Source organism: Streptosporangium sp. NPDC048047 (assembly GCF_040653115.1).
Lineage (GTDB): Bacteria > Actinomycetota > Actinomycetes > Streptosporangiales > Streptosporangiaceae > Streptosporangium.
Genome location: NZ_JBEZNH010000001.1, coordinates 1 through 56234 on the forward strand (window position 1 = coordinate 1; position 56234 = coordinate 56234).

52 protein-coding genes are annotated in these 56234 nt (G+C 73.7%); 28 read left to right on the forward strand and 24 right to left on the reverse strand.

The window, feature by feature from the left end; translation table 11 throughout:
• Positions 1 to 418 (forward strand): Scr1 family TA system antitoxin-like transcriptional regulator (locus AB0D67_RS00005; RefSeq protein WP_362928058.1); only part of this gene is annotated, 418 nt, incomplete at its 5' end.
• On the forward strand, positions 409 to 615 hold the full coding sequence (locus tag AB0D67_RS00010; protein ID WP_362928060.1) for a DUF397 domain-containing protein: 207 nt from the start codon (positions 409 to 411) through the stop codon (positions 613 to 615). The genes AB0D67_RS00005 and AB0D67_RS00010, both read left to right, overlap by 10 nt.
• 137 nt (positions 616 to 752) lie before the next feature.
• Here AB0D67_RS00010 and AB0D67_RS00015 read toward each other — a convergent pair whose 3' ends face one another.
• From AB0D67_RS00015 to AB0D67_RS00025, 3 genes are all read right to left on the reverse strand, one after another.
• On the reverse strand, positions 753 to 1034 hold the full coding sequence (locus tag AB0D67_RS00015; protein ID WP_362928062.1) for a metal-sensitive transcriptional regulator: 282 nt from the start codon (positions 1032 to 1034) through the stop codon (positions 753 to 755).
• Positions 1035 to 1141: 107 nt separating this feature from the next.
• Complete coding sequence (locus AB0D67_RS00020; RefSeq protein ID WP_362928064.1) at positions 1142 to 2575, reverse strand: MFS transporter; 1434 nt, start codon at positions 2573 to 2575, stop codon at positions 1142 to 1144.
• Positions 2576 to 2712: 137 nt separating this feature from the next.
• Positions 2713 to 2988, reverse strand: a complete 276-nt coding sequence (locus AB0D67_RS00025; protein ID WP_362928066.1) for a heavy-metal-associated domain-containing protein — start codon at positions 2986 to 2988, stop codon at positions 2713 to 2715.
• 499 nt (positions 2989 to 3487) lie between these two features.
• Between AB0D67_RS00025 and bla the strand changes: the two genes are divergently transcribed.
• Both bla and AB0D67_RS00035 read left to right on the forward strand, forming a co-directional pair.
• Positions 3488 to 4492, forward strand: a complete 1005-nt coding sequence (gene bla, locus AB0D67_RS00030; RefSeq protein WP_362928068.1) for a class A beta-lactamase — start codon at positions 3488 to 3490, stop codon at positions 4490 to 4492.
• Between the two features lie 260 nt (positions 4493 to 4752).
• Positions 4753 to 5583, forward strand: a complete 831-nt coding sequence (locus AB0D67_RS00035) for a hypothetical protein (RefSeq protein WP_362928070.1) — start codon at positions 4753 to 4755, stop codon at positions 5581 to 5583.
• Positions 5584 to 5763: 180 nt separating this feature from the next.
• Here the strand turns inward: AB0D67_RS00035 and AB0D67_RS00040 are convergent, their stop codons facing one another.
• Positions 5764 to 6525 carry an SDR family oxidoreductase gene (locus AB0D67_RS00040; RefSeq protein ID WP_362928072.1) on the reverse strand — a complete coding sequence of 254 codons (762 nt, stop codon included), beginning with the start codon at positions 6523 to 6525 and terminating at the stop codon, positions 5764 to 5766.
• A 275-nt stretch (positions 6526 to 6800) separates the two neighbouring features.
• On the opposite strand from AB0D67_RS00040, the gene AB0D67_RS00045 reads away from it, so the two are divergent.
• The 5 genes from AB0D67_RS00045 to AB0D67_RS00065 all read left to right on the forward strand — a co-directional run bounded on the left by AB0D67_RS00045 (position 6801) and on the right by AB0D67_RS00065 (position 12759).
• Positions 6801 to 8654, forward strand: a complete 1854-nt coding sequence (locus AB0D67_RS00045) for an ABC transporter substrate-binding protein (RefSeq protein ID WP_362928074.1) — start codon at positions 6801 to 6803, stop codon at positions 8652 to 8654.
• A gap of 7 nt (positions 8655 to 8661) precedes the next feature.
• Entirely contained in the window at positions 8662 to 9720 is a 1059-nt protein-coding gene (locus AB0D67_RS00050) for an ABC transporter permease (RefSeq protein ID WP_362928076.1), read from the forward strand.
• Between the two features lie 146 nt (positions 9721 to 9866).
• On the forward strand, positions 9867 to 10715 hold the full coding sequence (locus tag AB0D67_RS00055; protein ID WP_362928729.1) for an ABC transporter permease: 849 nt from the start codon (positions 9867 to 9869) through the stop codon (positions 10713 to 10715).
• Positions 10712 to 11749: an ABC transporter ATP-binding protein gene (locus tag AB0D67_RS00060; protein ID WP_362928078.1), complete on the forward strand. Its 1038-nt coding sequence runs from the start codon at positions 10712 to 10714 to the stop codon at positions 11747 to 11749. The genes AB0D67_RS00055 and AB0D67_RS00060 overlap by 4 nt, the downstream gene beginning before the upstream one ends.
• Positions 11746 to 12759 (forward strand): ABC transporter ATP-binding protein, encoded by a 1014-nt coding sequence (locus AB0D67_RS00065; RefSeq protein ID WP_362928080.1) that lies wholly within the window; start codon positions 11746 to 11748, stop codon positions 12757 to 12759. The genes AB0D67_RS00060 and AB0D67_RS00065 overlap by 4 nt, the downstream gene beginning before the upstream one ends.
• A gap of 145 nt (positions 12760 to 12904) precedes the next feature.
• On the opposite strand, the gene AB0D67_RS00070 is transcribed toward AB0D67_RS00065, so the two are convergent.
• Positions 12905 to 13501 carry a TetR-like C-terminal domain-containing protein gene (locus AB0D67_RS00070; RefSeq protein WP_362928082.1) on the reverse strand — a complete coding sequence of 199 codons (597 nt, stop codon included), beginning with the start codon at positions 13499 to 13501 and terminating at the stop codon, positions 12905 to 12907.
• Positions 13502 to 13590: 89 nt separating this feature from the next.
• Between AB0D67_RS00070 and AB0D67_RS00075 the strand changes: the two genes are divergently transcribed.
• A complete protein-coding gene (locus tag AB0D67_RS00075) occupies positions 13591 to 14829 on the forward strand; it encodes an alpha/beta hydrolase (protein WP_362928084.1) in 1239 nt (412 codons plus the stop codon).
• Positions 14826 to 15473: a VC0807 family protein gene (locus tag AB0D67_RS00080; protein WP_362928086.1), complete on the forward strand. Its 648-nt coding sequence runs from the start codon at positions 14826 to 14828 to the stop codon at positions 15471 to 15473. The genes AB0D67_RS00075 and AB0D67_RS00080 overlap by 4 nt, the downstream gene beginning before the upstream one ends.
• Before the next feature lie 142 nt (positions 15474 to 15615).
• Here AB0D67_RS00080 and AB0D67_RS00085 read toward each other — a convergent pair whose 3' ends face one another.
• The gene (locus AB0D67_RS00085; RefSeq protein WP_362928088.1) at positions 15616 to 16923 is read right to left on the reverse strand and encodes a DUF2252 domain-containing protein; all 1308 of its coding nucleotides are present in this window, start codon (positions 16921 to 16923) and stop codon (positions 15616 to 15618) included.
• Between the two features lie 271 nt (positions 16924 to 17194).
• Here AB0D67_RS00085 and AB0D67_RS00090 point away from each other — a divergent pair, with 271 nt between their 5' ends.
• Positions 17195 to 17929: an SDR family NAD(P)-dependent oxidoreductase gene (locus AB0D67_RS00090; protein ID WP_362928090.1), complete on the forward strand. Its 735-nt coding sequence runs from the start codon at positions 17195 to 17197 to the stop codon at positions 17927 to 17929.
• Positions 17930 to 17998: 69 nt separating this feature from the next.
• Here AB0D67_RS00090 and hpnH read toward each other — a convergent pair whose 3' ends face one another.
• From hpnH to AB0D67_RS00125, 7 genes are all read right to left on the reverse strand, one after another.
• Positions 17999 to 19003, reverse strand: coding sequence for an adenosyl-hopene transferase HpnH (hpnH, locus tag AB0D67_RS00095; protein ID WP_362928093.1), 1005 nt, complete (start codon positions 19001 to 19003; stop codon positions 17999 to 18001).
• 5 nt (positions 19004 to 19008) lie between these two features.
• The gene (locus AB0D67_RS00100) at positions 19009 to 19734 is read right to left on the reverse strand and encodes a hypothetical protein (protein WP_362928095.1); all 726 of its coding nucleotides are present in this window, start codon (positions 19732 to 19734) and stop codon (positions 19009 to 19011) included.
• Positions 19731 to 21932 carry a squalene--hopene cyclase gene (gene shc, locus AB0D67_RS00105; protein WP_362928097.1) on the reverse strand — a complete coding sequence of 734 codons (2202 nt, stop codon included), beginning with the start codon at positions 21930 to 21932 and terminating at the stop codon, positions 19731 to 19733. Before shc ends, AB0D67_RS00100 begins: the two co-directional genes overlap by 4 nt.
• Positions 21929 to 23431: a hydroxysqualene dehydroxylase HpnE gene (gene hpnE / locus AB0D67_RS00110; protein ID WP_362928099.1), complete on the reverse strand. Its 1503-nt coding sequence runs from the start codon at positions 23429 to 23431 to the stop codon at positions 21929 to 21931. Before hpnE ends, shc begins: the two co-directional genes overlap by 4 nt.
• Positions 23428 to 24243, reverse strand: coding sequence for a squalene/phytoene synthase family protein (locus AB0D67_RS00115; protein ID WP_362928731.1), 816 nt, complete (start codon positions 24241 to 24243; stop codon positions 23428 to 23430). The genes hpnE and AB0D67_RS00115 overlap by 4 nt, the downstream gene beginning before the upstream one ends.
• 58 nt (positions 24244 to 24301) lie before the next feature.
• Positions 24302 to 25207 (reverse strand): squalene synthase HpnC, encoded by a 906-nt coding sequence (gene hpnC / locus AB0D67_RS00120; protein ID WP_362928101.1) that lies wholly within the window; start codon positions 25205 to 25207, stop codon positions 24302 to 24304.
• A gap of 118 nt (positions 25208 to 25325) precedes the next feature.
• On the reverse strand, positions 25326 to 26180 hold the full coding sequence (locus tag AB0D67_RS00125; protein ID WP_362928103.1) for a polysaccharide deacetylase family protein: 855 nt from the start codon (positions 26178 to 26180) through the stop codon (positions 25326 to 25328).
• Between the two features lie 170 nt (positions 26181 to 26350).
• On the opposite strand from AB0D67_RS00125, the gene AB0D67_RS00130 reads away from it, so the two are divergent.
• Positions 26351 to 27556 (forward strand): hypothetical protein, encoded by a 1206-nt coding sequence (locus tag AB0D67_RS00130; protein ID WP_362928105.1) that lies wholly within the window; start codon positions 26351 to 26353, stop codon positions 27554 to 27556.
• Positions 27557 to 27684: 128 nt separating this feature from the next.
• Here the strand turns inward: AB0D67_RS00130 and AB0D67_RS00135 are convergent, their stop codons facing one another.
• From AB0D67_RS00135 to AB0D67_RS00155, 5 genes are all read right to left on the reverse strand, one after another.
• Positions 27685 to 28530, reverse strand: a complete 846-nt coding sequence (locus AB0D67_RS00135; protein ID WP_362928107.1) for a DMT family transporter — start codon at positions 28528 to 28530, stop codon at positions 27685 to 27687.
• A 91-nt stretch (positions 28531 to 28621) separates the two neighbouring features.
• Entirely contained in the window at positions 28622 to 29824 is a 1203-nt protein-coding gene (locus AB0D67_RS00140; protein WP_362928109.1) for an FAD-dependent monooxygenase, read from the reverse strand.
• Positions 29825 to 30105: 281 nt separating this feature from the next.
• Entirely contained in the window at positions 30106 to 33645 is a 3540-nt protein-coding gene (locus tag AB0D67_RS00145; RefSeq protein ID WP_362928111.1) for a BTAD domain-containing putative transcriptional regulator, read from the reverse strand.
• Between the two features lie 224 nt (positions 33646 to 33869).
• A complete protein-coding gene (locus AB0D67_RS00150; protein WP_362928113.1) occupies positions 33870 to 34496 on the reverse strand; it encodes a flavin reductase family protein in 627 nt (208 codons plus the stop codon).
• Between the two features lie 463 nt (positions 34497 to 34959).
• Positions 34960 to 35355 (reverse strand): hypothetical protein, encoded by a 396-nt coding sequence (locus AB0D67_RS00155; RefSeq protein WP_362928115.1) that lies wholly within the window; start codon positions 35353 to 35355, stop codon positions 34960 to 34962.
• Between the two features lie 92 nt (positions 35356 to 35447).
• Between AB0D67_RS00155 and AB0D67_RS00160 the strand changes: the two genes are divergently transcribed.
• From AB0D67_RS00160 to AB0D67_RS00170, 3 genes are all read left to right on the forward strand, one after another.
• Positions 35448 to 36194: a GntR family transcriptional regulator gene (locus AB0D67_RS00160; protein WP_362928117.1), complete on the forward strand. Its 747-nt coding sequence runs from the start codon at positions 35448 to 35450 to the stop codon at positions 36192 to 36194.
• A gap of 447 nt (positions 36195 to 36641) precedes the next feature.
• Complete coding sequence (locus AB0D67_RS00165; RefSeq protein WP_362928119.1) at positions 36642 to 37364, forward strand: GNAT family N-acetyltransferase; 723 nt, start codon at positions 36642 to 36644, stop codon at positions 37362 to 37364.
• A gap of 78 nt (positions 37365 to 37442) precedes the next feature.
• Complete coding sequence (locus AB0D67_RS00170; protein WP_362928121.1) at positions 37443 to 38117, forward strand: copper homeostasis protein CutC; 675 nt, start codon at positions 37443 to 37445, stop codon at positions 38115 to 38117.
• Between the two features lie 90 nt (positions 38118 to 38207).
• On the opposite strand, the gene AB0D67_RS00175 is transcribed toward AB0D67_RS00170, so the two are convergent.
• Positions 38208 to 39380 (reverse strand): aldolase, encoded by a 1173-nt coding sequence (locus AB0D67_RS00175; RefSeq protein WP_362928123.1) that lies wholly within the window; start codon positions 39378 to 39380, stop codon positions 38208 to 38210.
• A gap of 175 nt (positions 39381 to 39555) precedes the next feature.
• Positions 39556 to 40860 carry an FAD-dependent oxidoreductase gene (locus AB0D67_RS00180; RefSeq protein ID WP_362928125.1) on the reverse strand — a complete coding sequence of 435 codons (1305 nt, stop codon included), beginning with the start codon at positions 40858 to 40860 and terminating at the stop codon, positions 39556 to 39558.
• 304 nt (positions 40861 to 41164) lie between these two features.
• Between AB0D67_RS00180 and AB0D67_RS00185 the strand changes: the two genes are divergently transcribed.
• From AB0D67_RS00185 to AB0D67_RS00205, 5 genes are all read left to right on the forward strand, one after another.
• A complete protein-coding gene (locus AB0D67_RS00185) occupies positions 41165 to 41809 on the forward strand; it encodes a hypothetical protein (protein WP_362928127.1) in 645 nt (214 codons plus the stop codon).
• A 164-nt stretch (positions 41810 to 41973) separates the two neighbouring features.
• The gene (locus AB0D67_RS00190; protein ID WP_362928129.1) at positions 41974 to 43716 is read left to right on the forward strand and encodes a proline--tRNA ligase; all 1743 of its coding nucleotides are present in this window, start codon (positions 41974 to 41976) and stop codon (positions 43714 to 43716) included.
• A gap of 284 nt (positions 43717 to 44000) precedes the next feature.
• Positions 44001 to 44732: a class I SAM-dependent methyltransferase gene (locus tag AB0D67_RS00195; RefSeq protein ID WP_362928131.1), complete on the forward strand. Its 732-nt coding sequence runs from the start codon at positions 44001 to 44003 to the stop codon at positions 44730 to 44732.
• Positions 44733 to 44905: 173 nt separating this feature from the next.
• Positions 44906 to 46045: an iron-containing redox enzyme family protein gene (locus AB0D67_RS00200; RefSeq protein WP_362928133.1), complete on the forward strand. Its 1140-nt coding sequence runs from the start codon at positions 44906 to 44908 to the stop codon at positions 46043 to 46045.
• A complete protein-coding gene (locus tag AB0D67_RS00205) occupies positions 46042 to 47094 on the forward strand; it encodes a glycosyltransferase family 2 protein (protein WP_362928135.1) in 1053 nt (350 codons plus the stop codon). The genes AB0D67_RS00200 and AB0D67_RS00205 overlap by 4 nt, the downstream gene beginning before the upstream one ends.
• On the opposite strand, the gene AB0D67_RS00210 is transcribed toward AB0D67_RS00205, so the two are convergent.
• From AB0D67_RS00210 to AB0D67_RS00225, 4 genes are all read right to left on the reverse strand, one after another.
• Positions 47041 to 47238, reverse strand: coding sequence for a CDGSH iron-sulfur domain-containing protein (locus tag AB0D67_RS00210; protein ID WP_362928137.1), 198 nt, complete (start codon positions 47236 to 47238; stop codon positions 47041 to 47043). The two genes, AB0D67_RS00205 and AB0D67_RS00210, sit on opposite strands and share 54 nt — an antisense overlap.
• Before the next feature lie 219 nt (positions 47239 to 47457).
• Positions 47458 to 47646 carry a DUF4236 domain-containing protein gene (locus AB0D67_RS00215; RefSeq protein ID WP_362928139.1) on the reverse strand — a complete coding sequence of 63 codons (189 nt, stop codon included), beginning with the start codon at positions 47644 to 47646 and terminating at the stop codon, positions 47458 to 47460.
• Between the two features lie 178 nt (positions 47647 to 47824).
• Positions 47825 to 48403: a ferritin-like domain-containing protein gene (locus AB0D67_RS00220; RefSeq protein ID WP_362928141.1), complete on the reverse strand. Its 579-nt coding sequence runs from the start codon at positions 48401 to 48403 to the stop codon at positions 47825 to 47827.
• Complete coding sequence (locus AB0D67_RS00225; protein WP_362928143.1) at positions 48400 to 48933, reverse strand: hypothetical protein; 534 nt, start codon at positions 48931 to 48933, stop codon at positions 48400 to 48402. The genes AB0D67_RS00220 and AB0D67_RS00225 overlap by 4 nt, the downstream gene beginning before the upstream one ends.
• Before the next feature lie 189 nt (positions 48934 to 49122).
• On the opposite strand from AB0D67_RS00225, the gene rimP reads away from it, so the two are divergent.
• From rimP to AB0D67_RS00260, 7 genes are all read left to right on the forward strand, one after another.
• Positions 49123 to 49623 (forward strand): ribosome maturation factor RimP, encoded by a 501-nt coding sequence (gene rimP, locus AB0D67_RS00230; RefSeq protein WP_362928145.1) that lies wholly within the window; start codon positions 49123 to 49125, stop codon positions 49621 to 49623.
• Between the two features lie 11 nt (positions 49624 to 49634).
• Positions 49635 to 50639, forward strand: coding sequence for a transcription termination factor NusA (gene nusA / locus AB0D67_RS00235; protein WP_362928147.1), 1005 nt, complete (start codon positions 49635 to 49637; stop codon positions 50637 to 50639).
• A complete protein-coding gene (locus tag AB0D67_RS00240) occupies positions 50623 to 50925 on the forward strand; it encodes a YlxR family protein (protein ID WP_362928149.1) in 303 nt (100 codons plus the stop codon). The genes nusA and AB0D67_RS00240 overlap by 17 nt, the downstream gene beginning before the upstream one ends.
• Before the next feature lie 142 nt (positions 50926 to 51067).
• Positions 51068 to 54190, forward strand: a complete 3123-nt coding sequence (gene infB / locus AB0D67_RS00245) for a translation initiation factor IF-2 (RefSeq protein ID WP_362928151.1) — start codon at positions 51068 to 51070, stop codon at positions 54188 to 54190.
• A gap of 125 nt (positions 54191 to 54315) precedes the next feature.
• The gene (locus AB0D67_RS00250; RefSeq protein WP_362928153.1) at positions 54316 to 54615 is read left to right on the forward strand and encodes a DUF503 domain-containing protein; all 300 of its coding nucleotides are present in this window, start codon (positions 54316 to 54318) and stop codon (positions 54613 to 54615) included.
• Between the two features lie 64 nt (positions 54616 to 54679).
• The gene (gene rbfA / locus AB0D67_RS00255) at positions 54680 to 55168 is read left to right on the forward strand and encodes a 30S ribosome-binding factor RbfA (protein ID WP_362928155.1); all 489 of its coding nucleotides are present in this window, start codon (positions 54680 to 54682) and stop codon (positions 55166 to 55168) included.
• The gene (locus tag AB0D67_RS00260; RefSeq protein WP_362928157.1) at positions 55165 to 56181 is read left to right on the forward strand and encodes a bifunctional oligoribonuclease/PAP phosphatase NrnA; all 1017 of its coding nucleotides are present in this window, start codon (positions 55165 to 55167) and stop codon (positions 56179 to 56181) included. The genes rbfA and AB0D67_RS00260 overlap by 4 nt, the downstream gene beginning before the upstream one ends.
• Positions 56182 to 56234 lie beyond the last annotated feature (53 nt).

Here is a 56234-nt window from a genome sequence, read left to right on the forward strand (position 1 = left end):
CGGCGCCACGCCTGCTAGCTGGGGAAACTCATACACCACCTCCGTGGACGCAACCCAAGACTCCTTCTCCCTTCTCTTCCTTATCGACGCGGGTGTCCTTCGTCGGCAGGTGGGCGACGCGGAGGTGATGCGCGGCCAACACGGCCACCTTCTCGACGCTGCAAAGAGGTCGAACATCTTCCTGCAAATAGTGGACCCGAAATGCCTTGTCGGGCTTCTCGGCGCATTCATGATCGCTGAGCTTCCGCATGGACAGCCGGATACCGTCCATGTGGACTCCTCGGCCGAAGGGCACGTCACGATGGATCCGGAATCCGTGGCAGCGACCTGGAAACGCTATGAAACGATCCGGTTATGGGCCTACCCTGAGCACATGTCCCTCAAGATGATCGAGGATGCGAGGCGGGAATGGACCTGAGTAATGCCGTGTGGCGAAAGTCATCGCTTTCCGGCGGAAACGGTGGTCAGTGCGTAGAGGTGGCCGCCAACCTGCCCGGGGTGGTCGCGGTCCGGGACAGCAAGGACCCCGACGGCCCCAAGCTGCTCTTCAGCCCCGCTGACTGGCGGGCCTTCGTCGGCGGAGTCAGGGCCGGGGAGTTCGACGTCTCGCGCTGAGCCGTACACCGGTTCGGTCATCGTGTTCGAGGTGAAGCCGGACGGCCGTCCTCTTCGGCGGGCGGCAGGCAGTGGACGGCGGGCGGCTCGTGCCGATCGGGGGACGGGCCGTGAATCGGCCGGGAGGACCAGGGGCGTCAGGAGCGGACGAGGCGGGCGACGGCGTCGGAGGCTTCCTTGATCTTGGCGTCGGCCTCGTCGCCGCCCTTGGCGATCGCTTCCGCGACGCAGTGCGCCATGTGCTCTTCGAGTAGTTCCAGGGCGAATGCCTGGAGTGCTCTGTTGGCGGCCGACACCTGGGTGAGGATGTCGATGCAGTACTTGTCCTCGCCGACCATCCGCTGCAGTCCACGGACCTGCCCCTCGATCCGGCGCAGCCGCCTGAGGTGGTCTTCCTTGGCTTCCGTGTATCCGGCCATCTCCCCGCTCCTTGCTCTGAGGCCCGTCGTCCCTACCTAACACCCCACCCCCCTACCGTATTTCGCGGGCCCGCCGTCGCTGGGGACGGGCCCGCTCGTCGTCACTCTCACACCCGGGTGGGTGCCGCCTCGGCGTCCGCCGCGGGGGACCCGGCTGATGCGGGTCTCCGCATCAGCAGCAAGGTCAGTACGGCGCCCGCCGCCGCCGCGACGGCCGCGCCGACGAAGGCGGCCCGGAATCCGCCGGTGAGCGCGGTCGGGCCGGTCGCTCCGGCGGCCGCCCCGCCGGTGGCGAGCGCGGTCATCACGGCCAGGCCGAGGGCCGAGCCGATCTGGTAGGTGGTGTTGACGATGCCGGACGCCAGCCCGCTCTCCTCGGGCCGCACGCCGGACATCGCCGACATCATCGCGGGGATGTAGGCCAGGGACATCCCCACCGCGGCGACCAGCGACGCGGGCAGCACGTCGGCGGCGAAACTTCCGTCCGCCCGGACCAGGGACAACCCGGCCACCCCCGCCGCGAGTACGGCGAGCCCGATGACGATCAGCGGCTTGGCGCCGAACCGGCCGAGCAACCGGGCTGTGATCCCGATCATGAAGATCATGACGGCGACGGTCATGGGAAGCAGGGCCGCTCCGCTGGGGAAGGCGCTGTAGCCCAGGACCTGCTGCAGGTAGAGGTTGAGGAAGTACCACATCGGGATCCAGGCCGCGCCCAGCAGCGCCATCGCCAGGTTGGCGACGGCCAGTCCGGGAGTGCGCCAGATCGCCGGCGGCATGAGCGGCTCCCGGACCATGTGCTGCACGAGCAGGAACAGCGCGAGCAGCACGACCGCCCCCGCCAGTTCCAGCAGCGTCGTGGCGGAGCCCCAGCCCTGTTCCGGAGCCCGCACGATGGCGAACACGGCCAGGGCGATCCCGGCGGTGACGGCCAGGCCGCCGAGCATGTCCACCGAGCCGCGCCTGCCGGCGACCGCGGGCAGCAGGGCCGGTACGGCCAGCAGGGTGGCGACGCCGATCGGGATGTAGAGGATGAAGACCCACGGCCAGCTCAGGTACTCGGTGACGACCCCGCCGAGGAACACTCCGGCGGTTCCTCCGGCCGGCGCGGCGGCGCCGTACAGCGCCATGGCCCTGCCGAGTTCGCGCGGGTCGTGCCCGAAGAGCATCATGAGCAGGGTCATCGAGGCCGGAGCGATGAGGGCGCCACCGGCGCCCTGCACGCCCCGGCCGAGGATCTCCATCCACGGGCCCTGCGCCGCCGCGGCGACGACCGAGCCGGCGATCAGGACCAGCCAGCCGGCGATGAAGACCCTGCGGGCGCCGAACAGGTCGGACAGGCGTCCGCCGAGCAGCAGCAGGCCACCGAAGGCGATGACGTAGGCGTTGAAAACCCACTGCAGGGCGTCCGCCGTGAAGCCGAGGTCGCGCTGGATGTCGGGTAGAGCGACCCCGATGATCGAGGTGTCCATGATGACCATGAACTGCGCGGTGGCGAGCACGACCAGTGCCCGCCATCTGCGCGGATTGACGGCGTTCATGCCGCACTCCTGTTCTTCGCATCCGCCTCGCGATGGGAGGATGCGGTAGGGGTCGGGTGTGATGTCGAGTCGGGCCGATCCCGCAGGTGGGCGTGCATGCCAGTGCACGCCCACCGCCTTCTTCCGGGACCCGCCCCTCAGGGCCGGCTCGCCAGCGCGTAGCCCGCCTGTTCCACCGCGGCCCGGATCTCCTCGTCGGCGAATCCCGAGCCGCTGACGGTGACCGCGCCGGTGGGGAGATCGACGGTGACGCCGGTGACGCCGCCGACCTTGCCGATCTCCCCGGAGACCGACGAGACGCAGTGTCCGCAGGTCATCCCGCTCACCGAATAGACCTTGCCGTCCGCCGCGCCCGTCTCAGCGGGTGCCTCGGTCCGCACCTGCTCCGTGCCGCACGCACACGCAGTGCACATGTCCGTCCTCCTCCTCATGTACCCATGGGGGGTATGTCGAGCGAGACTGTAACATACCCCTACCGGGTTTATCTTCCCGGCTGTGCCTCCGGAGGGGCCGGATGAGGGCCTTCCGCCGGCTCCCGCACTGCCGCCGTGCCGCCGTGCCTTCCGGGGTGGCGGCTCGAACCTGAGGCCCGTCGGACGGGTCTCCATCGGAGCCGGGCGGGTCGAGGGGGCCTCTGCGGAAACGAGGGCGGGCCTCTGCGGAAACGAGGGCGGGCCTCTGCGGGAACAGAGCGGGGTCGAGGGTCCCCTGCGGGAGCCGGGCGGGCCTCTGTGGGAACAGGGCGGGTCGAGGGAGTTGTGTCGCTCCGAGCCTCTATGATCATTTTTGGCGCTCTGACCTGGCCTTATATCCATTCGATTATCGATCCGGCGATCATGCGAATATTGGACATCGGCCGATCCGCTCTGATGTGCTCGCATCTCCGTAGTCATCGAGACCGAAGGACATGGCATGCGACCCCTGCACACCCGGCGTTTCCCCGCGGCACTGAAGGCCGCCGCGCTGACCGTCTCCGTCCTGGCGGGTGGCGCGGTCCACGGCCCGGCCACCGCCACGGCGGCCGTCCAGACCCCCGCGGCGGCCGTTCACGCGCCGGTGGCGCAGGTCCGGTACGACCGGCAGGCGGTCGCGCCGTCCGGTCAGGCCGAGGCCGGGCGCCGGCTACGCGCGCTGGAGGCGTCGTTCGACGGCCGTGTCGGCGTCTACGCCGTCGACACGGCCACCGGCAAGAAGATCACTCACCGGGCCGGTGAGCGTTTCCCGCTGCTGTCCACTTTCAAGGCGGTGGCCGCCGCCGCGGTGCTGGACAAGGCCCGCACGACCGAACCCGGACTGATGGAGAAGGTCGTCCACTGGACGCAGGACGAGGTGAAGGAGAACTCGCCGGTCACCAAGGACCACGTGGAGGACGGGCTGACCGTCGCCGAGCTGTGCGACGCGGCCATCACCGAGAGTGACAACACGGCCGGCAACATGCTGCTGAAGCAGATCGGGGGCCCGGCCGGCCTCACCCGGTACTTCCGCACCCTCAAGGACCCGATCTCCCGCCTGGACCGCTGGGAAACCGAGCTGAACATCTGGAACCCCAAGGAGAAGCGGGACACCACCACCCCCGCGGCCATCGCGGCCGACCTGCGCGATCTGACGCTCGGTGACGCGCTGAACGCCAAGGACCGGGCGCGGCTCAACGGGTGGCTGCGCGCGAACAAGACCGGTGACGAGCGCATCCGCGCCGGGCTGCCCAAGACCTGGACCGTCGGCGACAAGACCGGCGCGAGCACGTACCACGGCTCGACGAACGACATCGCCGTCGTCTGGCCGGAGAACGCCAAGGCCCCGCTGGTCATGGCGATCTACACCACCCACCGGGCCGCCAAGGCGCCCAACGAGAACCAGGCCATCGCCGACACCGCGACCATCGTCGCCCAGGCCCTCGGCAAGCTCCCCAGGAGCTGACCCGGGCCGCCCGCGGCCTCCGCCGCTTCCCCGGGTTCCGGCCCCGGCCGTAGACCGCCCGGCTGCCTCCGCCGCTTTCCGGCCCCGGCCGCGGACCGCCCGGCGGCCCGCGGAGCCCCAGGTCCCGGCCGGGCCGACCGGGCCGACCGGCCATCCGGCGGCCTCCGCCGCGTTCGGCCCGTCACCGTCGGCTCTGTGGAAATGCTCTGTTTTCTGTAGTGTTCATACGGTTATTTGATGACTTACGTATAGGACACCAAGTGAGCGTTTCCGCGGCCTATGTGACATTCGCTGACCCGGACGGGATCGACGACGAGAAGGAGGTCGTCCTCGCGGCCTGGGCCGCGGCCGGGATCGGCGGGCGGGCCGTGCGCTGGGACGACCCCGAGGCGGACTGGGCCGGCTTCGACGCCGCCGTGGTCCGTTCCGCCTGGGACTACATCGACCGGCGCGAGGAGTTCCTCGGCTGGGCCCGTCGCGTCGAGCGGGTCACCCGGCTGCTCAATCCGGCCGCCGTGCTGGAGCGCAACACCGACAAGACCTACATGCGGGACCTGGACGCGCCGTTCATCCCGACCTGCTGGGTCGGACCGGGTGAGACGCCCGACCTGCCGGTCCTGGACGAGTACGTGGTCAAGCCCGCCGTCTCGGCCGGGGCGCGCGACACGATCAGGACCGGTGACCGCGGCAAGGCCGAGGCGCACGCCTCCCGGCTCGCCGCCGAGGGCCGGACCGTGATGGTCCAGCCGTACCTGGACATGGTGGAGACCGAGGGGGAGACCTCGCTGGTGTACCTCGGCGGCCGGTTCAGCCACGCCGTACGGCGCAGCGCGGCGCTGACCGCCGGGGCCGCCACGGAGCGGCAGAACAGCCGGGCCGAGCTGCGCGATCCCGCGGCGGACCAGGTGGCGCTGGCCGAGCGGGTGCTCGGTGAGCTGCCGGACCTGCTCTACGCCCGTGTCGACATGGTGCGCACGGCCGACGGGACCCCGGTCCTCATCGAGCTGGAGCTGACCGAGCCCTACCTGTTCCTGCGTTACGCGCCCGGCGCCGCCGAACGCCTCGCCCGCGCCCTCGCCGAGGCCGTCTGAACCGCCGCACCGTCCGGGAGGGCGACCGATACGGCGTGCGCCCCGGCGCAGTGGGGCGCACGCCGTACGGGGCTCGTCCCGGCGTCGTCACCGCCTCGGCGGCGCACGGCCGGAGGGGCCGCCGGCGGAGCGCTGAGGCTCGATCGGCTCACCGCTCCGCCGGCGCACGGCCGGGAGGGGTCAGCCGTGGGCGGTCATCCCGCCGTCCACCGGGATGACCGTCCCGGTGAGGTAGGCCCCCGCCCGCGAGGCGAGGAAGATCGCGGTCCCGGCCATGTCCTCGGGGGTGCCGATCCGGCCGAGCGGCACGTGCGACTCGACGGCCGAGCGGGTCGCCGGGTCGTCCAGCGCGAACGCCATCATCTTCGACTCGAACGGTCCGGGCGCGATGGCGTTGACCGTGATCGAGTCCGCGGCGAGCCGCTGGGACAGGTGCCGGGTCAGCATGTGGACGGCCGCCTTGGTCGCCGAGTAGGCGTAGGTCTCCATGGCCGGGACGCGGATGCCGTCCACGGATCCGACGTTGATCACCCTGGCCGGGTCCCCGGGGCTCGCCGCGGCGCGCAGCAGCGGCAGGAACCGCCGGGTCAGGCCGAACACGCCCTTGACGTTGATCCCCCAGAGCTTGTCGAAGGCCGCCTCGGGATACTCCTCAAGGGGCGCGCCCCAGGTGGCCCCGGCGTTGTTGACCAGCACGTCCAGCCGTGACTCGCGCGCCGAGACCGCCTCCGCGAGCGCGGCGGCGCCGTCCTCGGTGGACAGGTCGGCCGGTACGGCGACGCAGCCCAGCTCGGCGGCGGTCCTCTCCACCTCTGCGGCCTTGCGCGAGGAGATGTAGACGGTGGCCCCGGCCCGGACGAAACCGGTCGCGATCATGCGTCCGATGCCCCGGGAGCCGCCGGTGACGACGACCGTCTTGCCTTCCACGGAGAACAGAGTCATGTTCTGCAGCATGCCGTACCGGCGGCTTCACCGTCCACGCGGTCTCGCCGGGCCTCCCGTGCGGCGAGAAGGGCGCGGGTCGCGCGCCGCCGCCTCCCACGGCCGCCGGTGCGCCGTCAAGACCCGTCTCACCGGAGTCCCGGGCCGTGACTGAAAAGAAATATCACGCCAGGAAACGAGAGTGAAACAATCTTCCACCATTCGTTGACACGCGCCGTCCCTATGGTGTGGCTTCTTCTACAACGATTCACCGGTTCGAAGGTGGGACAGAAACGATGACCAGATTGGGCGGGCGCCTGGCGGCGCTGGGCGTGGCGCTGGTAGTGGCCACACTCCCCGCTGCGCAAGGGCAGGCGCAGACACAGGCCACGCAGGCGCAGGCCGTACAGCAGAAGGCTCCCGCAGCCGGAAAGAAGATCGTCCGCATCGGCGCGACGCAGGCCGTCGACTCGATGAGCCCGTTCCTGGCGGTCCGGCTGGTCTCCTCGTCGGTCCACCGGTGGATCTACAGCTACCTCACGGTCCCCGACCCCAAGACCCTCCAGCCGAGCCCCGATCTGGCCGAGTCGTGGGAGACCTCCGACGACAAGCTGACGTGGACCTTCAAGATCCGCGACACCAAGTGGTCCGACGGCCAGCCGGTCACCGCGCAGGACATCGCGTGGACGTTCAACACGATCATGACGAACGACGCGGCCAAGCAGGGCAACGGCCCGGCCGTGGAGAACTTCGAGAGCGTCACCGCCACCGACGACCGGACCCTGGTCATCAAGACCAAGAAGCCGCAGGCGTCGATGCTGGACAACCCCATCCCGATCGTGCCCAAGCACGTCTGGGAGAAGGCCGGCGATCCCGGCAAGTTCCAGAACGACCAGTACCCGATCGTCGGCTCCGGCCCCTTCATCGCGGTCGAGCACAAGAAGGACGCCTACGTCCGGCTTGAGGCCAACCCGAACTACTGGCAGGGCAAGCCCAAGATCGACGAGCTGGACGTCGTCTTCTACGAGAACCCCGAGGCCGCGATCACCGGCCTGAAGAAGGGCGACATCGACCTCATCGGCCGCCTCGACGCCCCGCAGTACGAGGCGCTCAAGGGCGACCCGAACATCGTGCAGTGGAACGGCAACGGCCGCCGGGCCGCCTACCTCCAGATCAACCACGGCGCCACCACGATCGACGACAAGCCCGTCGGCGACGGCCACCCGGCGCTGAAGGACCAGAAGGTCCGCCAGGCCATCCACTACGCGATCGACAAGAAGGCCCTGGTCGACCAGGTGCAGAACGGCCTGGCCGTGCCCGCCGACGGGTCGATCATCCCGCCGATGTACAAGGACTTCTTCTGGCAGGCCGAGGGCGACGAGAAGGTCACCTTCGACATCGCCAAGGCCAACCAGATCCTCGACGACGCCGGATACAAGAAGGGCCCGGACGGCGTCCGGACCATGCCCGACGGCAAGCGCAAGCTGGAGATGCGCTTCAGCATCCACACCGACGCCCCCGTCGAGGACAAGCTCGCCCAGTACCTCACCGGGTGGCTCAAGCAGATCGGCATCACGCTGACCACCAAGAAGCTCGACTCGACGAAGTTCACCGAGGAGACCGGCTTCACCGGCCTGTTCGACATCGCCATCAGCGGCTGGTCGGTCAACCCCGACCCCGAGGAGATCCTCGCCACCCACCTGTGCAGCCGCAGGCCCACGGCCAGTGGCGACGGCGGCGGCACCGAGTCGTTCTACTGCAACCCCGACTACGAGAAGCTCTACCAGGAGCAGCTCAGCGAGCTCGACCGCGCCAAGCGCGCCGAGGTCATCAAGAAGATGGAGAAGCAGCTCTACACCGACGCCCCGGTGATCGCCCTCTACTACCAGAACGACCTGGAGGGCTACCGCAAGGACCGGATCTCCAGCATCACCCCGATGCCGGAGGACAAGGGCCTCTTCTACGGCGCCAGCGGCCACTGGCCGATCTACTCGCTGGACGCCCCGGCCCCCGCGGCCGCGGGCTCCGCCGGTGACGGCGGCTCCAGCACCGGCCCCATCATCGGCGGCGTCGTGGCCGTCGTGGTCCTCGGCGCCCTGGGCTTCTTCCTGGCCCGCCGCCGCCGTTCCGTCACCGACGACCGCGAGTAGCGGCTCGATGACCGCACCTCTCGACACGGAGCCCGCCGCCGCGACCGCGGCGGCGGGCCCCGCCATGGAAGAGCGCGGTGCCCATCGAGGGGTGCTGCGCTACGCGCTGACGAAAACCGGCGGGGCCCTGCTCAGCATCGGCATGGTCATCGTCGCGACGTTCTTCCTGTTCCGGCTGATACCCGGCGACCCCGCGCTCGCCTACACGCGCGACGTGCCGCTCAGCCCGGACCAGCTTGACCTGCTGCGCCGCCAGATGGGCCTGGACAAGCCCCTGACGCAGCAGTTCGTCGACTTCGTGCTGCGGACCGTGCGCCTGGACTTCGGCACCTCCTACGAGTACCGCCGGCCGGTCCTCGACCTCATCGGCGAGCGGCTGGGCCCCACGCTGGTGCTGGTCGGCACCGGCCTGGTCATCGCGGTCAGCCTGGGCCTGTGGCAGGGCACCCGGGCGGCGTGGAAGCACGGCAGCCGGTTCGACCGGATGTCCACCGGCGTCTCGCTCGTGCTGTGGTCGGTGCCGACGTTCTGGCTCGGCCTGCTGCTGCTGATGGTCTTCGCCGCCGGCATCGGCCCGATCCCGGGGGTCTTCCCGACCCGCGGCATGGAGGGCGTGGACGCGCCCGACGGCCTGGCCTACATCCCGCACGTCGCCCTGCACCTGGTGCTGCCGTGCCTGACCCTGGTCGCCGTGGTCTACGCCCAGTACCTGCTGGTCATGCGGTCCTCGCTGCTGGACGAGATCGGCCAGGACTACGTGACCACCGCCCGCGCCAAGGGCCTGCGCGACGACCAGGTGCGCCGCCGGCACGCGGTGCCCAACGCGCTGCTGCCGACCATCACGCTGGTGTTCATCCACATCGGCTTCGTCGTCGGCGGCGCGGTGTCGGTGGAGACCGTCTTCTCCTGGCCGGGACTGGGCCTGCTGTTCTACGAGGCCATCAAGGGTCCTGATTTCGCCGTCATGCAGGGGACGTTCATCGTGGTGTGCACCGCCGTGATCATCATGAACACGCTGGCCGACGTGGCCTACCACGTCCTGGACCCGAGGGTGAGGTCGGCGTGAGCACTCCGAACACCACGGGACCGGGGAGCACCGGGAACCCGGACGGCGCCGGAAACGCGACCGGCGCGGGGAACGCGGGGGACAGGACCGGCGCCGCCGTCTCCGTCAGCGCCGCGAGCCTCGCCCGGACCCGCCGCAGGCTCGCGCTGGCACGTTTCTGGCGCGAGTACCGCCGCCAGCGCGCCGGGTTGTACGGCGCGGCGATCCTCGTCGTGGCCGTCGCCCTGGCCCTCCTCACCCCGCTGCTCACCGACTCCACCGGGCTGGACGTCACCCAGGCGACCGGCGCGAAGATGGCGGCCCCGAGCCTCGCGTTCCCGTTCGGCACCGACGAGTCGGGCCGGTCGGTCCTGCTGATGGTGCTGTGGGGCTCGCGGATCTCGCTGCTCGTCGGCTTCCTCGCGGCCCTGCTCAGCATGGTCATCGGCACGGTGGTCGGCATCGCGGCCGGTCACTTCCGCGGCTGGACCTCCGCCGTGCTGATGCGGATCACCGACTGGTTCCTGGTCCTGCCCTCGCTGGTGCTGGCCCTGGTGCTCGCGGCCATCCTCGGCGGCAGCACCGCCACGATCATCCTGGCGATCGGCGTGACGTCCTGGGCGTCCACGGCCCGGCTGATCAGGGCGCAGACGCTGTCGGTGGAGGCCAGGCCGTACATCGAGCGGTCCCGGGCGCTGGGCGCAGGGCACTGGCACATCATGACCCGGCACGTGCTGCCGAACGTCGCCCCGCTGGTGCTGGCCAACACCACCCTCCAGGTGGCCAGCGCCATCGTCGCCGAGTCGACGCTGGCCTTCCTCGGCGCCGACTCCGGCCAGGTGTCGTGGGGCGGCCTGCTGCGCGGCTCCTACGACTGGGGCGCCGCCACCGCCGGCGCCTGGTGGTACATCCTCGCGCCGGGCCTGTGCATCGTCGCGGTCGTGATGGCGTTCACGCTGTGCGGCCGGGCACTGGAGGCCGTACTCAACCCACGCCTGCGGGGGGTTTCCCGATGAGCCTGCTTGAGCTTCGCGACGTCTCGGTGACCTATCGGGTCGCCTCCGGCGAGGTGCCGGCCGTACGGGGGGTCTCCCTGGACCTCGAGGCCGGTCAGGCGCTCGGCGTCGCAGGGGAGTCGGGGTCGGGCAAGTCGACGCTGGCCATGGCCCTGCTGCGGCTGCTGCCCCGCGACGCCCGGGTGACCGGCGAGATCCTGCTCGACGGCGAGGACGTCCTCGCCATGAAGTGGGGACGGCTGCGCGCGGTCCGCTGGGCGTCGGCGTCGGTCGTCTTCCAGGGGGCGCAGCACGCTCTGAACCCGGTGCGCCGCATCGAGGAGCAGATCGCCGAGCCGCTGCTGGTGCACGGCAAGGCCACCGCCGCCCAGGCCCGGCGCAGGGTCGCCGAGCTGCTGGAGCAGGTCGGCCTGCCCGCCTGGCGGGGCCGCAACTACCCGCACGAGCTGTCGGGCGGGCAGCGCCAGCGCGTGATGATCGCCATGGCGCTGGCCTGCTCGCCGCGCCTGATCATCGCGGACGAGCCGACGACCGCGCTGGACGTGATGATCCAGGCGCAGGTGCTCACGCTTATCCGCTCGCTCATCGCCGAGCACGGCATCAGCATGATCATGATCTCGCACGACCTGTCGGTCCTGGCCTCCATGTGCGACCGGCTGGCGGTCATGTACGCCGGTCAGGTGGTGGAGCACGGCCCCTCGCGGGAGGTGTTCGCCGACGCGCGTCACCCCTACAGCCGCGCCCTGTCGGCCGCCTTCCCCACGGTCGGCGACCCCGCCTCCCGGCTGGCGCCCCGCGGCCTGGCCGGCGACCCGCCCGACCCTATGCACCTGCCGTCCGGCTGCTCCTTCCACCCGCGCTGCGACGTGGCCCTGCCCTCCTGCGCGTCGCGGCCGATCGAGCTGTGGCCGGCCGGGGAGGGGCGCCGGGCCGCGTGCGTGCACGTCCTGCCGGACCCGGCGCCGCCAGAGGATCTCCCGGAGGGCGCCGAGGACGATATTCCGGTCATGCGACCGGCGAAGGAGGTCCGGTGAACGGGCGAAGCGACGGTACGGACGTCGAGGCCCCCCTGCTGGAGGCCCGTGACCTGCGCGTGGAGTTCAGCGCGCGCGGACGGCGCGCCCGCGCGGTGGACGGGGTCAACCTCGCCGTCGGCCGGCGGGAGATCGTCGCCCTGGTCGGCGAGTCCGGCTGCGGCAAGACGACGCTGGCACGCACCCTGCTCGGGCTGGAGCGCCCCACCGCGGGCGAGGTCCGCTACGACGGCGCTCCGCTGAACTACTCCTCGCGGGCGCTGAAGGCCTACCGGCGCGAGGTGCAGCTGGTGCTCCAGGACCCGATGGGGTCGCTCAACCCCCGGCACACCGTCTACGAGGCGGTGGCCGAGGGGCCGCGCATCCACGGCATGGCCGACGAGCACGAACGGGTCGTCTCGGCGCTGTCCCGGGCCGGGCTGCGCCCGCCGGAGCGGTTCCTGCAGTCCTACCCGCACGAGCTGTCCGGCGGTCAGCGGCAGCGCGTCGTCATCGCCGGGGCGCTGGCCCTCGACCCCGGGGTGCTGGTCGCCGACGAGCCGGTGGCCTCGCTGGACGCCTCGGTGCGCGGGGAGATTCTCGCCCTGCTGCTGCGGCTGCGCGACGAGCTGGGCCTGTCGGCGCTGGTCGTCACCCACGACCTCGGGCTGGCCTGGAACATCGCCGACCGCGTCGCGGTGATGTATCTCGGCCGGATCGTCGAGTCCGGGCCCGTCGAGCAGATCCTGACCTCGCCGTCGCACCCCTACACCCAGGCGCTGCTGTCGGTGCTGCCGGAGTCGCCCGAGCCCGTGGTGCTGGGCGGCGAGCCGCCGGACCCGACCCGCGTCCCCGGCGGCTGCCGCTTCCACCCGCGCTGTCAGGTCCTCGCCTCCGGCGCGGCGGCCGAGGCGGGGGTGGACGGGCGGTGCAGGTCGCAGCTCCTGGACATCCTGCCCGCCGCGCCGTCGTCGGCGGAGACCCATGTGGCCTGCCACTACGCGGAGGCGACCGCCCCGGCCCGCTCCTGACGCCCGGCGCGGACACCGGTGCCGGACCCGGCGGATCCCCACGGCCCCGCCCGGTCCGCTCCGGCGGGCCAGCCCGAGTCCGACCCCGACGAGCACGTCCACGGGGAGGCCGAGGGCTACGAGAGGCCGACCGAGGCCTGATGTCTCAGCCGGCCGCGGCCCCGGGGCCGCGGCCGGGCAGCGACAGCAGCCGGTCGACCAGGGCGACGGCGTGGCCCACGTCCGCGGGCCCGCCGAAGAAGATCATGTGGAAGTACAGCGGCGCCTGGACGACCTCCATCAGTTCCAGCAGCGCGGGTGGGTTCTCCCCGCGCGCGGCGGCCCGGTCGAGCATCGCCTGGAGTTGCACGGCGCGTTCCAGCAGGTAGGGGTCGGGCTCCCCGGCGTCCTCTGTGCGGTTGCCGAGCATGGCGGCCCGCACGTAGACCGGGCCCAGCGGACCGGCCAGGTCGGCCGCCATCCGGGTGGCGTACGCCTCCAGGTCACCGCGGAGCGTGCCGGTGTCCGGGACGGGGGAGGAGCGGGTGAGCCGCTCGGTCACCGCGTCGTCGATCAGTGAGCCGAGCGTGCCCCAGCGGCGGTAGATCGTGGCCTGGTGGACGCCGGACCGTTCGGCCACCTGGGTGACGGACAGATCATCCCAGTCCTTCTCGAGCAGCAGGTCGAGGACGGCCTCGTGCACTGCCGCGCGGACCTTGGCGCTGCGGCCTCCCGGCCGGTGGGCGGGGCGATGTTCTGGCATGGCCCAATGTTAACGCGAATCCCATTGCGTTAGCAGTCCACTCCCGCTACCTTAAAGCGAAACAACTCGCTTTAAGTGAAGGGGGCGCGGTGCGTCCACTGGTCTTCGAGAAGGACCCGTCGTTCTGGTACGAGACGCTGCGGGTCCTGGGCCACATCGCCTACGGCGGCGCCGACTTCGGCGAGGTGGCCGTCACCGTGGAACGCGTGGCCGAAGGCGACCGCGACGGCTGGCACGACGCGTGGCGGGCGACGGCCGACCGGGTCGCCGCCGAAGCCCGCCGGAGTCACGCGGCCGGCCACCGGGTCAGCGCCCACGACGCCTTCCTGCGTGCCTCCACCTACCACCGCTCGGCCGGGTTCTTCCTGCACGGCGACACCGCCGGCCCGCACGGCGACACCGCTGGTCCGCGTGCCGACGCCGCCCACGACGAGGCCGTCGCCTGCTTCCGGGCCGCCGCCGAACTGTCCGACCTCGACATCCGTCCCGTCGAGATCCCCTACGGGAGCACCACCCTGCCCGGCTACCTCTACCGGGCGGGCGACGGGCCGGGCCCGGTCGTCGTGATGCACAACGGCTTCGACGGAAGCGCCGAGGAGATGCACTTCTTCGCCGCCGAGGCCATGGTCCGGCGCGGCTACCACGTACTGACCTTCGACGGACCGGGCCAGCCGGGGCCGATGCGCCGCGAGGGCCTCGTCTTCCGCCCCGACTGGGAGAACGTCGTCGGACCCGTGCTGGACTTCCTGCTCGACCGGCCCGCGGGGGAGGCGATCGCCGACCCCGGCCGCGTCGCGCTGCTGGGCGCGAGCATGGGGGGCCTGCTGGCGCCCCGCGCGGCCGCCTTCGAACCGAGGATCGCCGCGCTGATCGCGTTCGACGGCGTCTACGACATGGGCTGGAAGGTCACCGCCGTCTTCGACGGCGACCGGGAGGCCGCTCGGGCCGCCCTCGCCCTGCCCGAGGCGGACGACGCCATGGCCGCGCTCATGGCCGCCGACCCGGTCACCCGGTGGGCGGTCGTCCACGGCATGCGGGTCATGGGCGCGTCCACGCCGCGCGGCTACGCCGCCGCCCTGCTCGACTACCACCTGCGCGACGGCGTCGCCGAGCGGATCACCTGCCCCACCCTCGTCTGCTCGGCCGCGGGGGACTTCGCCTTCGCCGGCCAGCCCGAGGCACTGTACGAACACCTGACCTGCGACAAGACCTTCGCCGAGTTCACCGCCGAGGAGGGGGCCGACGCGCACTGCCAGTCAGGGGCGCAGCGGCTCGCCATGGCGCGCATCGGCGACTGGCTGGACACCACCTTCGGGAGCATGAGATGAACCGTTCGATCGTCGGCGTGGTGCTGTGGGACGTCGTCCCCGTGATCGCCGCCTACTACGTCCTCCGCGCCGTGGGCGTCGGCGAGTACGCCGCCATGCTCGCCGCGACCGCGGTCGGGTTCCTCCGCGTCGGCTACGTCGCGATCCGGGAACGCAGGTTCGATGGCTTCGCCGCTTTCGTGACCGTCGTCTTCGGTGTCGGGATCGCCCTGTCCCTCCTCACCGGCGACGAGAGGACGCTGATGGCGACGAAGTCCCTCACGACCTGTGTCGCCGGGCTCATCTTCCTCGGCACCTGCGTCGCCGGCCGTCCGGCCGCCTTCGCCGTGGCCAAGCGCTTCGGCGCCGAGGACGAGGAGACCGCCCGGCGCTGGGACGTCCTCTACGCCGCCGAGCCCTCCTTCCGCCGGGTCTACCTGGTCATGACGCTCGTCTGGGGAGCGGTCCTGCTGGCCGAGTCGGCCGCCCGGATCCCGCTGGTCTACCTGCTGCCCGTCGACGTCATGGCCGGACTGTCGTCGCTCCTGCTCATCGCCACCATCGCGCTGCTCGGCGTCTGGAGCGCCTGGTACGGCGGACGCGGCGAGCGGCTGGCGACGGCCCTCCGGGAGCGGGACGGGCACAGGGAGCCCACGGGCGCGTGAGGCGGGCGGCGCGGCGGGTCCGCCGCGCCGCCCTCGACGCGGACCGGCGCCGGTGACGGGCCCGCCACCCCGGCGGCCGGGCCTGCCGCGCCGGCGGCCACCGGGTTCCGGGCCGCCGACGGGACCGGCCCGGTGGTTCCCGTCAGAGGCCGGGAAGACGGCCGTTGCGGAAGAGGTCCACGAAGAGCTGGTGGTCGGCCCTGGCCCGCGCGCCGTAGGCGTGCGCGAAGCCGGTGAGCATGGCGGTGAAACCGGCGGCGTCGCCGCCGATGACCTCGACGATCGCGTCCTCGGTGGAGAAGTCGACCAGGTCGTGGCTGGACTCGTCGTCGGCCACCGAGTGCATGCGGGCCACCGCCCGGCCCAGGTCCCCGATCACCGAGGCGAGGTCCTCGGGCTCGTTGACGTCGCCCCAGTCGAGGTCGGCGGAGTAGGGGGACACCTCGGCCACGAGCTGGCCCACGCCGTTCAGCGTGGTGTGGCCGAGCCAGGGGTCGGCGTACGCCTGCAGCGCCCGCTGCGACTCGGCCGTACGGTGGCCCTGGTCCCTGAAGTAACCGCTCACCCGTTCGTCGGCGATGTACCGGGCGACCGCCGGGACCTGCGCCTGCTTCATGTAGAGGATCACGTCGTTCTCCAGGGCCTGGGTGTGGCCCTCCAGCAGCATGTTGTACGACGGCAGCCCCGCCGAGCCGATGCCGACGCCCGTGCGGAGCGCGAAGTCCTTGATCCTGTGCTCGACCGGCGAGACCGAGGGCTGCGAGGGCAGCGTGGTCAGGTACTCGCGGAAGGCCGCCTCCACCGCCTGCCGGGTCTCCTCGTCGATGGGGCGGCGGCCGTCCATCACGGCGAACCTGCGGTCGAAGTCCTCGACCGTGGTCTCGGCGTCCAGCAGCGCCACCCGCGTGTTCAGCCGGGCGAGCTGCAGCACCCGGTGGAGCACGCCGGTGGTGGTCTCCAGGGTCAGCGAGCCGATCGCGTCGTCCCCGCCCACGGAGACGGCGGTCAGCTCGGCCAGGTAGGCGTGGGCGAAACCGGTCACCAGGCCGGTGATCGCCTCGTCCGACAGGGCCTTGGCGTACCCGATGAGCGCGACGCTGGCGGCGAACCGCTTGAGGTCCCAGACGTAGGGGCCGACGTACGCCTCGTCGAAGTCGTTGACGTTGAAGACCAGGACGCCCGAGGCGTTCATGTAGGTCCCGAAGTTCTCGGCGTGCAGGTCGCCGTGGATCCACACCCGCCTCGTCCGCTCGTCGAGGAACGCGTCGTCGGCGAACGCGCCCGTCATGTCCGCGTAGAACAGGGCCGCACTGCCGCGGTAGAAGGCGAAGGGGGTGGCGGCCATCTTCCGGAACTTGCGCCGGAAGGCGGCGGGGTCGTGTCTCATGGCGTCACCGAACTCGGTGACCAGCACGTCGAGGATGTGGGCCGAGCGCCCATCGTCGGTCATGACCCGCACGCTAGAGGCAACCGGGAAAACCCGTCGAGGCGGGGTGCCGCGATCCGGCCGGAGACCGGGCGGCGGCGGGGCCGGCCGGGGCCGGGGCCCCGTCCCCTCTCGTTCCCGGCGGGCCTCGTCATGCTCGACGTCACGCTCGATGAGCTCCGCCGGACCGGGTGAGGGCCCGGCGCGCATGCGGCGGGCCCGCGCGGGGAACGACGCCGGAGACGGCGTCGGAGTCGTTCCGGTCTCCCCCCGGTGACGAGGGGATGGTGTGACCATGAGGATCACGGGAGCCCGCGTGCTGATCACCGGCGCGTCGTCCGGCATCGGGGCCGCGACCGCGCGGGCCATGGCGGCGGCCGGGGCCCGCCTGGTATTGACCGGCCGCGACCCCGCCAGGCTGGACGCCGTCGCCGCCGGGACCGGCGGGCGGGCGCTGGCCGGCGACCTCGTGACGGACGCCGCGGACCTGGCCCGGCGCGCCGGCCCGGTGGACGTCCTGGTCGGATGCGCCGGCGCCGGGTGGGCCGGGCCGCTGGAGGCGATGCCGGACGACGCCATCGAGCGCCTGGTGGCGGGCAACCTGACCGCCCCCATCCGGCTGACCCGCCTGCTTCTGCCCGCCATGGTGGAACGCGGGCGGGGACACGTCGTCTTCGTCGCGTCGATCGCCGGGGCGGTCGGCGTGCCGGGGGAGGCGGTGTACGCGGCGACCAAGGCCGGCCTCCTCTGCTTCGCCGAGAGCCTCCGGTACGAGCTGCGCGGGGTGGGCGTGTCGGTCGTGCTGCCCGGCGTGGTGGCCACCCCGTTCTTCGAGCGGCGCGGCGCGCCGTACACCCGCCGGTGGCCGGCGCCGATCCCCGCCGAGCGGGTCGCCAGGGTGATCGTCGCGGCCGTCGAGCGCGGCCGTACCGAGTCGTACGTCCCCGGCTGGCTGCGCTTCCCGGCCCGGCTGCGGGGCGCGGCCCCCGGTCCCTTCCGGGTGCTCGCCGGACTGTCCGCGCAGCGGTGACCGCCGCCGGTGAGGCGGTGCGCGCCACCTCCCGTGCGGCGATGAGCCCGCTGACGTCCCGGGGCCGGTTCAGGCCTCGCGCAGCGCGCGCAGCGACTCCCGCAGGGAGGACAGCGTGGCGAAGACGGCCGTCGGCTCGTACCCGCAGTGGGCCATGCAGTTGGCGCACCGGGGGTCGCGGCCCCGGCCGTAGGAGTCCCAGTCGGTCTTCTCGACCAGCTCCCGGTAGGTCGCCGCGTAGCCGTCGGACATCAGGTAGCAGGGCCGCTGCCAGCCGAACACCGAGTAGGACGGGATGGCCCACGCCGTGCACGGGAAGTCGGCCCTGCCCTCCAGGAAGTCCAGGAACAGGGGCGTGTGGTTGAACCTCCACCGCCGCCGGTTCCCGCCGGAGAACGCCTTGCGGAACAGCTCCCGCGTCTCCCGCACGCCGAGGAAGCGGTCCTGGTCGGGCGCCCTCTCGTACGCGTAGCCGGGAGAGATCATCATCTGGTCGACCTGGAGCTCGTCGTTGAGGTAGTCGAGCACCTCGATGACGGTCTGCGGGCTGTCGGTGTTGAAGAAGGTGGTGTTCGTGGTGACCCGGAAGCCGCGCCGCCGGCACTCCCGGACCGCGGCGACGGCCGCGTCGAACACCCCCTCCTTGCACACCGACTCGTCGTGACGTTCGCGCAGGCCGTCCAGGTGGACCGTCCAGGCGAAGTACGGCGAGGGCTCGAACTCGTCGATCTTCCGCGGGATCAGCAGCGCGTTGGTGCACAGGAACACATATTTCTTCCGGGCGACCAGCTCCCTGACGAGTTCCCCGATGCGGGGGTGCATCAGCGGCTCCCCGCCCGCGATCGACACCATGGGCGCGCCGCACTCCTCGGCGGCCGCCACGGCCCGCGCGACGTCCATGCGCTGCTTCAGCACCCCCGCGGGATGCTGGATCTTCCCGCAGCCCGAGCAGGCCAGGTTGCACGCGAACAGCGGTTCCAGCTCCAGCAGGAGCGGGAACCTCCTCCGCCCGCGAAGCCGCTGACCGAGGATGTAGCCGCCGATTCGCAGGCACTGGCGCACTGGCATCGCCATCCGGATCACCCCTCCCTGGATGTCGGAAACGGATGTTCTCCCCGGGGCGCGGAGCCGTCGTCCGCGCCCGGGTCTGTTCCGCGGCCGGCGTCCATGACGTGGCCGGCGCCCTCCGTACGGCGGGCGTCCGCCGCGTGGCCAGCATCCGCCGCGTGGCCGGTGCCGGAGGCGTGCGCCGCCCAGCGGGCCAGGGCCGGGCCGATCCGCCGCAGCACCCGGTACGCCACGACGCCGTACGCGGGAACCGCCCACGGCGACCGGGCCCCGGCGGTGTCGGCGATGACGCGCAGCGCCGCGAACGGCAGGCCGTTCGCGGCCTCCGCGAGCGGCCAGGTCTCCATGTCGACGGCCAGCGCCCCCCGCCCGGCGAGCAGCCCCCGTCCGGCTCCCGTCACCACGTGGTCGCAGGTCACCAGCGGGCCGGTCCGCACCGGCAGGCCGTACCGGGACAGTTCGGCGGCGAGGAACGACGCCGAGGGGCAGGGCAGCGCCCGCTCCCCGAAGCGGATCTCACTCGCGACCACCACGTCTCCCGCGCGCAGGTCCTCCGTGAGGGCGCCGCCGAAGCCGGCCACGGCCAGCGCGCCCGCGGACGGGAGCCGCGCCGCCGCCCGCTCGGCCCGCTCCGGCCCCATCCCGGTGCGGAGCACCAGCGCGTCCCCGTCCGGCAGGCCGTGCCGTACGGCCCGCGCCTCGATCCCCAGGGCGGTGCAGACCAGCAGGGCGATCACGACCGATCCTCCCCGCCGCCCGCGCGCCGATGCCGGCCCACCCCGTCCGGGGAGGATCCGCCTCCGGCGCCGGTCCGCCGCTCCCGGCGCGCGCCGTCCGGGGAGGGCCCGGCTCCCGCGTCCGCGCGCCGCTCCCGCCGCAGGTAGCGGCCGAGCGCGCTGACCGGGAAGACGAGCCGGTAGAGGTGGTAGTTGATGGAGAAGTCGCCGGGGAAGCCGGTCCCGGTGAAGTACGGCTCGTCCCACGTTCCGTCCGGCCGCTGGTGGTCGGCCAGCCACGTCACGCCCCGGTCCACCGCCGGCGAGCGCTCCCCGGCGGCGAGCAGCGCCAGCAGCGCCCACGCCGTCTGCGAGGGCGTGGACGCGCCGCGCCCGATCCAGGACGGGTCGGTGTAGGAACGGAGGTCCTCGCCCCAGCCGCCGTCGGCGTTCTGGTGGCGCTCCAGCCAGGCGACGGCCCGCCGGATCCAGGGGCCGTCCGGCCGCACCCCGGCCGCGACGAGCGCGGGCACCACCGCGCCGGTGCCGTAGACGTGGTTGACGCCCCAGCGGCCGAACCACGACCCGTCGGCCTCCTGCGCCCGCAGCAGCCACACCACGGCCCGCCGCAGGGCGAGGGAGCCGGGGGCCTCGTGGGCGAGCGCCTCGGCCACGTGGGCGGTGACGTCGGCGGACGGCGGGTCGATGACCTCGCCGAAGTCGCAGAACGGCAGCTTCGTGCACAGCACGCGGGTGTTGTCGGCGTCGAAGGCGCCGTAGCCGCCGTCGCGGGAGGCCATGCCGGTCATCCAGCGCACCGCCCGGTCGACGGCCGGCCGTGCCCCCGGGTGGCGCACCCGGCGCAGGGCGAGGATCACCTCGGCGGTGTCGTCGATGTCGGGGTAGCCGTCGTTGTCGAACTCGAACGCCCACCCGCCGGGCGGCAGGTCCGGCCGCCGCACCGACCAGTCGCCCGGTCCGCGGATCTCCTCGCCGAGCACCCATCCGGCCGCCCGGAGCAGGGCCGGGTGGTCGCCGGGCAGGCCGGCGTCCAGCAGGCCGTTGACCGCGAGGACGGTGTCCCACACCGGGGACTGGCACGCCTCCAGCCTGCGTGTCCCGGCCTCTCTGATCGTGAAGCGGTCGAGTCCCCGCACGCCCCTGCGCATCACCGGGTGGTCGAGGTGGTAGCCCTGGAGGTGAAGGGCCATCAGCGAGTACACCCACGGCGGCTGGATGCCGCCCCACGACCCGTCGGCCTCCTGCCGCGCGACGATCCACTCGGCGGCACGGCGCAGCGCGGCCCGCCGCAGGCCCGGGACGGGGTGCCGCTCGTACCGGCGCAGGACCCGGTCGAGCGCGGTGAACGCGGCCTCCCACCCGGGACGGGGCCGCCCGCCGGGGTCGCGGCCGGTGCGCAGCTCGGCCAGGCCGAACGGGAGCGGCCGGACCGGCCGGTGGGCGGCCACGACGGTGAGCGGCACGACCGTCTGCCGGGCCCAGCAGGCCCAGTCGTAGACGTTGAGCGGGAACCACGGCGGCAGGAAGATCATCTCAGGGGGGAGCGCCGGAAGCCGCTCCCACGGCCACCGCCCGAACAGCGCCAGCCAGATCCGGGTGAACACCCGGGCCGCCTCGACGCCTCCCGAGTCCCGGACGAAACCGGCCGCGGCCCGCATGTGGGCGGCGTCGGGCGGGTCACCGGCGAGGCGCAGCGCCGTGTACGCCTCCACCGTGGTGGACAGGTCGCCGGGCCCGCCGTGGAAGGTGGCCCACGTCCCGTCGCCGCGCTGTTCGGAGCGGATCCACCGGGCCGCCGCGGCGGTGTCCTCCTCGGTGCGGATGCCGAGGAACTCCCGCAGCAGCAGGTCCTCGGCGTCCATGGTCACGTTGGTCTGCAGCTCACCCTTCCACCACCCCTCGGGGGACTGCAGGCCCAGCAGGTGCTCGCACGCCGCGTCCAGGGCGAGCGCGGCGCGCCCGGCCGTCCCGGTCGTCCTGGCGGGTCCGGGCGTCCCGGGTGGTGCGACGGTCACGGCGGACGCGGCGATCACCGGGGCGGCGAGGGGCACGGCGGCTCCGGCGGCCGGGACGCCCGGAACGGTCCCGGCGGTCCCGGTGGCCCTGGCGGTTCCGGCGGTGTCGGCGGCTCCTGCGGTCCCGGTGATCCCGGTGGTTCCGGTGGCCTCGCCGGTGTCCCCGGCGGTCTCGGTGGTCATGTCAGGGTCTCCCGGTGGCAGGATGTCCGGGGAGGCCGGGCCGCCCGCCCGCCGAGGCGGTGTCCGGCCAGGCGGGCCGCGCAGAGCCCGCTGCGCACGGCGGCCTCCATGGTGTCGGGCCAGCCCGTGTCGGTCCACGCGCCGGCGAGGAAGACCCCGGGCCACCGGGTGGCGGCTCCGGGACGCAGCGCGCCGCTGCCGGGACGCTGGCGGAAGGTGGCGCGCCGCTCCCTGGTGACGAAGAAGTCGACGACCTCGGCCCGCCGGGCGGCGGGGAAGATCCGTTCCAGCGCGGGCTCGAACACGGCCCGCAGCAGCGCCGTGGGCGTGTCGATCCAGCGGTCCGCCGCTGACACCGACACGGCGAGATACTGGCCGCGTTCCAGCCCCGCCACCCGCGACCGGTCGAAGACCCACTGCACGGGGGAGCCCACGACCGCCGCGAACGGCGCCTCGGTGACCCGCCGGTCGTAGACGACGTGCACGTTGACGATCGGGCTCGCGTCCAGGCCGCTCCAGCGCCGGGCGCCGGGCACGGCCTCCTCGGGGAGCAGCGCCGCGGCCTGCTCGTGCGGCGTGGCCACGATGACGGCGGACGCCTCGATCCGCCCGCCGTTCACGGTGACCGCCGGACCCGGCCCGACGGCGGTGACCTTCGACGACAGGTGCACCGTGCCTCCGAGCCGTTCGACGGCGGCCCGCGCCGCGGCGCCGTGCAACTCGCCCAGCGGTACGGCGGGCAGCCCGATGTCGGCCGCGTCCGCCCGGCCGAACAGCGCCGTCCTGAAGACCATCGCGGCCGGCCCCAGGGCCACGTCCTCGACGGCGGCGTTCAGCGCCGCCATCGCGAACAGCTCCCACAGCGCCCGCCGCGCGGCGTCGCTCTGCCCGTGGGCGGCCAGCCAGCTCCCGAGGTCGGTCCGGTCCATCACGGGGTCGGCCGGGTCGAGCCGGCGCAGGGCCAGCGAGGCCCGCATCGCGCGCAGCCGGTCGGCCGGTCCCAGCAGCCGGTACCGCGCCAGCGCGGGCAGCAGGTGGAACGGCCCCGGCAGGGCCGCGCGCCGCAGCCGCCCGGACCGCCCCCAGGGGGTGAGCACCGGCACGTCGAACCGTTCCTGCAGGTGCACCAGCCCGGCGCCGCCGAGCCGCTCGAGCAGACCCCGGTAGGCCGTGCAGCAGCGCAGGAACACGTGCTGGCCGTTGTCGACCGTCAGATCGCCGCGGGTGAAGGAGCAGGTCGCGCCGCCCAGCCTCGGCCGGGACTCGAACAGGGTCACGCGGTGGCCGGCCTCCCCGAGCGCGACGGCGGCGGCGATGCCCGCCAGGCCGCCGCCGACGACCACGACGGGGGCGCCGCCGCTCACCGGACCGCTCACCGCCGGAGGGCCCCACGCCGGGCCGTCCGGGCCGTCCGGGGCGTCCGGGCCGTCCGGGGCGTCTCCTCCGGGACCGCCCGTGCCGTTTCCGGCGGGACCGCCGGGCGCCGTACCGCCGCTCACCGGACCGTCCCCGCGAGCGCGCCCGCCGCGACCATCGCCTTCCGCCAGGGAGGCAGTGACAGCCGCGCGGCCAGCGCCCCGGCGGGGTCCGCCGCGATCCGGCCGAGCAGGCACCGGTAGATGCCGGCCATCGCCGCCGTGCACGCCGCGCTGCGCCCGTCCAGTACGGCCAGCAGGCGCATGCCCTCGGCGAACCAGGAGCGGGCCCGGTCGGCCTCGAAGCGCACCAGCGCGGCGAGCCGGTCCGGCGGGTCGGTGAGCCCGCCGGAGGAGTCGACGTCCAGGGTGCACCCGAACCGGTCGAGGTCCTCGGCGGGAAGATAGATCCGCCCGGCCAGCCGGTCCTCGCGCACGTCCCTGAGGATGTTCGTGATCTGCAGCGCCACCCCCAGCGCGTCGGCCAGCGGCTCGGCCTCACGGAGGTCCCGGCCGTCCTGGACGCCGAAGACGCCGAGCGACAGCCGCCCGATCGACCCGGCGACGCACCGGCAGTACGTCAGCAGTTCCTCGAACCGCGCGTAGCGCGTCCCCCGTACGTCCGCGGCGCACCCGTCGATCAGATCCCCGAAAGCCCGCAGGGGGATGGGGTGGTGCAGCGAGGCGTGGCGCAGCGCGACCAGGACCGGGTCCTCGGGACCGGGCGGAGGCCAGCCGGACGCGGAGCGCACCGCGTCCAGGGCCGACCGCGCCTCCCGCAGCCGCGCGAGACGACGCCCGGCCGGCTCGTCCCCGTCGGCGATGTCGTCGATCCGGCGGGCGAACGCGTAGACGGCGCTGAGCGCGTGACGCTTGGGCGGCGGCAGCAGCCGCATGCCGTAGAGGAAGTTGCGCGCCTCCCGGCCGACGACCCGCTCGCAGTGCCGGTAGGCGTCAGGGACGTCCACGGCCGTTCCCCCCTCGCATGCCTCGTGCCAGGATGCCCGTCCACGCCGAGAGGATCCGGACGCGGCGCGGGCGCACCGTCCGCCCGACGACGTCGTGACCGGCCCGTCTCAGCGCCGCGACGGTGGCCCTGCCGCCCGCGACGTAGCCCGCCACGGCGACACGGGCGGCGCCTCCCACCGAGGCGACGAGCGGCTCCCCCTCGTCGAGCAGCCGTTCGGCCCGCGTCGTCTGGAGGGCGACGACGCCGCGCAGCCTCGGCGGGGTGGTCTCCCCGGCGAGGTCGTGCTCGGCGCAGCCGAAGCGGCGCAGGTCCTCCTCCGGAAGGTAGACGCGGCCCCGCGCGTGGTCCTCGCCCACGTCCTGGCAGTGCTCGACGATCTGCAGCGCCGTGCAGACGCGGTCGGACAGGGCCATCCGGCCTGCGGTCGCCAGGCCGAAGACGTGCAGCACGATGTGGCCGACGGGGTTCGCCGACAGTTCGCAGTAGGCCAGCAGGTCCTTGAACGTGCCGTACCGGCCGACGGTCTGGTCGCGCCGGTTGGCCTCGACCAGCCGGTGGAACGGTTCGGCCGGGACGGCGCGGGCCTCGACGAGCGGCGCCAGGGCGCGGACGACCGGCAGGCGGGGGAGCCGTCCGGCGTACAGGAGGTCGAGGTCGGCGTCGACCTCGTCGAGCAGTCGCAGCGGGTCGCGGACGCGGCCCTCGTCACCGGCGTCGTCGACGAACCGCGCGAAGCCGTACACCGAGAGGAGGTGGCGGCGGATATCGCGCGGCAGTACCAGTGCGGCCACCGGGAAATTCTCCCCGTGCGTTTTGGGCGTGATGCCCGCCGCATCGCCCTCCCCCGAATGCATGAACAGAGGATGTCCCCCGTCGTGCAGGGCAAACATGGGCTTTCGGGCTATTGATGTTTACCGGAAATGAGGTGGGAGAGCGTTTGATGTTTTGCCCTTACCTAGTCATTGGAAAGCGCAGGGCTTTTCCTTCCGAGTGATAGTTGGTGGATTGTCATGAAAGTCGTTCCAGGAAGTCCGGGGTGTTTTCCGCGTCCGCGCCGTCCGTGTCGCCGGCGTGAACCGCGTCTCCCGGCACGGTGGTCTCGGAGGGATCATGGAGGACCGGACGGCGGCGGCCGGCGCCGCCGGAACCGCTGACGCCGTGGTCCCTCAGCGGCCCGACCCGCAGCCCCGCGGAACGGCAGCGTCCCACCAGCTCCGGCAGGGCGCCGAGCCCCGAGCGCCAGGAGCCGGGGGCGGAGGTGCGGTCGGAGTCGTGCAGCAGGAGCGTGGCCCCGCCGCGCAGGCCGGGGGCCAGGGCCGCCAGCACGGAGGACGGCGTCGCCGACCGGGTCCAGTCGCGGCCCCAGGCGGTCCACAGCACGGGGCGAAGGCCCGATGCCCGCGCGGCGACCAGGGCCTCGGCGCTGAGCGCGCCGTAGGGCGGCCGGTACCAGGAGGGGCGGACGCCGGTGACGTCCGCCACCAGCCGGGCCGTCCTGCCGATCCCGGCCGCGGTCCGGCCCGGCGGGGTGACGAGGGCGTTGCCGTGGTGCCAGCCGTGCACCGCGATCTCGTGGCCGTCGGCGGCGACGCGCCGGCCCAGCCCGGGATGGCGTTCGAGCATCTCGCCGAGCACGAAGAAGGTGGCCCGGCAGCCGAGCCGCGCCAGCTCGTCGAGGAAACGCGGGGTGGAGTGCGGGTCGGGCCCGTCGTCGAAGGTCAGGGCGACGTGGCCGGGCGTCCCCACCCCGGCCAGCCCCGGCAGCAGACGCCGTACGGCGGGCAGCCAGGTCGCCGCCGGTCCCACGTGGAGCAGTGCCAGGCCCGCGACCGCCAGCGCGGCCCGGCCCGGCGCTTCGGACACACGCGAGGCCGGCGTGGCACGGCCCGCCTTCCCCAAGCCCGTCATCCCCGAGCCCGCCTTCCCGAGACCCGTCCTCCCCAAGCACGTCCTCCCGCGACCCGGTTCACCGGAGCCGGCCGGGACCGGCGCGGAACGTCTCACCCCTCCGAGTCTGCGCGAGAGGAGGCGCGATGCCAACGCGGCGCACGGTGCTGATCCTCAGCGCCGGCATGGGCGCCGGGCACGACGCGGTCGCCGCCGAACTGGCCAGGAGGCTGGAAGCCGGGGGCGTCGCCGCCGAGGTGGCCGACGTGCTGGAACTGCTGCCGCTGCGGCTGGGGGAGGGGATGCGCCGCTGGTACGGCTGGATGATGCGCTCGGCCCCCTGGATGTACGCGCTGATCTACCGGGTCTTCTTCGCGCCCGGCCGGAGGCCCGCACGGAACGGGACACCCGTGGCGGGCGGGGTGTCCGTACGGAACGGGACGGTCCCGGTGTCGCCGCTGACGCTCCTGGCCGCGGCCGGGCTGCGCCGGCTGGTACGCCGCAGGCCGCCGTCCGAGGTCGTCTCGACCTTCCACCTGGCCGCGCAGGCGGCCGGTCACCTGCGGCGGCGCGGCCTCCTGCGGGCGCCCAGCACGGTCCTGTTGACCGACTTCGCGGTGCACCGTCTCTGGCTGCATCCGGGCAACGACCGCTACCTGTGCCTGGATCCGGCGACCGCGCGCGCCGTACGGGCCGCGACCGGGCGCCCGGCCGCCTGCCACGCCCCCGTGGTGCGTCCGGAGTTCCACCGCCCCGGCGCCGGCCCGGGTTCCGGCTCGGGCCCTGACGCCGGCTCCGCTCCGGACACCGGTTCCGGCCCCGGTCCCGGTACGGTGCGGCTCCCGCCGGGCGTGCCGGCGGGGGAGCGGCTGGTCCTCGTCTCGGCGGGCTCGTGGGGCGTGGGGGAGGTCGAGGAGACGGCCCGCGTCCTGGCGGGTTCGGGACGGTACGTGCCCGTCGTGCTGTGCGGGCGCAACCGGGAGCTGCGCCGCCGCCTGGCACGCACCGGGATCGCCCTCGGCTGGTGCGACGACATGCCGGGGCTGATGGCCGCCGCCTACGCGCTGGTGGACAACGCGGCGGGCCTGACGTGCCGGGAGGCGATGGCGGCGGGGGTGCCGGTCGTCTCCTGCCGGCCGATCCCCGGCCACGGCAGGGACGGCGTCCTGGCCATGGCGAGGGCCGGGCTGAGCGTGCACGTCCCCGGCCCCGGGGAGCTGCCGGCCGCGCTGGACCGGCTGGCGTCCGACGGGGAACGCGGCCGCCGGGTGGTCCGGGCGGCGGCGCTGTTCGCCGCGCCGTCCGCCGAGTCGTTCTTCGGCCTCGTGGATCCCCTCGGCCCGGGACGCTGACCGGCGCGCCGCCCTGGGAAGCGCGCGTCCGGCTCGGTCCCGGAGCACCGGTGTCCGGTGACCGGCCGCGGCCGTCGCTCACCGGCCGTCGTTCACCGATGCCGGAGGGCCGGTCGCCGGCGTACGGCTCAGCCCTGGATGAACCGCGAACGGGCCAGCCGTACGGTGCCGTAGAGGATCAGTCCCAGACCGGCCAGCTCCGCCACGACCCACGGGCCCAGCCGGATCGCCTCGTCGAACAGCGCGACGCCGTACACGATGCTGATCACCGGGTCGACGACGCTGAGCGCCGGCTGCACGACCACCAGGGTTCCGCTGCGCAGCGCCTGCTGCAGGAGCACCACGCTGACCAGGCCGGCCACGACCATGGCGTACGGCGGCCAGGCGGTCAGCACCCCCGCTCCCTCCCTGGAGAAGACGTGGGTGCTCTGCTTCATCAGCGTGGCGGTGAAGGCGAACCCCAGCGCGGAGGCCGTGCCGAGCAGGGCCGCGCGGAGCCGCCCGCGGGAGACCCTCGCCGCCGCGAGGAGGGCCCCCGTCGCGAGGACCGTCGCCACCACGGTGACCAGCCAGTCGGCCGGGCCGGGATACCTCAGGCCGGGCGACGGGGCCGCGGCCGCCAGCAGGAGGGCGAGCCCCCCGGTCAGGGAGCCGATGGCCAGCCACGTCCCCAGGTCCGGCCTCATGTCGAAGACCTTCGCCGCGAGGGCGATCGTGAAGGGCAGTTCGGTGATGAGGAGGGGCTGCACGAGTGTGAGACCGCCGTTGTCCAGTGCGGAGGCCTGGAAGAGGAAGCCTCCGATGAGCGCGCCGATGCCGCCCAGCCACACCGGGGTCCGCACCAGTCTCCAGGCCAGCGCCAGGCCGGACACCCCGCTCTCCGGGAGGGCGCGCGCCGCCTGCCGCTGCAGCACCGACGCGGCGGCGTTGCACGCGGCGGCGCACAGGGCCAGGACGACCGCGATCACCGGCATCCCGCGCTCCGGCCTCCGGCCGCGCGGCGACCGGGACCACCGGGCCGCGCCGTTCGCTCCATGATGATTTGGTACCCAGGGTGATGCTTGGTCACAGAAAGTAGTTCTTCAGGGTGATCGCCTCGGCCGTCCTGCGGGCGCCCCTGGCGATCATCCCCTTCCACGGCACGTACGGCAGCAGCCGGTAGTTCTGGCTCATGAACCAGGCGACGAAGCGGTTCTCCGGGACCATCACCTTCGCGGTCCCCTCGGCCCCCTTCTGACAGCCGTCGGCGTAGCCGCGCATCTCCTCCTCGTAGCGGGCGAACGCCGTACGGTGGTCGCCGCCGGCCGCCGCCAGCTCCCCGGCCAGGACGTACGCGCCGACCATGGCCAGGCCGGTGCCCATGCCCGACAGCGGCGAGGGGCAGGCGGCGGCGTCGCCGAGCAGCACGGCCCGGCCCCGCGACCAGCGGTCCATCCGGACCTGGCTGATGGAGTCGAAGTAGAAGTCGGGAGCGTCCCACATCGCCTCCAGCAGCCGCGGGGTCTCCCAGCCGACCCCGGCGAACGTCTCGGCGAGGATCTTCTTCTGCTGCCCGGTGTCGTGGCGGTCATAGGGCGCTTCCGGCGAGCCGAAGTAGAACATGGCCTTGGCCTCGGTGTTGTTCCGGGCGCTGTAGAGGCCGACGAGCCTGCCGGGGGAGTTGTACATGTGCCCGGTGTGGTCGAGTCCGAGGAAGTTCCCGGTGGTGAAGACCGCGCAGTGCAGCCCCAGGTCCTTCACGTACCGCGCCTTCGGGCCGAAGGCCAGCGAGCGGACCGTCGAGTGCAGGCCGTCGGCGCCCACGACCAGGTCGAACCTGCGGGGCGCGCCCCGCTCGAAGGTGACTTCGACGCCGTGGTCGTCCTCGGTCATGGAGGCGATGGAGTCGCCGAAGACGTACTCGACGTCGCCGGCGGTGGCCTCGTACAGGATGCGGGCCAGGTCGCCGCGGAGGATCTCGATGTCGCCGCTGAAGAGGTCGGCGGGCATGGAGACCAGCTTCTTCCCGGACTCGTTGACGTGCCACATCGCGCCCATGTCCGTCCGGGCGCGCTGGACGTCGTCCAGGATGCCCATCCGCTCAAGGACGGTCAGGTGGGCCCGGCCGCGGAAGTCGACCGCGTAGCCGCCGTCGCGCAGCGCGGGCGCCCGCTCCACCACGGTGGGGGTGAAGCCGTGGCGGCGCAGCCAGTAGGCGAGCGCGGGGCCGGCGACGCTCGCGCCGGAGATCAGGACGTTCTTGTTCTTGAGTCGCGAAGTGGTGTTCATGACGGCAAGCCTGTCCGGGGGCGCTCACCGCGCCCTCACCTCCGCCTCACCGCCTCCCGCCGCGCCTCACCGGCCGCTCACCGGGGGCTCCCGGCAGACTCACCGGCCGGTTCGCCGAAGGTTCACCGGCAAGCTCCCCGGCCGGCTCGTCGGAGGCTCCCGGCAGACTCACCAGCGCCCGCCGCCGGTCCTCACCCGTCACCCGTCGATGACCGTCGTCCGCCCGCCGTTCCGGCGCGTCCCGCGCTCCCGGCCCTCGGTCTCAGTCCCGGCCCTCGGTCTCAGCCCTCGGAGGCGGAGCCGAGGACCGGCGAGGAGCGGATGACGTGCTCGGAGACCCCGACCAGGCGCAGCGCCTCGTCCGGAGCCAGCCGCAGCCCCTCGCGGTGGGCCGCCTCGTACGCCCGCTCGCCCAGCGCGTCCCGCGCGGCGGCCGCCGTTCCGGCCGCGTCCGGGTCCCCGCCGGCCGTGACGCCGCGCAGCGCGGCGGCCGCGCCGAGCAGCCGGGCCGCCGCGGCGGCGTCGCCCTCGGCCAGCGCGGCCCCGGCGAGGCACTCCACCGCCCGCGCGCCGTCGGGAATCGGCCCCGCGCTCACCGCCAGCTCGACGGCCTGCCGGTACCGCGCCCGCGCCTCGGCGATCCGGCCGAGGCCCTCCTCGACCCGGCCGAGCCCGACGAGCGTGCCCACGCGGTTGCTCAGGCTCCTGACCCAGTGCGGGTCGAAGCGCTCCAGCGCCTCCTCGTACAGTCTCCGCGCTCCGGCCGGGTCCCCCTCCAGCCGGGCGATGTCGCCGAGACCGCGCAGCGCGGCGGCCAGGCAGGTGGGGCTGCCCGCGCGGCGGGCCAGTTCGGCGGCCCGCGCGTAGTCGGCGCGCGCGCCGTCGAGTCCGCCGTCCGGCGGGCCCTGGGCCGCCCGCCCCTCCACGGAGCGGTGACCGCCGGACCCGGACTCGGATCCGGACCCGGACCCGGGGACAGGGACGGACTCGGATCCGGCGGAGCGGGCCAGGCGGACCCGGTGGTCGCCCCGGTTGCACAGGAGGTCCGAGGCGTCCTCGTCCGCTCCCAGTTCCTCGGTGAGGGCCAGCGCCTCGTCGGTCAGCGCGATCGCCCGCACCGGGTCGTCGCACCACCCGGCCAGTCCCGCCAGCGCGTCCAGGGCCAGCGCCCTGCCCCAGCGGTCGCCGAGCGCCCGGAAGGCGTCGGCGGCGGCGGTGAACTCCCGCTCGGCCTGGGCGAAGTCACCGGTCACCATCTGCGGGTAGCCCCAGACCAGGCGGGAGGCCGCCCGCTCCCAGGGATCGGGGGCGGTCCGCCCACGGACGATCACGGTGAGGGCGGCCTCCACGTCCTCGCCGGATCCGCCGCTGTTGAGCATCGGCCACAGGAACGCGACGAGCGGGTTGCGCCGCGGCCGGTCCGGACGCAGGACGATCGCCTCCGCGGCTCTCCGGTGACGCTCCCACGCATCCCTGCCGACCTCGCCGGCGGCGGCGGTGAGCGCGCACATGACGTAGTCGTCCCCGAACGCCGGGTCGGGGTCGGGTCCGACCGCCTCCAGCAGCGCGACGGCCTGCGCCGTCATCGAGGAACGCATGCCGCGCATCCATAAATATCCGGACATGGCCCCTAGGAGGCCCAGGCCGGTCCCGATCTCTCCGGCCTCGACGGCCCAGCGCAGCGCCGCGTGGAGGTTCTCGTGCTCGGCGATGAGGACCTCCATCCGGCGGAGCTGCCCGGTGCGCAGCAGGCCGGGCGCGGTGTCCCTGACCAGGTCCAGGAAGTGGCCGGCGTGCGCCCGCCGTACGGCCTCGGCCTCTCCGGCCTCCTCCAGCCGCTCGGCGCAGTAGGCGCGGATCGTCTCCAGCATGCGGTAGCGCCCGCCGCCGGACTCCAGAAGGGACTTGTCGGCCAGCGAGTCGAGCACGTCCTCGGCGTCCTCGATCCCGCAGACGCGCCCGGCGGCGCGGGCGGTCGCGCCGCCGGAGAAGACCGTCAGCCGCCTGGCCGCGACCCGCTCCTCCTCGCTCAGAAGGTCCCAGCTCCACTCCACGACCGCGCGCAGCGTCCGGTGCCTGGCGTCGGCCGTGCGGCTGCCGCGTGTCAGCAGGCGGAACCGGTCGTCCAGGCGGACGGCGATCTCCGTCACGTCATGGGTGCGGGTCCTCGCCGCGGCCAGCTCGATCGCCAGGGGCAGGCCGTCGAGCGCCGCGCAGACGTGCCGCACGGCCTCCGCCTCCGCCCCGATCCCGGTCCCGGTCCCGGTCGCAGTCCCGGCTCCGGTCCCGGCCGCGCTTCCGATCCCGGTCCGGGGCCCGGTCGCAGTCCTGGCTCCGGCTCCGGTCCCGGCTCCGGTCCCGGCCTCGCTCCCGGTCTCGTTCCGGGCGAAGCCGGGCCGTACGGCCGCGGTCCGGTCGACGAACAGGCGCGCGGCCTCCTCCGGCGCCAGCGGGCGGACCGGCCACAGGTGCTCGCCGGTGATGCCGAGCGGTTCGCGGCTGGTGGCCAGGACGCGCAACCCGGGGCAGGCGGCCAGCAGACGCCCGGCCAGCTCGGCGACGGCCGCGACGACGTGCTCGCAGTTGTCGAGGACCAGCAGCGGCGGCCGATCGGCCAGCGCCGCGGCCAGCCGGGACAGGGGGGTCGCCCCGGCCGGTACGGCGAGCAGCCCGCCCTCGCGCAGTCCGAGCGCGCCGAGCAGGGCCCGTGGCAGCTCCGCGCCGTCACGCAACGGCGCCAGCTCGACGAAGCAGACGCCGGACCGGCCGCCCACCGCCTCGACCGCGAGGCGGGTCTTGCCCGCGCCGCCGGGACCGAGCAGGGTGACCAGACGCGCGGAGTCCAGCAGCCGGGTCACCTCGGCGAGGTCTCCGGCGCGGCCGACGAAGCTCGTCAGCTGCGCGGGCGGCGCGGACGGCGCGGGCAGGACGGACACGGGGCCGGGCGCGGCGGGCGGGCCGGGCACAGGACCGGATGCGGCGGGCGCGGGCGGCCCCGGCACGGCGGGGGCGGACGGCTCCGGTGCCGTGGACGCGGGCGGGCCGGGCGAGGGCGCGGTGGGTGTGGACGGCCCGGGGGCGGCGGGCGTCTCGCCCCGGAGGATGGACCGGTGGATCGCGGACAGCCCGGCGGAGGGGTCGGCGCCGAGTTCGTCGGCCAGCAGCCGCCGGGTCTCCTCGAAGGCCACGAGCGCCTCGGCCTGCCTGCCGTCGGCCGCGAGGGCGCGCATGAGCAGGCCGCGCAGCCGTTCCCGCAGGGGATGCCGGTCCGCCAGTTCCCGCAGCTCCGGTACGGCGGAGCGGTGCCCGCCCAGGCGCAGGTCCGCCTCGATCCGATCCTCCAGCGCGCCCAGCCTGCGCTCCTCCAGCCGCGTGACCAGCGCCTGGACGGACCCGGCCGAGGCGGCGTCGGCCAGCGCCGGGCCCCGCCACAGGTCCGTGGCCTCGCGCAGCAGCGCGGCGGCCCGCGCCGGGTCCCCGGCCGCGAGCGCCCGCCGTCCCTCTTCGGCCAGCCGCTCGAAACGGTGCGCGTCCACGTCGCCGGGGCCGGCCGCGAGCCGGTAGCCCGGCGGGGCCGCCTCGATCACCGCGCCGGGACCCAGGACCCCGCGCAGCCGGGAGATCTGCGACTGCAGGGCGTGCCCGGCGCCGTCCGGCGGCCGCTCGCCGTACAGGTCGTCGATGAGGCGGTCGGCCGCCACCGCCTCTCCGGGCCGGGCCAGCAGCAGGGTCAGCAGCGCCCGCCTGGCGGGCCCACCGAGGTTCACCTCGGTCTCGTCGTCCCGCCACGCCCGCGTGGTCCCCAGAATCCCGAATCGCACCCGGCAATTGTCCCCGTCCTCCGCGGATGCCGGGAGCGGTGGTGGACATCGGGGCGCGGAGGCCGGGGTGGAGGGGCGCCGGCGGAGGGCCGTCCGGAGTGGAGGGCGTCGGCGGAAGGGCGTCCGGGGTGAGGGTGTCCGGAACGGAGGGGCGCCGGCGGAGAGGTGTCCGGGGCCGAGGTGTCCGGGGCCGAGGTGTCCGGGGTGGAGGGGCGTCAGGGGCGTCAGGGGCGGAGCTCGCCGTAGCGGCCCCGGAAGAACACCAGCGGCCCGCCGCTCGCGTGGACGTCCAGGTCACGCACCCGGCAGACCACGATCATGTGGTCTCCGGCGGGATACTCGACCTCGACCGAGCAGTCGATCCAGGCCAGCGCCCCGTCGAGCACCGGGTTGCCCGCGGGGGAGGGGGTCCAGTCCAGGCCGGCGAACTTGTCCCCGCCGCTGGCCGCCAGGGCGTCGCAGACCGGCCCCTGGTGCTCGGCGAGCACGTTGACCGTCAGGACGTCGGCGGCCCGCAGGTGCGGCCAGCTCGTGCTGGTCCTGCCCACGCAGAAGGCCACCAGCGGGGGTTCGAGGGAGACGGAGGTGAAGGAGCCGACGGCCAGGCCGTGCGGGCGGCCGCCGGGGGCGAGCGCGGTGACGGCGACCACGCCGGTGGCGAAGTGACCCAGCACCGAGCGGAACCGCCGTTCGTCGACGTCCCGCGGACGGCTTCCCGCCCCTCCGGCCGTTCGCGGGCCGCCGTGCGTCTCCGGGCCGCCGGGTGCGCCCCACCGGCCGGGCGTCCCGCCGGGTGCGTCGCGGGACGTGTCCCGGTCGCCTGGCGGGTCCTGGGGAAGGCCGCTGTGCATGCTGACTCCGTCGAGGCCGGCCCCGCGTCCCTCGGGGGCGGCGCGTGGGCGGCGGCCCGGCTCCGGTGCCCGGGTCGCGTAGGAGCCCATGTTCGCATCCGCGGCCCCGGACGCGCGCCGGGCCCCCCGGGCTCGCCTGGCCCTCCGGATCTCCGCCATGGACGGCGGGGCGGACGGCGGCATGACCGGGCCGGGACCGTCCGCGGCGCGGGGACCCGTGCCGGGGACGCCTTCACCGGGTGTGTCCGCGGGGACGCCCGGAGCGGGGGACGCCGACGCCGGGACACCCGTGACCGGGGACACCGTGACCGGGGACACCGGGGTAGGGGGACGCGGGACGGAGGGGGGCGCGGCGAGGGGTGTGGGATGCGCGTCCTGGCGGGCGTGGGGGACCCGCCAGGACGCGCCCCGTTCCGGCGCGCCGTCCCGAGGACCCCGGCGAGGGTTGGGGTCCTCGGGCCGTTCACTCGCGCACGGAGTAGGCGACGGGAGAGGCGGGGGCGCGAAAGCCCGTCCTCTCCCGGACGGGGGCGGCGGACGCGGGTCTCCGGTAGTGCAGGGAGATGACGCGGGCCGCCCCCGCGGGATCGTCGGCGGGGTGGCAGGTCTCGCGGCCTTCCTCGTCCCAGACGAAGAGCCCGCTTCTGCACCAGACGGTCAGGTCTGCCTGGACCGAAAGGACCGACATCCCGTTCCCGTTGCTCTGGTAGGTGTGGGTGAACCCCTGGCGGTGCAGCGCGTAGCGCAGTAAACGCGTTGCCTCGCGGGGTTCGCGCCAGGGCACATATGGCGCGTCCGCGGGGACCGGCAACACCCGGACCTTCACCCCCTCGCCGACCTTTCGATGGATTTGTACCAACGATTGGATGATGCGGGTTGCGGGAGGTTGGGTCAAGGGCCGGTTTCCCGCTAGAACCAGATCGTCTAGTTTGTTGGCACAAAGGGGACTTAATGCCACGGTCAACGCTGTATCAGCAGGTGGCCTCCGAGCTCAGGAGGACCATCTACTCCGGTGCGCTCGGACCGGGGGATCAGCTGCCGACCGAGGCGGAGCTCATGCTGGCCCATCAGGTGAGCCGGAACACCGTGCGGCTCGCCCTGGGCGAGCTGGTCAACGAGGGCCTGGTCACCCGCACCCCGCGCCGGGGGACCGTGGTCAGGGAGCGCCGTCCGCTGCTCATACATCCCCAGCGCGAGCTGCGGCCCCAGCCGGGGGAGACCCGCGAGGCGTTCGCCTGGGCCGTCTCCCAGGAGGGCCGCTCGCCCGGCCAGAACATCGAGGTCGCGATCGTGCGGCCGGCCGAGGAGATCGCCAGCAGGCTGGAACTGGCCGACGACGAGCACGCCGTGGTCCGCCGCCGGCTGCGGTTCGTGGACGGCCAGCCGTACAACACCAACGACTCCTACTTCCCGCTGGAGCTGGTCTCCGACTCCGAGATCGCCCGCCCCGGCGACATCACCCGGGGAGGCAACCGGGTGCTGGAGGAGCTCGGCCACCCCCAGGTCCGGGTCGTGGACGACATCTGGGCGCGCATGCCCACCAGCTCGGAGGCGGACCGGCTCCAGCTCCAGCAGGGCACGCCGGTCATCGTCTACGTCCGGGTCGGCTACGACCCCTCCGACACCCCGGTGCGGGTCGCGGTGTCCGTGCTGCCAGCCGACAAGCATCTGATCAGGTACGAGCTGGAAAGCCGTTGACGCCTCCGTGACCGCCCTGACGGGGCGGCTCCAGTCCCGCCCGCCCCACGGGCGAGGACCGGGCCGCGCCCGCGGTCCCGGCGTTCCCTCTCCTCTCGCTCCTCTCGCGTACGGCCCCATGGACCACCACCGGCTCCGCTGCCCGGCCCGTCGCCGTCCCGTTCACGCGGACCACCACCGGTTCGCCTTCCCGGACCACCACCGGTTCGGGCTCCCCGGCCGCCGCCGTCCCGGTTGCGGGCGCGGCCGGTCCGTCCCCGAGGGCCACCGTCCTCCCGGGCGCCGCCGGCGCGTCTCCGCCGGGGCCCGTTCCCGGCCCCCCTCCGCGTTCCCCTTACGCGTCTTCGACCCCTAGGCGTTCCGCCTGGCCGGACACGGTCGCCGTACGCCATCGGACCGGCACTTTCCGTGTCCACTCATTCACCCATCGCAACGAAGGGATGCACCATGCACTCCGGTACCGCTCGCCCCACCCACCCCACCACCACCGCCCGTCTCACCCTGCGCCGGGCGGACGGAAGCGACCTCGCGGGCGTGCTCGCGCTCCTGGCCGAGACCGCCGGCTGGCTCAACCGCCGCGGCGTGCGGCAGTGGCCCGCCGGGGGCTTCCCGGCCGAGCGCATCAGCCCGCTGATCGAGGAGGGAACCATGTACGTGCTCGACGGCGAAGGCGGCGAGGGCGGTGAGGAGGGCGAGGCCGGCCCCGCGGCCACCCTCGCCCTGGACGGCCACGCCGACCCCGAGTTCTGGACCGCCGGGGACGCCCCCGAGGCGGCGCTCTACGTCCACAAGCTGTCCGTCTCCCGCGCCTACGCCGGGCTCGGCCTGGGGCAGGCCCTGCTCGACTGGGCGGGCCTGAGGGTGCTGGCGACGGGCCGCAGGTGGCTGCGCCTCGACTGCTCCAAGGACAACCCCGGACTCCAGCGGTACTACCGCGGCCAGCGCTTCACCCACCTGCGCACGGTGGACCTGCCGCACCGCGCCTCCGGGGCGCTGTTCCAGAGGGCGGGCGGCCTGCGCGGCGACGCCCTCGCCGGCGCGCTGCCGTTCGCCGACCTCCGCGGCCCGCTGACGGGCCCGCCGGCCGGGCCGCTGACCGTCTCGGGGGAGCCCGCCGTGGCGGGCGCGGAGGACGGCGGCTCGCCGTTGATCGTCAGGAGCCGTCGATGAGAGATCACGGACCGTCTCCGGAACGGCGCCGCTGAACCAAGGCGATCCCAGGACAAAGTCATCCGATAGCCTCACTCCATGACCGGATCCTTGCTTGAGGTGATCGCCCTCGACGTCCGCGACGCCGTCGCCGCGGAGGAGGGCGGCGCCGACCGCCTGGAGATCGTGGCGGACATGGCCGCCGACGGGCTCACCCCGGCGGCGGAGACGGTCGCCGCGATCTCCAAGGAGTGCGCGCTGCCGCAGATGGTCATGCTGCGCGGTGAGGCGTCGTTCCTGGCCACGCCCGAGTCGCTGGAGGGCCTGCGGCGCGACGCCCGGGCCCTCACCGACGCGGGCGCGGCCGGGTTCGTGTTCGGTTTCCTCGACGCCGCCGGGGCGGTCGACCTGGCCGCCACCGAGGCGCTCATCCACGCCGTCGCGCCGCTGCCGTGGACCTTCCACCGGGCCGTCGACCACGCGGCCGACGTCAGGGCGGGCTGGCGGGCCGTGCGGCTGCTGCCCAACCTCGCCACCGTGCTCACCTCGGGCGCCCCCGGCGGCGTGGGAGACGGCCTGGAGATCATCCGGGCCCGGTGCTCCGCCGGGGACGGGCCGCTGATCATGGCGGGCGGCGGGCTGCGGCCGTCCCACGTCCCGGCGCTCCTGGAGTACGGGGTGCGGGCCTTCCATGTCGGCAGCGCCGTACGGGCGTCGTGGTCCGACCCGGTGGACCCGGACCGCGTCCGCCGGTGGCGGGCGCTGATCGACTGACGCCCGTCGTACGGCGGGCCGGCCGGCCCGCCGTACGGTCTCTCTCAGGCCCCCTCAGGCCCTCACGGACGGGCGGGGCCGGGCACGGGGTCAGGCGTTCCCGAGGGCCAGGTCGGCGCGGCGCAGGGCGGCGGCCACGGTCCTGATCGTGGCGGGCTCCTCCAGCGTCCCGCCCTCGGCCGCGCGCCGCTCCTCCCAGGCCCGCACCCGCCCGAGGTACTCGTCGTAGCGGGACAGGTGGAAGTGGTAGACCGCGACGTAGCGGCTGACCAGGTGCGCCGGGTGCATGTCCCAGCCCTGGTAGAAGCCGTCCGCCAGGGAGTGCCGGATCAGGCTCACGTGCCGCCACCACAGGTTGCGCACGGCGTACCGGTCGTCGGAGGCGGGTGCGGCGGCCAGCGAGCCGTCCGACAGCTCCACCCCGGTCCCGGCGAACGCCGCCCGCATGACCTGGCGGGCGTGGTCGCACGCGGGGTGGTCCAGCCGCTGCTCGTGCGGGGGCAGCGAGCAGCTCGCCGTGTAGTCGAAGACACCGAAGTGCGCGGCGGCCAGCCGGCCGCCGAGTGCGGCGACGAGCCCGGCGTCGAGGAACCGCAGCGTCTGGACGGCCTCGACCTGCATCTCGAACCGCAGCTCGCCCTCACCCAGCCCCAGCCCCTTCTCCAGGGCGGAGAGGCAGGCGGCGAACTGCTCCAGGTAGTCCCGCATCAGCACCTTGGGGAAGGTCACCACGAACCCCGGGGGCAGCAGGCCCGCCCGCTCGACCACCCCGGTGAGGAAGGCGTCCAGCGTCCGGACGCTCCTGACCGGGTCGCCGTCGGCGAACGACTTCACCCGCAGTCCCCACCGGCGGGGGAGCGTTCCACCGGCGTGCATGGCGGCGACCGCCTCGGCGGCCCGGACGGCGTGGCCGTCCTCCTCGGCGGGGCTCCCGCCGTAGCCGTCCTCGAAGTCGATCCGCAGGTCCTCGACCGGTTCGGCGGCGAGCTTCGCCGTCACCCTCTCGTGCACGGCCCTGGCCGTCTGCTCGTGCATCTCGAAGAAACGGGCCGTGTCCTTCCTGGACAGGTGCCGGCGCATCAGGTCCAGCGCGGCCTCGCCCCAGGCCGCGACCGTGCCCGCGTCGAAGCGGTCGGCGGGCACGTAGACGGTGTGCACCGGCTGCCACTCCACCTCCGAAGGGGGGTAGGTCGCCGTCTGCTCGCGGTGGGCCCGCTCGAAGCCGGGTATCAGGGCCAGCGGGTCGCCGAGCGTGACGCGCATGGGGGTTGCTCCTCGTGGTGCTTGACGGGCGTTCGGGGGGTCGTTCGGACGTGCTCAGAGAAGTGCTCAGAAACGTGCTCGGAAGTGGACGCGCCGGACGCCCTCCGGGTGGACACGTCCGCCGTACGGCTCAGCGGCCCGAGGCGGCTCCGGGTGGACACGTCCGCCGTACGGCTCAGCGGCCCGACGCGGTGAGCATGGCGGCCAGGCCCAGGAGCTTGACGCGCTCGCCGCGTCCCAGGCTCCGTGCCAGCTCCGCCTCGGCCGCCTCGATGGCCAGCCACTCCCGGTAGGTGATCGGGGAGACGCCCCGGGAGGCCAGCAGGGCGTCGACGTCGCCGCGCCGTACCGGGTCGCGGGCGAGGCCGGCGAGGTCGGCGAGGAGGGTGCGGACCGTCTCGGCGGCGTCGGACTTGTTGGTGCCGATCACCCCGGTGGGCCCGCGCTTGAGCCACCCCGCGACGTACTCGCGGTCGCGGACCCGCCCGGCCTCGTTCGGCACGGTCATGGTCTCCTCGGAGAACGGCACGCCCGGCAGCGGGACGCTGCGGTAGCCGACCGAGCGCAGCACCATGCCCACCGGGAGGGTCTCGAACTCGCCGGTGCCCACGACCCGGCCCCCTTCCAGGCGGGTGCGCTCCAGCCGCAGGCCCGTCACCCGGTCCTCCCCGACGATCTCCACCGGGCGCATCCAGAATCGCACCTCCAGCCGCCGGGGACGGCCCGCCGGCCCGCGGGCGGCCCAGTCCCGCAGCACCTCGACGTTGCCCCGCACCTGCCGCGGCAGGCCCGTGACGTCGGCCACCGCCTCCTCCGGCCGCACGCACACGTCGGCGTTGGCCAGCCCGCCCAGCTCCCGCAGCTCCTTGAGGGTGAACTTGGCGTGCTCGGGGCCGCGGCGGCCGATCATGTGGACGGTCCTGACCCGGCTGCCCGCCAGGCGGGCCAGCACCTCCTCCGGCACGTCCGTGGCACGCAGCTCCTCGGCGGTCTTGGCCAGGATCCGCACCACGTCCACCGCCACGTTGCCCACGCCGACCACCGCGACCTCGGGGCAGTCGAGGACGAACCGGTCCGCAGGCATGTCGGGGTGGCCGCAGTACCAGTTCACGAAGTCGGTGGCCGCCACGCTGCCCGGAAGGTCCTCGCCGGGGATCCCCATCCGGCGGTCCACCATCGCGCCGGTGCAGTAGACCACGGCGTCGTAGCAGCCGAGCAGGTCGGCGGCGCCCACGTCCCGGCCGAACTCGACGCCGCCCAGGAACCGGACGTTGGGCAGCTCCAGCACCCGGCGCAGGTACCCGGCGATCGACTTGATGGAGGTGTGGTCGGGGGCCACGCCGTACCGGACCAGGCCGTACGGCGTGGGCAGCCGTTCCAGGACGTCCACCTCGACCCCGGCTCCGGCCTGTTTCGTCAGCGCCTCGGCGGTGTAGATCCCGGCGGGGCCCGACCCGACAATCGCCACTCGCAGTGACACGCGGCCTCCTCGGCGTCGGACGTCGCGGGCGCGGGGACCACCTCCCTGGCGGACCGGGATGCCCGGGGCGGCGGCCCCTCGCCGGCGACGACCGTATCGACGGCTCTCACCCCCGACTCTGTACCACCGGAGCCGTCGCCGCCAGAGCGGCCCGCCGGGGAGGCGGAAGGCGTTCCGGCGGGGTCCGCCGGGAGGGGCGCCGCAGGAATCTTTCCCGGTTTAACGGCACTTGGCGGAATTTTGTGCATTCTTGCAGGTCACATATGCTTTCCAAGGCCGCGAGCTGGTGATGATCGGGGGATCTGTGGCACATCTTGAATCGGCCTTCGAGTACGACTGCGCGGAGGTGGACTGCGCGGAGATCGACCGCCGGCAGCGCGGCATCGTGCTGCACATGGTGCTGTCGCTCCTCGTGGGGATGCTGCTCGGCACCCTGGGCGCGGTGCTGTCGCACGCGCACAGCCCGCTGGACGCGTTCTACGAGCCCTACGCCTACGTGCTGCTCGTCGTCGTGGCGGGGTACACCGCAGCCGGTCTCGGCTGGGCGGTGCTGAGCTGCGCGCTGGCCACCTTCGGCCCGCTGCTGTCGTTGCTGGCCGCCACGGTCTTCGACCCCGGCGCCATGTTCCTGGGCGCGGGCGGCGCGGAAGGCCTGAACATCACGGTGGCCGCCCTGGTCGTGATGGGCGTCCTGGCCCACCTCTCCCGGAACGGAACCCGGTGGGGCGACCTGGCGGGCGGCGTGCTGGCCGGGCTCGTCGCGCTCGACGGCCTGGACAAGGCGCTACCCGGCGGGCCGGAGTACATCGCGGGCTTCTGGCCGTGGAAGGCGGTGGTCGTCGGGGTGCTGGCGCTGGGCCTGCTCGTCACGACGCGCCGCGGGTGGGGCCGCGCCCGCTCGGCCGCGGTGGCGGTCGCCATGGTGGCCGTCTGCGCCGCGTTCCTCTGAGCCGCGTTGTGCGACTCGGGCCTGAGCCCGCGCCGCGTGCCTCCGCGCCGCGTGCCTCCGCGCCGCGGCCCCAGAGAGGCGCCGGAGAACGCCGGATGACCGGCAACCCGGTTGCGTGACTCGATAGCCTGTAGCCATTCGATCCCCGCTAGGTAGGAGTAGCCGTGCTGCTGCGCATGTCGTCGCTGTTTCTTCGAACTCTGAGGGACGACCCGGCAGACGCGGAGGTCCCGAGCCACAAGCTGCTCGTCCGCGCCGGATACGTCCGCCGCGTCGCGCCCGGCATCTACTCCTGGCTGCCGCTCGGCAAGATGGTCCTGGAGAACGTCGCGCGCGTCGTGCGCGAGGAGATGGACCGCATGGGCGGCCAGGAGGTCCTCTTCCCCGCGCTGCTGCCGCGCGAGTACTACGAGAACACCGGCCGCTGGACCGAGTACGGCGACCTGCTCTTCCGTCTCAAGGACCGCAAGGGCGCCGACTACCTCCTCGGGCCCACCCACGAGGAGATGTTCACCGACATGGTCAAGGGGGAGTACTCCTCCTACAAGGACTACCCGGTGACGCTGTACCAGATCCAGACGAAGTACCGCGACGAGGCCCGCCCCCGGGCCGGGATCCTGCGCGGCCGCGAGTTCGTCATGAAGGACTCCTACTCCTTCGACCTCGACGACGACGGCCTCAAGCGCTCCTACGAGCGGCACCGCGAGACCTACATCCGCATCTTCGACCGGCTCGGCATCGACTACCACATCTGCTTCGCCACCTCCGGCGCGATGGGCGGCTCGGCCTCCGAGGAGTTCCTCGCCCCCGCCGCGACCGGCGAGGACACCTTCGTGGCCTGCCACAGCTGCGGTTACGCGGCCAACGCCGAGGCGGTCACCACCCCGGCTCCGGCCGCGGTCACCGGCGAGCGGCCCGCCATGGAGGTCCTCGACACCCCCGGCACGCCGACCATCGAGACGCTGGTCACGCACCTCAACACCCACCACGGTCTCGACGTCACCGCGGACCGGACGCTCAAGAACGTCGTGGTCAAGGTCACGACGCCCGGCTCCGACAAGACCGAGACCCTGGTGATCGGGGTGCCCGGCGACCGCGAGGTCGACTTCAAGCGCCTGGAGGCGGCGCTCGCCCCCGGTGAGCCCGCCATCTTCGAGGCCGAGGACTTCGCGAAGCACCCCGGCCTGGTCCGCGGCTACATCGGCCCCCAGGTGCTCAAGGACCTCGGCATCCGCTACCTCGTCGACCCCCGCGTGGTCGACGGCAGCGCGTGGGTGACCGGCGCCAACGAGCCGGGCCGGCACGCCGTGAACGTCGTCGCCGGGCGCGACTTCGTCGCCGACGGCACGATCGAGGCCGCCGAGGTCCGGGCGGGCGACGCCTGCCCGGTCTGCGGTTCCGGCCTGTCCATCGACCGCGGCATCGAGATCGGCCACATCTTCCAGCTCGGCCGCAAGTACGCCGACGCCGCCAAGCTCGACGCCCTCGGCCCCGACGGCAAGCCGATCCGCGTCACCATGGGCTCGTACGGCATCGGCGTCTCCCGCGCCCTGGCCGTGCTGACCGAGCAGCGCCACGACGAGCTGGGGCTGCGCTGGCCCCGCGAGATCGCTCCGGCCGACGTCCACGTCGTCGGCACCGGCAAGGACGACCAGATCGAGGTCGCCGGCCGGATCGCCGCCGAGCTGGAGGCGCGCGGCCTGCGGGTCCTGCTGGACGACCGCGCGGGGGTCTCCCCGGGCGTGAAGTTCAAGGACGCCGAGCTGCTCGGCATGCCGACGATCCTGATCGTCGGTCGCGGCCTGGCCCAGGGCGTCGTCGAGCTGCGCGACCGCGCCACCGGCGCGAAGGAGGAGATCCCCCTCGCCGAGGCCGCCGATCGCGTCGAGGCCGCCTGCCGCGTCTGAGTCCCCGCGTCTGAGTCCCCGCGCCTCAGTCCCCGCGCCTGAGTCCCCGCGCCTGAGTCCCCGCGCGTAGGCCCAGGGGGCCGGGTTTCGGACGCGGAGCCTCCGCGTCCGGAACGTCAGGCGTCTCCGCATCTGGTTCCCCGCGCGTCCCGAGTCTCCGCGTCCGGGTCCCCGTACATCCGGAAGCCTCCGCGCCCGGTCCGTCATCCGGACCGGGCGCGGGGGTTTTTGTGGGCTTATGGGGGGAAAGCCCTTTTTGTGCATTCGGGGGGGGTGGGGGACGCATGGTGCAGGAGTTCGACCCTTCCGCCTACGGCCGCGCCGCCGCCGACGTCTACGACGAGGTCGCGACGCACCTGCCCACCGAGCCGGCGGTGGACCGGCTGCAGGAACTGGCGGAGGGCCGGGCCGTCCTGGAGTTCGGCGTCGGCACCGGCCGGCTGGCCCTGCCGCTGGCCGCCCGGGGGCTCACCGTCGCGGGGATCGACGGCTCGGCCGAGATGACGGCGGTACTGCGGGCCAAGCCCGGTGGCGACCGCGTCCCGGTGACGCTGGGCGACTTCTCCACCACCCGGGTCGACGGCGAGTTCGGCCTCGTCGTCCTCGCCTACAACACGATCTACGCGCTGCCCTCGCAGGACGCCCAGGTCGACTGCTTCCGCAACGCCGCCGCCCACCTCGTGCCCGGCGGCCGGTTCGTGGTCGAGGCGTGGGTGCCCGACGTGGGGGCGTTCCACCACGGCACGGCGCTGCGGCTGGTGGCGCTGCGTGAGGACGGGGTGGTGGCCGAGGCGGCCCGGCTGTCGCCCGCCGACCAGATGATGCACACCACCAAGATCGTCCTGACCTCCGGCGGGATCCGGCTGCTGCCCGCCAACCACCGCTACGCCTGGCCCGCCGAGCTCGACCTCATGGCACGCCTGGCGGGCATGCGGCTCGAACACCGCTGGTCCGACTGGCGGGCCACTCCGTTCACCGGCGACAGCCGGGGGCACGTGTCGGTCTACCGGCGCTGAGCCGGACCCGCCGCGTCCCCGGCAGGGCCTGGAAGGGCCCTGACAAGCACTGAAAGGCCCGGAAAGGCCCGGAAAGGTCCCGAAAGCAGTTTGAAAAACGTCCCCGTGACGCCGTCCGGGACGTCCCCGAGCCCCGTCACCGCCGTACCCGCACCGCCCTGGAGTTCCGAGAAATGCAGCTACCCGCCCCTCGGGGGCCCCTCACCGGCTTCCTCTTCGCTCGGCTGGCCCGGCCGCCGCACGACCTCGGCCCGGCGCCGGAGCCCGCGGGAGGACCGCCCCTCGGGGACGAGGACCTCCAGCTCGCCCTCTTCGCCTGCTACGAGCTGCACTACCAGGGGTTCGACGAGGTGGCCGAGGACTGGGAGTGGGAGCCGTCGCTGCTGGCGGTCCGGCGGACGCTGGAACGGCGGTTCGAGGCGGGCCTCGCGGAGACCGTGCCGCGGCCGCCCGCCGTACCGGCGGGGACGCCCGCACGCATGCGCCGGGCGCTGGCCGGGCTGGTGGCCGCCGCCGACGGCGGCCCGTCACTGGCGGCGTTCCTGGAACGGCGGGCCGACCTGGAGCGGTTCCGCGAGTTCGTCGTCCACCGCTCCGTCTACCACCTCAAGGAGGCCGACCCGCACACCTGGGCGATCCCGCGGCTGCGCGGTGCGGCCAAGGCCGCCCTCGTGGAGATCCAGGCCGACGAGTACGGCGCGGGCCGCCCCGGGCGCATGCACTCGGAGCTGTTCGGGGCCACGATGCGCGGGCTCGGCCTGGACGACTCCTACGGCGCCCACGTCGACCGGGTGCCGGCGGTCACGCTGGCGACCGGCAACGTCATATCGCTGTTCGGGCTGCACCGGCGGCACCGGGGCGCGCTGCTGGGCCACCTGGCCGCCTTCGAGATGACCTCCTCGGTCCCCAACCGCAGGTACGCCCGGGGACTCCGCCGCCTCGGCGGCGACGACGCGGCCTGCCGCTTCTACGACGAGCACGTGCAGGCCGACGCGGTCCACGAGCAGATCGCCGCGCACGACATGTGCGGCGCGTTCGCCGCCGAACACCCCGGCCTGGCCGCCGACGTCCTGTACGGCGCGGCGTGCGCCCTCGCCCTGGACCGGCTCTTCGCCGAGCACCTCCTGGGAAGCTGGGAGCGCGGGGTCACCTCACTGCGCGAGGCCGGGCCGCGCGGGACCGCGCGTGACGGGACCGCGCGTGACGGGACCGCGCGTGACGGGACCGGGCGGGACGACGGGATCGGGCAGGACGGCGCCGGGTCACGCGGGACCGGCCGGGACGGGACCGGGCTGGCGGTGAGCGGCCGATGACGGACGCCGGCCCGGCGAAGGCCCCCGGCCTCGACTACGTCCTGCCGCTGCGCTGGGACGACGGTGACGAGGCGGGCCTGGCGGAGCTGACGGACTACCTCCGCCTGCTCGCCCGCCACGCGCGGGTCATCGTCGTCGACGGCTCCCCGTCTCCGGTCTTCGAGCGGCACGCCGCCGTCTGGGCCGGAATCACCGAGCACCTCCGGCCCGACGACGACCTCGCCTTCGTCAACGGCAAGGTCAACGGGGTGATCACCGGGATGCGCCGGGCCCGTGCCGAGCGCGTGGTCATCGCCGACGACGACGTGCGCTACGGCGAGGCCGAGCTGGCCGCGATCGGCGTCCTGCTCGGGCGGGCCGATCTGGTCAGGCCGCAGAACCACTTCGACCCGCTGCCCTGGCACGCCCGCTGGGACACCGCCCGGACCCTCCTCAACCGTGCCTTCGGCGCCGACTACCCCGGCACCTTCGGCGTGCGCCGGTCGGTCTTCCACGAGATGGGCGGCTACGACGGGGACGTGCTGTTCGAGAACCTCGAGCTCATCCGCACGGTCCGCGTCCACGGCGGGCGGGAGTGCAGTCCGCCGGGTCTGTACGTCCGCCGCCTGCCGCCCGACCCGGCGCGGTTCTGGTCCCAGCGCGTCCGGCAGGCCTACGACGACCTCGCGCAGCCCGTCCGGCTGGCGGCGTTCCTGTCCGTGCTGCCCGCGCTGGCCGCCGCGCTGTCGCGCCGCCGGTACGGGATGGTCCTCGTCTGCGCCGGGCTGGCGGTGGGGGTCGCCGAGACCGGCCGCCGCCGGGCCGGAGGGCGGCGGATCTTCCCCTTCTCCGCGGCGCTGTTCGCACCGGTGTGGCTGCTGGAGCGGGCGGTCTGCGCCTGGCTGGCCCTGGCGGCGCGGCTGTTCTTCGGCGGCGTGCCGTACGCGGGTCGCCGGATGCGGACGGCGGCGCACTCGGTCCGGCGGATCAGGGCCGCCGGGCCGGCCGGGGCGCCGTCAGGCGGGCGGGTCGGGCTCGCTCGGGGCGCGGAAGCGGGCGGGCCGGTGTGAGCCGTCGCAGAAGGGCTTGGCCGCCGAGCGCCCGCAGCGGCACAGCGCCACCGTGGACCGGCCGGGGTCGATGACGGCTCCGTCCTGGGTGGTGAGGACGAACGGGCCCCGCAGCAGCAGCGGCCCGTCCTCGCACGGGGTCACCGTGACACGGTCATCCCCTATGTCCGTTTTATCCATCACGTGGCGACTGTGCCCCCGGGAAGAGGCGGGAAACGCCGCGACCCGTCCGGGCGATGAGCGGGACGCCGTGCCCGTCCGGGCGTGGCGGAGGACGCCGTTTGCCCGTCCGGGCGACATGTGAGACGTCTCGTGCGTCCGGACGGTGCGCGGGACGTCGCGCACCGTCCGGACGCACACGGTTCAGCGGGAGCCGCTGAGGGTCTTGCGCCAGTGGAACCCGCCGGGGAGGTGCACGGTCACCGTCTTCCTGCCGTCGGCGGTCTTCGTGACGCGGAAGGCCCGGTTGCCCCAGCTGTGCCCGACGCCGCCGCGCGACAGGTTGAGATGGAACGGACCGAACTTCAGTGACTTCCGGTATTGCCAGCCCATTGCTTCCTCCTTGACCGTCTGCTCCTTTCAGCTACCCGGCTGGAGAGCGGCAAACGGATCTCTCGATCCCGGGCCGCGCCGGACGTCCGCGCCGGACGGGTCTCGCGGTCCCGGGCCGCGCCGGACGTCCGCGTCGAGCCGCCCGGAGGCCCCGGGCCACGTGCGCGGGGGCACGAATTCAGGACGGCGGGGGCGGCGTCGGGGTGGCGGCGGGGGAGGAGGGCGCGGGGGCGGGCATGCCGGGGAACGTCTCGATCTCCGGGCGCAGGCCGTACGCCCGCACCACGCACTCCTGCACGGCCAGCGCGGCCATCCGCCGGACGGCCGGGTCACCGGACGCGACGGTCTCGATGTAGGCGGCGGTCACCCCCCGCTCCACCGACACGGCCAGGTCCGTCAACTGGGCGGAGGTGGAGGGGACGGCGGGCAACCGGTAGCTCGCGTCGGGCTCGGCCGGGGTGCCGCCGCGCTCGATGATCATGGCGCGGAGCCGGTCCCGGCGGGCGCGGTGGGCGTTGAAGGCGGCGGTCATGACGGAGCGCAGCGAGCCCTCGGCCCGCGCGGCGAGGACCCCGTAGGCGTAGACGGCGGCGTGCTCGGCCGCCAGCGCCGTGCCGAGCCCCCCGCCGGCTCCGGGGGCCGGGGTGGCCGGCGCGACCGCGCCCGCGGCTCCCGTGAACCCCGCGGCCCCCGTGAGTGCCGTGAGCGCCGGAGCCCCGGCCGGTCCCGCGTTCCGCGCGGTGTTCCGGGCCCTCACAGCGGCCTTCCCAGGGCCACGGCGTGGGCGGCCTCGCAGGCGCCGATGGAGGCGACCAGCTGGGCCAGCGCGGGTGAGGCGCCCTCGGCCTGCCGGGGGCGCGAGCCGGCGGCCTGCCGCTCGGCGGTCCGCAGGCTCCGCAGGGAGGCGCGGGGCTCCGGCGCGGGCGTCCCGGAGGCGGAGGTCTCAGACGGCCCAGGCGGCGCGGCGGCGTCTCCGGAGGGCGCCGGGGTCGCGGAGGCCCCGGCGCCGCGGGCGGCGGGGGGAAGCCTCCGGCGCAGCTCGGCGAGGTGGGCCTCGTGCCGCCGTTTGAAGGGCAGGAGCTTGGCGGAGGAGGCCGAGGCGTACAGCCCGATGATCCGCTCCTTGTCGGCGATCAGCTGCCTGAGCAGCACGGTCTCCGGGTCGGGAGGCTCGGCGCGCTGGTGCTCGGGCTCCTCGGCGCATCCGGCGGCCGTCACGGCGACCGCCGCGGCGGCGGCCCCGGCGGCGGTGTCCCGCAGCAGGTCACGCCGGGACAGGGAACGCACGGACGACCTCCGGGTACGGATGAGCTGCTGACGCATCTAGCATCGTAAGGGCTGGGAAACCATTCACCGCGCCTCTCGGGCTGGCTCGCCGCGCCGAGTGGCGCTTCTTCCGCGCCCTGATGTGGATAGGCTTGTGAACCGCAAGGGCGAGGTCCGCCCGGCTGTAGATCGTGAAAATGGGAGGTCGGCATGGGCAGCGCCACATCCCGCGACCGCCTGATGAAGCTTCTGGAACCCGTCGCCCTCGCCTCCGGGCTCGACCTGGAGGACGTCACGGTCACTCCGGCGGGCAAGCGGCGCCTGCTGCGTGTCGTCGTCGATCGCGACGGCGGCGTCAGCCTGGACGACGTCGCCGAGGTCAGCCAGGCCGTCTCCGAGGCTCTGGACGCCGGGGACGTGATGGGAAGCACCCCTTACGTGCTGGAGGTCTCCTCTCCCGGGGTCGACCGCCCGCTCACCGAGCCGCGCCACTGGCGCCGGGCGGTGCGCCGGCTGGTCAAGGCCGACCTGCGGGACGGCACGAGCATGGAGGGCCGGATCGTCGCCACCGACGAGACCGGCGTGGAGCTCGACGTGGCGGGGACACCGCGCCGCGTCGGGTACGAGGACCTGGCCCGAGGACGGGTGCAGGTGGAGTTCCGCCGGTTCGACGACGCCGAAGACGACGGCGAAGACGGCGACGAGGGCTAAGGGGGAGCCTCGTGGACATCGACATGAGCGTCCTGCGCAGCCTGGAGCGGGAGAAGGACATCTCCTTCGACCTGGTCGTCAAGGCCATCGAGGACGCGCTACTGATCGCCTACTTCCGGAGCGAGGGGGCGGCGGCCAAGGCCCGCGCCGAGCTCGACCGCAAGACCGGGCACGTGACCATCTACGCCGCCGAGCTGGACGACGGCGGCCAGGTGGTCCGGGAGTACGACGACACCCCGGGCAACTTCAGCCGCATCGCCGCGACCACCGCCAAGCAGGTCATCCTGCAGCAGCTCCGGGACGCCGAGGACGAGATCAACTTCGGCGAGTTCGCCAGCCGCGAGGGCGAGTTGGTGGCCGGAGTGATCCAGCAGGGCAAGGACCCGCGGGTCGTCCTGGTCGACCTCGGCAAGATCGAGGCCGTCCTGCCGCACAACGAGCAGGTGCCCGGCGAGGAGTACGTCCACGGCGAGCGCCTCCGCTGCTACGTCGTGCAGGTCAAGAAGGGCCCCAAGGGCCCCTCGGTGACCCTGTCGCGCACCCACCCGGGTCTGGTGAAGAAGCTGTTCGCCCTGGAGGTGCCGGAGATCGCCGACGGCACCGTCGAGATCGCGGCCATCGCCCGCGAGGCGGGCCACCGTACGAAGATCGCGGTCCGCTCCCGGCGGCCCGGGATCAACGCCAAGGGCGCCTGCATCGGCCCGATGGGCTCGCGGGTGCGCAACGTGATGGCCGAGCTCCACGGCGAAAAGATCGACATCATCGACTGGTCGGAGGACCCGGCCGAGTTCGTCGGGAATGCCCTGTCGCCCTCGCGTGTTTCGCATGTCGAGGTGATCGACAGCGAGGGCCGTGCCGCTCGCGTGACCGTGCCGGACTACCAGCTCTCCCTGGCGATCGGCAAGGAGGGGCAGAACGCCCGGCTGGCCAATCGCCTCACCGGGTGGCGCATCGACATCCGGCCCGATACCCAGACGGGGGAGGCGGCCGGTTCCGCAGATGCGCCCACGCGGTAAGCTGGAATATGGTGACCAGGCCACCCCACTGCGAACGTGTGTGGGGTGCCGGGTTCGCACGGTTTCCTCCGAGCTGCTCCGCCTGGTGGCGGTCGAGGGCGTCATCGTCCCCGACCTGCGAAGACGGCTGCACGGGCGTGGTGCTTCACTGCACCCCTCCCTGAGCTGCCTGGAGCTCGCCGAGCGGCGGCGGGTGTTTCCGCGGGCGTTTCGCGCCGCGGGACCGCTCGACCCGTCGCCGGTACGGGCTCACCTGGAAGGGCTCCACTCCGAAAGGAACGGGTGAAATGGTTGCCAACTGTCATGTAGGACGCCGAGTTGATGGGCTGGTCAGATAGCTATGAGCGCCTGATGAGCATGCGGCGATGAGTACGTCTACGTAACGACGGTCCGGCGGCTGTGCCTCCCGGGCCGAGTAAGGGAGTGCAGTGGCGAAGGTCCGGGTATACGAGCTCGCCAAGGAGTTCGGCGTTGAGAGCAAGGTCGTCATGGCCAAGCTCCAGGAGATGGGCGAGTTCGTGCGTTCGGCGTCCTCGACCATCGAGGCGCCGGTGGTCCGTCGGCTCACCGAAGCTTTGGGCGGCCCCGTCAAGGGGTCGTCCGACAGGGGCGGCAACAGGCCGTCCAGGCCGCCGCAGGCGGCACCCCGGCCGGCCGATGGCCAGGCCGGAACCGGCGCCCCCGCGGCGCCGCGATCCTCGGGTCCCAGGCCGGGACCCGTTCCCAAGCCGGGTCCGCGGCCCGGCCCCGTGGCCCGTCCCGCGGCCCCCGCGGCTGAGGCGCCGCAGGCTCCGGAGGCTCCGGAGGCCCCGCAGGTCTCCCAGCCTCAGCAGCAGCCGCCGCCCTCGGCGGTCCAGCCGCCGCGGTTCGAGGCGCCCCGGCCCGAGGCCACGCGTCCGGCGTCCGGCCCCCGGCCGGGTCCGCGTCCGGGTCCGCGTCCCAGCCAGGGCTCGCGGCCCGAGGCCGCGCGTCCGGAGGGCCGCCCCACCGGCGGTCCCGGCGGCGCACCCTCGGCTCCGCGTTCCGGCGCCGGCGCCGGCGGTCCCAAGCCCGGCCCGCGTCCGGGCCCGCGCGGCCCGCGTCCCGGCAACAACCCGTTCTCCTCGAACGCCAGCGGCATGGGCCAGGCCCGTCCGCCGCGTCCCGGTGGCCGTGACGGCGGTCCGGGCGACCGCGGCCCGCGTCCGGGCCCGCGTGACGGCGGTCCCCGCGAGCAGGGGCAGCGTGACGGCGCCGGACCGCGTCCGGGGCCCCGCCCCGGCCCGGCCGGCGCCGCCGGTCCCCGTCCGGGTCCCGGCGCGGGTGGTCCGCGCCCGGGTGGCGGCGGCGGTGTCGCCGGCCCGCGTCCCGGCGGTCCGCGTCCCAGCCCGATGATGATGCCCCAGGGCCGGCCCGCCGGTCCCGGCGGTGGCGGTGCCGGTCGTCCCGGTGGCGGCGGTGGCCGTCCCGGTGGCGGTGCGGGCCGTCCCGGTGGCGGCGGTGGCCGTCCGGGTGGCGGCGGTTTCGCCGGTCGTCCCGGTGGCGGCGGTGGCCGTCCCGGCGTCGGCACCGGCGGTCCCGGTGGCGGTGGCGGCGGTTTCGCCGGCCGTCCCGGTGGCGGCGGTGGCCGTGGCCGCGGTGGCGGCACGGCGGGCGCCTTCGGCCGTCCGGGCGGACGTCCGACCCGCGGTCGCAAGTCCAAGCGCCAGAGGCGCCAGGAGTTCGACAACATGCAGGCCCCGGCGATCGGCGGCGTGCAGGTCCAGCGCGGCAACGGCCAGACGATCCGGCTGTCGCGCGGCGCCTCCCTGGCGGACTTCGCCGACAAGATCGGCGCGAACCCGGCGTCCCTGGTGCAGATCATGCTGCACCTGGGCGAGATGGTGACCGCCACGCAGTCGGTCAACGAGGAGACGCTGCAGCTCCTGGCCGCCGAGCTGGACTACAACCTGCTCGTGGTCAGCCCGGAGGAGGAGGACCGCGAGCTCCTCGAGTCCTTCGACATCGAGTTCGGTGAGGACGAGGGCGACGAGGGCGACCTGGTCGCGCGTCCGCCGGTGGTGACCGTCATGGGTCACGTCGACCACGGTAAGACCAAGCTGCTCGACGCGATCCGGCACACCAACGAGGTGGCGCGGGAGGCCGGTGGCATCACCCAGCACATCGGCGCCTACCAGATCTCCGCCGAGCACGAGGGCGAAGACCGGAGGATCACCTTCATCGACACCCCGGGTCACGAGGCGTTCACCGCCATGCGTGCCCGCGGTGCCAAGGTCACCGACATCGCCGTCCTGGTGGTCGCGGCCGACGACGGTGTGAAGCCGCAGACCATCGAGGCGCTGAACCACGCCCAGGCGGCCGAGGTTCCGGTCGTGGTCGCGGTCAACAAGGTCGACAAGGAGGGCGCCGACCCCAACAAGGTCCGTGCCCAGCTCACCGAGTACGGCCTGGTGGCCGAGGAGTACGGCGGCAGCACGCTGTTCGTCGACATCTCCGCCAAGAACGGGACCGGCATCGACAACCTGCTCGAGGCCATCCTGCTCACCGCGGACGCCGAGCTCGACCTGCGGGCCAACGACGCGATGGACGCCCAGGGCGTCGCCATCGAGGCGCACCTCGACAGGGGCCGCGGCCCGGTCGCGACCGTGCTGGTCCAGCGCGGCACGCTCCACGTCGGCGACTCGATCGTCTGTGGCGAGGCCTTCGGCCGCGTCCGGGCGATGCTCGACGACAACGGCATGTCGATCGACGAGGCCGGTCCGTCGCGTCCGGTACAGGTCCTCGGCCTGACCGCGGTGCCGGGCGCCGGTGACAACTTCATCGTCGTCACCGACGACCGCATGGCGCGTCAGATCGCCCAGCAGCGGGCGGCGCGCAAGCGCACCGCGGACATGGCCAGGTCCGGCCGTCGCCGCACCCTCGAAGAGCTCTTCAGCGAGATGGAGAAGGGCCAGGTCGACGAGCTCAAGCTCATCATCAAGGGTGACGTCTCCGGTTCGGTCGAGGCTCTCGAGGACGCCCTGCTCAAGATCGACGTCGGTGAAGAGGTGCGCCTGCGGGTGCTCCACCGCGCCGTCGGCGCCATCACCGAGTACGACGTCAACCTGGCCGTCGCCGACGACAACGCCGTCATCATCGGCTTCAACGTGCGTCCGGAGGTCCGGGCGCGCGACCTGGCCGAGCGCGAGGGCGTCGACATCCGCTACTACTCGGTCATCTACCAGGCGATCGAGGAGATCGAGGCGGCCCTCAAGGGCATGCTCAAGCCCGAGTTCGAAGAGGTCCAGATGGGCACCGCCGAAGTCCGCGAGGTCTTCAAGGTGCCGAAGATCGGCAACATCGCCGGTACGCTGGTCCGCTCGGGCACGATCGTCCGGAACAGCAAGGCGAGGCTCATCCGCAACGGGGTCGTCATCTCCGACAACCTCACGGTCTCCTCGCTGCGCCGGTTCAAGGACGACGCGACCGAGGTCCGCGAGGGCTTCGAGTGCGGTATCGGAGTCGGCTACAACGACATCAAGATCGACGACGTCATCGAGACGTTCGAGATGCGGGAGAAGCCGCGCGTCTGATGTCCCGGTCCGGTGACGGACCGCCCGCCGGCCGGAAGGCCCCGCCCCTCGTGGGCGAGGGCCACCGGCCGGCGGGCGGTCCCGCTCCCGCCGGCGGCACGACGACGTTCGTGGCGTGATCCGACATGTATGTAGGTGCCCTCACACTGGACATCCTGCTCGGCGACGTCCGCTCGCTGAAGCAGAAGCGCTCCGTGGTGCGACCCATCATCGCCGAGGTGCAGCGACGGTTCCCGGGTGTGGCCGTCGCCGAGACCGGCCATCTGGACCTGCACCGCCGTACGGAGATCGGGATCGCGGTCGTCTCGGCGACCGCCGCGAACTGCGGCGTGGTCATGGACGACTGCGAGCGCCTGGTCGCGTTCCATCCGGAGATCGAGTTGCTGTCGGCCAGGCAGCGGCTCTACAACGACAACGAGGACTAGCCGCAGACGGCCGGCCGCCCCCCGTTTGCGCCCGGCCGTACTGTGAGAAGGGGGGAGAGCGAACATGGACGCAGGGCGCGCACGTAAGATCGCCGACCGGATCCAGCAGATCGTCGCCGAGATGCTGGAGCGCCGGATCAAGGACCCTCGGCTGGGTTTCGTGACGGTGACCGACACGCGGGTCACCAACGACCTGAGTGAGGCGACGGTGTTCTACACCGTGTTCGGCTCCGAGGCCGAGCGGGCCGACTCGGCGGCGGCTCTGGAGAGCGCCAAGGGGCTCATCCGCTCGGAGGTGGGCCGCCAGACCGGGCTGCGGCACACGCCGACGCTGCTGTTCACCCACGACCCCCTCCCCGACAACGCCCGGCACCTCGACGGCCTGTTCGCCGAGGCGAAGGCCAGGGACGCCGAGATCGCCAGGCGGGCGGAGAGCGCGAGGCACGCCGGTGAGGCCGACCCCTACCGCAAGCCCGAGGACAGGGACGGCGTGGACGAGGCCGACGAGGCCGAGGATGAGCCGTCCGAGCACGCGGGACGCTCGGCGACGTGACGCCGCAGCCGCGTGACGAGGGCCCGGTTCCCGGTCGTGACTGGGACCGGGCCGTCGAGCTGATCTCCTCCGCGGAGGAGGTCGCGCTGGCCTGCCACATCTCCCCGGACGGCGACGCGCTCGGCTCGACCCTGGCGGTCGGGCTGGCGCTGCGGGCGGTGGGCAAGCGGGTCGTGGCCTCCTTCGGGGAGCGCGGCTTCACGGTGCCCCGGCTGCTGCGTTTCCTGCCGGGCCAGGATCTCCTCGTCGACCCCGACGACTACCCCGCCGCGCCCGAGCTGATGATCTCCTTCGACGCGCCCATCCCCGACCGGCTGGGCGAGCTGGCCCGCGTCGCGGGCAAGGCGCGCGAGCTGGTGGTGGTCGACCACCACCCGTCCAACACCGGCTTCGGCACGCTCAACCTGGTCGACCCCGGCGCGGCGGCCACCGCTGTGCTCGCCGAGGAACTGATCCGGCGGCTCGGCCTGCCGGTCGACCGGGACATCGCGACCTGCCTGTACGCCGGGCTGGTCACCGACACCGGGTCGTTCCGGCACTCCTCGACCACCTCCGAGGTGCACGCCATGGCCGGGCGGCTCATCGCCACCGGCCTGAACCCCGAGGAGATCGCCCGGGAGCTGTGGGACCGCTCCCCCTTCGGCTACCTCCGGGTGCTCGGCCTCGCCCTGGAGCGGGTGGTCCTGGAGCCTGAGGCGGGCGACGGCCTGGGGCTGGTCTGGACGTACGTCACCCACGACGACCGTGCGGCCTACGGCCTGCCGTACCACGAGGTGGAGGGCATCATCGACGTGGTCCGCCGCACCGACGACGCGGACGTGGCGGTGATCCTCAAGGAGGACGACGGAGGGGCCTGGCAGGTCTCCACCCGCTCCAAGGGCGGGATCGACCTCTCCCGCGTCTGCGCCACGCTGGGCGGCGGAGGGCACGCCAAGGCGGCGGGCTTCACCTCCCACCAGCCCGTCGAGCAGACGATGGCCGCCTTCCGCGCGCTGCTGCGCCGCGCCGCCTGAGGAACCCCGCACCGCCTGAGGAACCCGCGCCCGGAGGGACCGCATCGGAACCC

Excerpts from the sequence above, each read along its gene's own strand:
- bla (WP_362928068.1), top strand. The coding sequence starts at position 3,488 with ATGCGACCCCTGCACACCCGGCGTTTCCCCGCGGCACTGAAGGCCGCC.
- AB0D67_RS00250 (WP_362928153.1), top strand. The coding sequence starts at position 54,316 with ATGTATGTAGGTGCCCTCACACTGGACATCCTGCTCGGCGACGTCCGC.
- AB0D67_RS00175 (WP_362928123.1), bottom strand. The coding sequence starts at position 39,380 with ATGCGCGTCACGCTCGGCGACCCGCTGGCCCTGATACCCGGCTTCGAG.
- AB0D67_RS00170 (WP_362928121.1), top strand. The coding sequence starts at position 37,443 with ATGACCGGATCCTTGCTTGAGGTGATCGCCCTCGACGTCCGCGACGCC.
- rbfA (WP_362928155.1), top strand. The coding sequence starts at position 54,680 with ATGGACGCAGGGCGCGCACGTAAGATCGCCGACCGGATCCAGCAGATC.
- AB0D67_RS00025 (WP_362928066.1), bottom strand. The coding sequence starts at position 2,988 with ATGTGCACTGCGTGTGCGTGCGGCACGGAGCAGGTGCGGACCGAGGCA.
- AB0D67_RS00060 (WP_362928078.1), top strand. The coding sequence starts at position 10,712 with ATGAGCCTGCTTGAGCTTCGCGACGTCTCGGTGACCTATCGGGTCGCC.
- AB0D67_RS00080 (WP_362928086.1), top strand. The coding sequence starts at position 14,826 with ATGAACCGTTCGATCGTCGGCGTGGTGCTGTGGGACGTCGTCCCCGTG.
- hpnC (WP_362928101.1), bottom strand. The coding sequence starts at position 25,207 with ATGTTTGCCCTGCACGACGGGGGACATCCTCTGTTCATGCATTCGGGG.
- AB0D67_RS00150 (WP_362928113.1), bottom strand. The coding sequence starts at position 34,496 with ATGCACAGCGGCCTTCCCCAGGACCCGCCAGGCGACCGGGACACGTCC.
- AB0D67_RS00140 (WP_362928109.1), bottom strand. The coding sequence starts at position 29,824 with ATGAACACCACTTCGCGACTCAAGAACAAGAACGTCCTGATCTCCGGC.
- AB0D67_RS00070 (WP_362928082.1), bottom strand. The coding sequence starts at position 13,501 with ATGCCAGAACATCGCCCCGCCCACCGGCCGGGAGGCCGCAGCGCCAAG.
- AB0D67_RS00205 (WP_362928135.1), top strand. The coding sequence starts at position 46,042 with ATGACGGACGCCGGCCCGGCGAAGGCCCCCGGCCTCGACTACGTCCTG.
- AB0D67_RS00010 (WP_362928060.1), top strand. The coding sequence starts at position 409 with ATGGACCTGAGTAATGCCGTGTGGCGAAAGTCATCGCTTTCCGGCGGA.
- AB0D67_RS00085 (WP_362928088.1), bottom strand. The coding sequence starts at position 16,923 with ATGACCGACGATGGGCGCTCGGCCCACATCCTCGACGTGCTGGTCACC.
- AB0D67_RS00050 (WP_362928076.1), top strand. The coding sequence starts at position 8,662 with ATGACCGCACCTCTCGACACGGAGCCCGCCGCCGCGACCGCGGCGGCG.
- AB0D67_RS00160 (WP_362928117.1), top strand. The coding sequence starts at position 35,448 with ATGCCACGGTCAACGCTGTATCAGCAGGTGGCCTCCGAGCTCAGGAGG.
- rimP (WP_362928145.1), top strand. The coding sequence starts at position 49,123 with ATGGGCAGCGCCACATCCCGCGACCGCCTGATGAAGCTTCTGGAACCC.
- shc (WP_362928097.1), bottom strand. The coding sequence starts at position 21,932 with ATGACCACCGAGACCGCCGGGGACACCGGCGAGGCCACCGGAACCACC.
- AB0D67_RS00040 (WP_362928072.1), bottom strand. The coding sequence starts at position 6,525 with ATGACTCTGTTCTCCGTGGAAGGCAAGACGGTCGTCGTCACCGGCGGC.
- AB0D67_RS00130 (WP_362928105.1), top strand. The coding sequence starts at position 26,351 with ATGCCAACGCGGCGCACGGTGCTGATCCTCAGCGCCGGCATGGGCGCC.
- AB0D67_RS00165 (WP_362928119.1), top strand. The coding sequence starts at position 36,642 with ATGCACTCCGGTACCGCTCGCCCCACCCACCCCACCACCACCGCCCGT.
- hpnH (WP_362928093.1), bottom strand. The coding sequence starts at position 19,003 with ATGGCGATGCCAGTGCGCCAGTGCCTGCGAATCGGCGGCTACATCCTC.
- AB0D67_RS00215 (WP_362928139.1), bottom strand. The coding sequence starts at position 47,646 with ATGGGCTGGCAATACCGGAAGTCACTGAAGTTCGGTCCGTTCCATCTC.
- AB0D67_RS00045 (WP_362928074.1), top strand. The coding sequence starts at position 6,801 with ATGACCAGATTGGGCGGGCGCCTGGCGGCGCTGGGCGTGGCGCTGGTA.
- AB0D67_RS00200 (WP_362928133.1), top strand. The coding sequence starts at position 44,906 with ATGCAGCTACCCGCCCCTCGGGGGCCCCTCACCGGCTTCCTCTTCGCT.
- AB0D67_RS00020 (WP_362928064.1), bottom strand. The coding sequence starts at position 2,575 with ATGAACGCCGTCAATCCGCGCAGATGGCGGGCACTGGTCGTGCTCGCC.
- AB0D67_RS00195 (WP_362928131.1), top strand. The coding sequence starts at position 44,001 with ATGGTGCAGGAGTTCGACCCTTCCGCCTACGGCCGCGCCGCCGCCGAC.
- AB0D67_RS00015 (WP_362928062.1), bottom strand. The coding sequence starts at position 1,034 with ATGGCCGGATACACGGAAGCCAAGGAAGACCACCTCAGGCGGCTGCGC.
- AB0D67_RS00090 (WP_362928090.1), top strand. The coding sequence starts at position 17,195 with ATGAGGATCACGGGAGCCCGCGTGCTGATCACCGGCGCGTCGTCCGGC.
- AB0D67_RS00115 (WP_362928731.1), bottom strand. The coding sequence starts at position 24,243 with ATGCGGCTGCTGCCGCCGCCCAAGCGTCACGCGCTCAGCGCCGTCTAC.
- AB0D67_RS00135 (WP_362928107.1), bottom strand. The coding sequence starts at position 28,530 with ATGCCGGTGATCGCGGTCGTCCTGGCCCTGTGCGCCGCCGCGTGCAAC.
- AB0D67_RS00240 (WP_362928149.1), top strand. The coding sequence starts at position 50,623 with ATGCGCCCACGCGGTAAGCTGGAATATGGTGACCAGGCCACCCCACTG.